The sequence below is a fragment of the Lentzea sp. JNUCC 0626 genome (genome assembly GCF_043632865.1).
Lineage (GTDB): Bacteria > Actinomycetota > Actinomycetes > Mycobacteriales > Pseudonocardiaceae > Lentzea.
Window position 1 is genome coordinate 283,508 of sequence record NZ_CP171635.1, and the last position, 55,424, is coordinate 338,931.

Genomic DNA, 55,424 nt, shown 5'->3' on the forward strand with positions numbered 1-55,424 from the left:
CCGGACGACGGCCCGCTGCCGTTCCGCTCCGCGACCTTCGACCTGGTGATCTCCCGGCACCCCGTGGTGACGCCGTGGGCCGAGATCGCGCGGGTGCTGAAGCCGGGCGGGACCTACTTCTCACAGCAGATCGGGGCCGGGACGAACCGGGAGCTCACCGACTTCGTGATGGGTCCGCAGCCGGTGAGCCAGGCGCGCTCCACGGCGGTGGCCGGTGCGGAGGCGGAGGCGGCGGGGCTGGAGGTGCTGCGGCTGGAACCGGTGTCGCTGCGGGTGGCGTTCTTCGACGTCGGCGCGGTGGTGCACTTCCTGCGCAAGGTGCTGTGGACCGTGCCGGGCTTCACGGTGGAGGCGTACCGGGACCGGCTGCGGGCGATGCACGAGCACATCGAGGAGCACGGCGAGTTCGTGTCGACGTCGGAACGCTTCCTCGTCGAAGCACGAAAAGGCCCCCTCCCGACATAAAGGAGGGGGCCTCGTCGCGTTCGTGACTAGCGGGGCTGGCGCTCGCGGCGGATCGTCACGCGCTTGCCCTTGATCGTGGCGTCGCGCAGCTGGTCGATCACGTCGTTCGCGGCCGGGCCGGGCACCTCGACCAGCGAGAACCGGTCGGCGATCTCGATCGCGCCGATGTCGCGGCCCTTGAGCTGCGTCTCGCCGGTGATGGCGCCGACGATGTCCTGCGGGCGGATGCCCGACGAGCGGCCGGCGCCCAGGAACAGGCGGGTCATGCCCTCGGACGGGCCGCGGCGCTCACGACGCGGGCCGGCGGGGGCACCGTCGCGACGCGGGCGGTCCTCGCGCGGGCGGACCTCCGGGATCTCCTCCTCGTCGGCCGCGGCACCGGACGCCTCGTGGGCGAGCTTGACGGCGGCGAGGGCGATCTCCATGACGTCGAACTCGTCGGCCAGCGTCTCGACGACGACGCGGAAGCGCGACAGGTCGTCCTCGAGCAGCGACTCGTGCAGCGACGAGCGGGTGAGCTCCAGCTGGCGGGCGCGCAGGTCGGCGACCGTCGGGACCTTCTCGACCGGGATCTTGGTCTTGGTGACGCGCTCGATCGTCTTGAGCATCGAGTTCTCGCGCGGCTCGACCAGGGTGATCGCGACGCCCTCACGGCCCGCGCGGCCGACGCGGCCGATGCGGTGGGTGTAGGCCTCGGGCGCGGACGGCACGTTGTAGTTCACGACGTGCGTGAGCTGCTCGATGTCGAGGCCGCGGGCGGCGACGTCGGTGGCGACCAGCAGGTCGGCCGTGCCGGAACGCAGGCGCGACATGACGCGGTCGCGCTGCTCCTGGCTGATGCCGCCGTGCAGCGACTCGGCGCGGTAGCCGCGGCCGTTCAGGGTCTCGGTGAGCTGGTCGACCTCGTCGCGGGTGCGGCAGAAGACGACGGCGGCCGTGGGCGACTCGACGTCCAGCACGCGGCCGAGGGCGGCGGGCTTGTGCTCGCGGCGCACCAGGTACGCGGTCTGCCGCACGCGCGGGGCCTCGCCCGGCTCGGTCTTCTCGCGCTCGATCTGGATGAGCGTGGGGGTGCGCAGGTGGCTCTTGGCCATGCGGTCGATGCGCGGCGGCATCGTGGCCGAGAACAGCACGGTCTGCCGTTCGGCCGGGGTCTCGGACAGGATCGCGTCGATGTCCTCCGCGAAGCCCATGTCGAGCATCTCGTCGGCCTCGTCGAGCACGACGACCTGCAGGTCGCCCAGCTGCAACGTGCCGCGCTGGAGGTGGTCGATCGCGCGGCCCGGGGTCGCGACCACCACGTCGACGCCGCGGGACAGCTCGCGCAGCTGACGGCCGATCGGCTGGCCGCCGTAGATCGGGAGCACGCGGGTGCCCATGTGGCGGCCGTAGCGGTGGACCGCCTCGGACACCTGGACGGCGAGCTCACGGGTCGGGGCGAGCACGAGGGCGAGCGGCTTCTCGCCCTTGCCGATGCGGTCGGCGATGCGTTCGAGCAGCGGCAGCGCGAACGCCGCCGTCTTGCCGGTGCCGGTGGCCGCCTGGCCCAGCAGGTCGTTGCCCGCGAGCAGGGGCGGGATCGCTTCGCTCTGGATCGGCGTCGGCTCCTCGTAGCCCAGCGTGGTGAGTGCGTTGAGGATGTCGGAGCGCAGCCCCAGGTCGGCGAAACCGTTGTCGGCGGTGGTCATGACGAGTATCTTCCCTCACCGCCTCACATCGCACTCACTCAGACCAGCTCAAACGGCATTCCTCGCCTCCACGCGGACGTCGGCGCTGCTCGTCACACCGTTGACCGTGACCGAGATCTTCGCCTGACCAGGCCTGATTCCGGTGAGGACACCGCCACCCGGTTCGAGCCAAGCGACGTGCCACGGCCTGATCCCCGCCTTGCCGCCCACGTGCAATTCACGTGACCCTTCCCACACCGCGCCCATCGGATAACGGACCGGGATCTGTCGCGAACCCTGTTTCACCGTGGCCGCAACCGTTTCCGCACCACCCGATCGCAGCGTGGACGGAGCCGTGACCTGGAGCGCGTCCACGTGCGGCCTGATCTCGGCCTTGATGTTGTGCTGCGCGACGCCGACGAGCGTCCAGCCGGTGAACCCGCCCGCCTCCGCGGGTGCCTTGCCGGAGTTGCCGTTGATCACTTGCGCGATGCCGTCCACTGTGGACGCGAAGAACCCTCCCACGTGGCCCGCGATGAACGCCGTGGGTTTGTCGCGTTCGGACAGCAGCCTTTCGAAGTACTCCGCTTCCATGCGGTCGGCGAGCTGGCTCGTGCGTGCGGGTGTGGGATCCAGTGGTGGGTGGTGCATCATCACGACGGCCTGGCCTTCTGCCGTGCCGAGTGCGGTGTGGAGCATCTCCATCTGTTCGATGCCGCCGCCTCTGAGCGTTCCGGTCGACGAGTCGAGCAGCACGAACCTCGTGCCCTTGTGGTCGAACGTGCGGTGCGTGGCCCCGAACTCGCGGCGGAAGTTGTCGATCGTGCCCGGTCCCATGATCTCGTGGTTGCCCGGCACGTAGTACCAGGGGAAGTCGCCGAGCTCCTCGGTGAGGATCTTTCTGGCGAGCTTCAGATCCTCCGGCGACGCCTCGTCGACGAGGTCGCCGTTGATCACCACGAACTCGGCGCCGGACTTCTTGATCTCCCGCAGCGTGCGACGGGCGGACCGGACGAGGTCGCTGTCCGGGTTGCGCGCCACGAACTGCGCGTCGGACATGACCGCGAACGTCCAGCCCTCGGCCTTGCCGACGTGGTCCTCGCGCAGGTCCTCCGCCGGCGGCAGGGTGATGTCCGGCGGCACCTGCGCGGTGATGTCGTCGAGGGTGATCTCGCCGGTGTAGGACCGGTCCGCCTGCGTTTCGATCACGGTGAACCTCGTGACCTGGACCGGGAACTTGAGTTCGGACGGGACGGCCACCTCGACCCGCTGCCAGCCCTGCTCGGTGAGGTGCGGGCCGTAGAGCGAGCGCGACTGTCCTGTCGAGTCGGTGACCGTGAACGCCGTCCACTCACCCCTGCCCGCGCCGCGGACCCAGGCGGCGAGCGACAGGGGTTGCCCGCTGACGTGCAGTGGGCGCGGCGGGACGGCGTAGGCGGTGCGGGTGCCGGTGGACTGTGTGAAGTCGTAGCTCAGCTTGAGGCCCTCGCCGGTGTGTCCGTCTGGTTCGGGTTCCGCCCTGCCGGTCGCGCGGGCCGCTCCGAACGTCCACTGTGGAGCGTCGGTCAGGTCGGCGATCAGCTGGTCGTGCACACCGACCGTGACTGCGATGTGCGTCTCCTCGCCCTGCGCGCGTGCCTTGATCGTGGTGGCGCCGGTGGCGAGAGCCCTGACCTGGAGGTCCGGGGTGACCTCGACGATCTTGCGGTCGTAGCTGAGGTCGAGGTCGGAGCGTTCGATCGGCGCCTGGTGACCCCGGCGGTCGAAACCGTTGACGCGCAAAGGCTTGCGCTCACCCTCGGTGAGGCTGATCCGGCTGTTCTCCGGGGAGAGCCTGGCCAGTTCGCCGAGGACGGTGAGGTGCTGCTGCTTCGCGGTGAGGCCCCGGAAGGCGGTGAACGTCGCCGGACCGGGGTGGGGTGAGGCGTGGAAGGTGTCGCCGATGGCCCACCCGTTCGTAGCGCGTGAGACGTGATCGCTGGGGGCCGGTCCGAACGTCTCGTCGTAGCCGCGGACGGTCATCCGGCGCGTCAGACCGGGGAAGACGCGGGTGCTCGCGGTCTTGACGTCGAACCCGACGAGCTTGCCGCTGCCGGCCGGGGCGTAGAGCGCGAGACCGTTGGGGACCGGGCGTTCGCCGCCCTCCGACGGGGTGTTGACGAGGGTGAGTGCGGTGGTGCCGGGTTCGCGGGCGAGCATGGTCGACGAGCCGCCGCCGTCGAGGTTGAGGGCGTGGTGCGCGCCGAGTTCGATCATGGCGTCGGCGAGGTCGCGCAGGTCGAGCCCTTGCAGGTAGGCGCTTTGCCGTCCGTCGACGGTCAGCATCTGCATCTTCTTGCCGTCTTTCGAGAACCCGACGGCGGTGCGGGGGTGCAGCGGTTCCGCCGGGGCGACGTTCCTGCCGCTCTCGACGAGCAGCTGGCGCCCGCCGATGGCCGTGCGCGGTTCGCTGCCGTTGCTGGTGCGGTTGCGGTAGCTGACCTCGACCCGGTCACCCGGCTTGAGGGTGGTGAGGACGTCCGCGCCCTTGTCCCGGCCGACCAGTGCGTAGCCCTTGATCGGTGTGTCGCTCGGGCTGCCGACCGTGCGGACCACGTCGTCTTCGACGATGACCTCGGCCGTGTTGGACGCACCTTGCGTAGCGCGCGCTCTGCTGTACGTGCCCCACAACGGGTTGAAGACGCCGATCCCGTCCACGTCTATCTTCGCGCTGTTGAGCTGCGTCAGCGCGTGCGTGCCGTTGAGCGTGCCCTCGAAGAAGGTCTCCATCACGCTGCCGATGCCCGCCGCGTCGATGCCGACGGCTCGGCCGCTGCCAGACTTCCGCAGCCGCCCGTCCTGCACGCCGACACCTTCCGGCGCCTGGGAGTTGTTGATGTCGAAGAAGTCGCCGTTGATCGCCGCGACCGCTTTGGGTGCCTGCTGCGAGAGGGGAGCGGCCTGCGTGACGGCGCCGGGGTCGACGTACCCGACCCGGACTTTCCCGAGGTCGACGCTCAGCGCGTCACCCCGGACCCACCCGTCCGGCTCGTACCAGTCGAACGAGGTGAGCGTGACGCCCGGCGCGACAGGTCTCTCGGCGCGGGCGGTCTCGATGCGTCTGGCGACGTCGGCGTGCGCGGGGGCAACGGGCGCAAGGAGGGCGGCGGTGATGATCACCGCAAGTGCACGTCTCGTCACGCCCCGGAACCTAGACTGGCCCGGTGAAGAACCGCCTAACGGTCTGCGCCTCGCACCTGATCACCCTGCCGAGCGCACCGCACGGCCCGGTTCGTTCGGCCATCGCCACGGCCCGCGACGCCGTGACCGCGTTCGACCCGGACCTGGTCGTCTTCTTCGGCACCGACCACCGCCGTGCGTTCCGCACGGTCGTGCCGACCTTCGCCGTGGTGCTGTCCGCCACCGCCCAAGGCGATGTGGCCGGGCCTGTCGGCTCGTACGACGTGCCTTCTTCTTCGGGCCGCTCGTTGGTAGCTGATCTGGTGGCGCACGAGTTCGACGTCGCCACGGCCTACGAGGCAGCCCTGGACCACGCCTTCGGCCACACGGCCCGCGACCTCCTCGGCACGATCTCGGCCAAGCCGGTGCTGCCGATCTTCGTCAACTGCGCCTCCCCGCCCCACGCGACGTTCCGCCGGGCGGCGGCGCTGGGCCGTCAGGTGGGCGAGTTCTTCGCAGACCAGCGCGTGCTCTACGTCGGTTCCGGCGGCCTGGCCCACGACCTGCCGGGCTTCCGCGAGCCCGAAACCGGCGTGGTGCTCTCGGAGGAGGAGCGCCAAGCCTGGATCAAGGACGTCAACGAACGCGCACGCCGCGAAGGCACCGTGCGCGCGTTGGTGCGCAAGTGGGACGAGGAGTTCCTCGACGGCATCGGCGGCACGTCCTGGGACTGGCTCGACTCGATCGGGGTCGACCTGGTGGAGCGAGGCGGGAACGGTGCCGCCGAATGCCTGACGTGGACGGCCGCGTGGGCGGCTGGCGGCCGTCCGCTCACGACGTTGGCGCACGAGTTCGACACCAGCGGCCGCGCCGTCGTCATGTCTCAGGCGTGACCTCGATCGTCGAAAGTTCGTCCGCTTCCGCGTGGTAGAGCCGGCCGAGGTCGATGAGCAGCGTGCCGAGTTCGCGGTAGTGCGCGGCTCGCTCCGGATCGGGTATAAGGCCACAGGTGCGCAGCATGTTTTGCGCGAGGAGTTCTCCGAACTGTGGATAAGTCTTCACCACCTCACGCGAAAGGCGTTGAAGACTTGTCCTCAGGAGGTCCTCGGTCAGGATTTCCGCGGCCACGGCAGGATCCCCTCGGTCTCGCGCCAGATGCCGTCGCAGTCCCAGCACGTCGGCCATACGTTCTTTTCTTGCCATAGGCTTCGCTGCTCCGGTACATAAGGGGTGCCGCACAGCGTTGTGTCTGGTAGCTCGCTCGGGATGGCGTGCCGTCGCCCTTCTTGAGGCGTCCATCGAAATCTCACGGTCTTATTGTTAATCTTGGAGGTCTTCCAAGCGAACGCCCTTTTGGGTTATGTTGGCTTCAAATGTTATGGGGCGTCCTGGAATGGGTCTACGGTCCTCGTCATGCCAAAGAGATACTCCACTGCGCGGGGTCGTGAGTTCGGTGACGGGCTGCGTGCTGCCATCTCCGCCACGGGAATGACCGCGCGTGCCATCGCTGAGATCGTGGATTGGAACGAGGCCAAGGTCTCGGACGCCGCCAACGGCAAAGGAGGCATCACCGAGCTCGAGCTCGCCCTGTTGCTCGGGGCCTGCCGGACGCCGTCGGCCGAGCGGGTGCACCTGCACAAGCTCTTCAACGCCACGGGGGTCAGGGGGTGGCTGCAGGAGCACGGCGCGGTCGAGCCGATCACGCCGAGGACGCTGGTCGAACACGAGGCCAAGGCCAAGACGCTGGTGAGTTGGTTGCCGTTGCTGGTGCACGGCATGTTGCAGATACCCGACTACGCGCGTGCCGTGATCGCGGCGAACGCGAACGTGCCCGCGGCAGAGGTGGAAGCGCGCGTCGCCGCTCGAGTGGCGCGGAAGGAGGCGCTCCAGTCGCGCATGACGGCGACCTTCTACATCCACGAGTCCGTGCTCAGGACGCCGGTCGGTGGGGAGGAGGTCATGCGCGCGCAGTTGCGGCACCTGGCCAAGGTGTCGGAGCGGGCGCACGTGGTCGTCAGGGTGGTGCCGACGTCGATCGGGGCCCACGCGGGCCACGCCGGTGGCTTCAACCTGCTGAAGTTCGACAAGATCGAGCCGGTCGTCTTCGTGGAGAGCGAGAACGCCACCCTGATCATCGAGGCCGCGTCGGCCATCAAGAGCTACGACAAGGTGGCCGAATCACTCGGTCGGACGGCGTTGGACGCGGAACAATCCAGGAGGCTGATCAAAGACATCGTCGGGTGAGGAGACCTTGATGGCCGAGTGGCGCAAGAGCAGCTACAGCGCTAACGCGAGTGAGTGCGTGGAGATCGCCACCGGCATCGGGATCAGGGACAGCAAGGCGACCGCCGTCCACGTCGAGGTGGGGGCGGCCGCCTGGTCCTCGTTCCTCACCACCGTCAAGCGTTCGGGCTGACGCCCCGGTCGATACGATCCGGGGCATGACGATGCCCGCCGCGATCGAAGCCGTCAGAGAAGCGTTCGCCGGGCTGGCCGCGGAGGAGTTCGACCTGCCGCCGCGGCAGGCGTTCGCGGACAGCCGGTCGCTCGTCATGGCGGTGCACCACCGGCCGACGCGGTCGACGGCGGTCAAGGTGGTCAGCATCGAGATCGAACGCGATCCGGTCATCACCGGCACAGTCGTTTACTCGCATCCGGACGGGCAGTTCGTGACGGACGCGGTGCCGCTCACGACGTTGCGGACCGGCGCTGTGGTCGGCGTGGCGACGGATCTGCTGGCCGACGAGGACGCGTCGCACCTCGCGTTGCTGGGTGCGGGGGCGCAGGCGGCCGATCAGGTGCGGGCCGTGCACGCGGTGCGGCCGTTGAAGAAGCTCGTCGTGTTCAACCGGAACGCCGAGAAGGCCGAGGCGTTGCTGGAGAGCCTCAAGGACGAGCTGCCGGACACCGTGATGGACGTGGCGGCCACCCCGGCCGAAGCGGTGCGGGACGCGGACGTGGTGTGCTGCGCGACGGCGTCGACCGTGCCGTTGTTCGGGTGCGACGACCTGAAGGAACGCGTGCACGTCAACGCGATCGGGTCGTACCGGCCGGTGATGCGGGAGCTGCCCGAGGAGTTGCTCGCGACCGCCGGAGTCGTGGTGGTGGACCAGGTCGAGGCGGCGCTGAGCGAGGCCGGGGAGATCATCCGGGCGGTGCAGTCGGGTGTGCTGCGGCTGGAGTCGCTCGTCGAACTCGGTGCGGCACTGGGGAATCCGCCGTTGCGGGAGGGGCGCACGGTGTTCAAGTCGGTCGGCGTCGCGGTCCAGGACTGGGCTGTGGCGCGACTGTTGGCCTAGACGAAGAGAAGCGCTGGACGTGAACCCATCCGCCGCGGGGGTTCACGTCCAGCGCCCTTGATTTCTTCCTGTCAGGCCATGCGCAACCCGTCAGGAAGAGCTCGTCAGACCTGCCACTTCTGGCTGGCCACGCCGAGGCATTCCCAGATGTGCGTTCTCGTGCCGTCGGCGGAGGACCCACCGATGGCGTCGAGGCACTTGTTGGCCTGCGGGTTCACGATGTCGTTCGCTCCGGAGACCGCCCATTGCTGGGCTGGGCTTCCGTTGCAGTCCCAGAGCTGGACGACCGTGCCGTTGGCGGTCCCGCCGCCGTTGACGTCGAGGCACTTGCCCAGCGCGCGGATCGTGCCGTCACCGGGACGGCTCCACTTCTGGGCGGCGTTGCCGTTGCAGCCGACGATCTGGATGGGCGTGCCGTTGGCCGTGTTGGCCCAGGGCACGTCGAGGCACTTGCCTGCGATGCCGCGGATCTCCGAACCACCACCGCCGGGAGGCGGGGAGTCGGCGGACGAGGCGCGGACCCAGTCGATCACGAGCTGCTGCGGGAACGTCGTGCTGGCGTCCGGGTAGCCCGGCCACTCACCACCGACCGCGAGGTTGATGATGATGAAGAAGGGCTTGTTGAACACCCACGGGTTGCCGTTGACGTCGGTCGGCGTGTTGCGGGCGTAGACGTTGCCGTCCACCGACCACGTGATCTCGCCCGGCTTCCAGTCAACCGCGAAGTTGTGGAAACCATCGGAGAAGTTCGGGCCGTTGTAGGCGTGGGACTTGCCGCCCGCACCGGAGTAACCGGGGCCGTGGATCGTGCCGTACACGGTGTTCGTCTGGTGTCCCAGGAACTCCATGATGTCGATCTCGCCCGAACCGGGCCACGGGTTGCCGGTGTTGATGTCAGCGCCGAGCATCCAGAACGCGGGCCAGATTCCCTTGCCGCGCGGCATCTTCATGCGCGCTTCGAACCGGCCGTAGGTCTGGGTGAACTTGTTCGCGGTGTTGATGCGCGCGGACGTGTACTGACACCTGCCGTACCAGCAGTTGTAGTTGCCGGGGTTCTCCTTCTTGGCGGTGATGACCAGGTTGCCCTGGCCGTCGTGCGCCGCGTTGGAGGTACCCGACTGGTACCACTGGTGTTCCCTGTTGTTGCCGTTGTTGTTGCCCACTTCCATGTTCCACTTGCTGCCGTCGACACCGGAGCCGGCGGGAGCGTTGAACTCGTCGGCCCAGGTCACCGCCGCGTTGGCAGGGGGAGCTTGGCTGGTGGTGGCGACGGTGATCCCTGCGGCCACCATCAAGGCAGCGGCAAGGGCCGTCCCGATGCGTCGATGCATCGAACCGACCTTTCCGGGTGTTAGTTGAGCGCCCAGTGGTTCGGAAGTGTTGTCATGTCGTGACTCTGGGTCAACGTGTAAAGGTTTTCAGATTATTGGCAGATGAGAGCGCTCTCAAGGGATCAAGCTCGCTGCCTGCGGTTTGGGGCCGTTCGGGTCGGCTTGTGTCGGCTGGTTCCGGTTTCTGGCGGGGTGGGCGGCCGCTGCGGTCGGGTCGCCTTTGGCCGGTGGTTGCGTGGGTCGTGACGAGCGTGGTCCCTGCATCGCCGCTTCGCGACGACAGGGATTGGGGCTTGACTTCGGGGCCCTTGCGAGGCGCTGGTCGGACCGGAACGGCCGGGCTGAAAAGGCGCACGTCACCACACAGGCTGGCCGGTACAGCCAAGACAGAAGGCTCGGCTTCGCCTTCGGCTGCCTGGTGCTCTGCCGCCTGGCCCTCTGCGACCCCATCCGGCCGGGCGGCCCGTTCGCACGGACCGCCCGGCCGGGTTCGTGGGTCAGCCGTTCGGCGTCGTGATCACGTTGAAGACCGAGCCGCCGCTCGCCTGGCGCGCGCTGAGGTCCTCGAGGATCGTCGAGAGCGGCGAGTAGTTGTTGAGCTCGCCCAGCTGGCAGGCGCCGCTGCGCGACTGCTGGCTGCCGTTGAGGATGCCGAGTCCTGCCTTGGTGACCTGGCTGAACAGCGGGCTGCCGCTGTCGCCGTTGCGGGCGCAGATGTCGGTGTTGATGCCGACATCGATGGACAGGACGCGGCCGCACCTGGTGCCGACGAGGTAGCCCGCGCCCGCGCCGCTGTCGTAGGAGTCCGGGTAGTTCACCGTGCTGGAGCCGGAGCCGCTGCCGCAGACGATCGCGTTGGGGAGGATCTCCTCCAGCGGCGTGACTGAGGTGATCTCCTGGTTCTGGGAGGTCGCCTGCGGGCCGCACGGGGTGTCGCCGTTGCTGTCCAGGCCGCCGTTGCGGCAGTACTTGAGGACCGTGTTGCGGTTGGTCTGGTTCTCCAGCCACTGGTTCGCGGTCGCCTGGTCGACGTAGCGGACCGCGGCGTAGTCGTAGGGGTAGGCGTTCTTCTCGATGCCGTGCTGGTCGAGGATCACCTGGTGGTTGTGTTCGGTCGGCACGAGGTTCTGCTTGCCGACCACGCAGTGGCCCGCGGTGAGGACCCACGGGACGCCGGGATAGAGGCCGCCCGTCGTGCGCAGGTTGAAGGCGGCGGTGCAGCCGCCGGTGGTTTGGTTGTCACGCCTGATGTCCAGGCGCAGGCCGCCTCGCATGGGGCCGTAGTTGGTGCAGTAGAGCGGGTGGCAGAAGCCCCAGTCGATCGGGTCGACCGACGAGTAAGGGGTGGGCTGCTTGAGCGTGCGGGCCGAGACCACGGTCGGGTCGGCGTTGAGCGCGCTCAGCTCCTGGGCTTGTGCGGGGGCGCCGGGCTGCTTGAGCCAGGCGCGTTCCCAGACGACCACGCGGTTCTCGGTCTGGCTGACGGCCGGGAGGTAGACCGACTCCGCGCCCGCGCCCACCTGCTGGGCAATGCGGTCGTGGGTTGCTTGCAGGGTGGCCAGGGAGTTCTTCACCGTGCGGACGTTGACGTTCGCGCGGTCGGGGAGGGCGGCGATCTGGCGTTGCGCGGCGGCGGGCCTCGTCATGGCGACGACGAGCTTGCCGCCTGCCTCCTGGTCGAGCCACATGCCGCCGTACTCGGCGGGGGCGTCCTTCTTCAGGGTCGCTGCTAGTGCGGTGGCGTCCTTCTGGAGTTGGAGTCTCCGTAACGCCTCGCGCTCACTGACCTTGTACTGCGCTTTCAGGTAGTCGATCGACTCGCGGACCGAGTCCGCGTCGATCGTGATCGTCGGGCCGGCCGTGGCCGGTGCAGCCGTGACGGTCGACGCGAACAGCAGGCTCGCGGTCACCGCCCCCAGGATCTTGGCTACTCGCAATGGAATTCTCCTTGCCGATGCGAATGACTTGGTCCTTCATATCCGCGAACCGGGCCCGTTCGGCGCGTCTTCGCAAGATCTCTACGCACTCTCCACACTTGACGTTGCACGGCTAAGGTCATTAGCTTTTTAGCTATGAACGTTCGTCAGCGTCTCAGCACCGCCAGGGTCGTGGACGTCGCGCTGGAACTGGTCGACGAGCACGGCGTCGAGGCGCTGACGCTGGCGGCTGTCGCGACGAAGACCGGGGTTGCCACGCCCTCGCTGTACAAGCACGTCGCGAGCCTCGGTGAGTTGCGGGGGCTGCTCGGCGTTCGGGTGCTGGAGGAGATGACCGAACGGTTCATGAGCACGGTCATCGGCCGTGCGGGCGACGACGCCGTGGCGGCGCTCATGCACGCGTATCGCGCGTACGTCCGGGAGCACCCGAAGCGTTACGCCGCAATGCCCATGGATCCGCTGCACGACGAACTGCAGCGGGCAGCGGGCGTGAAGTTGATGGAGGTCATGCTCGCTGCGCTGCGGAGCTACGGCTTGGAGGGGCCCCAAGCCATCCACGCCACGCGACGGTTGCGGGTGATCGTGCACGGCTTCGCGTCGATCGAGTCCAGCGGCGGTTTCGGGCTGCCGGAAGGACTCGACGACACGTACGACCAGCTCGTCCGGATGTATCTCGACGATCTCAGGGGGCAATCGTGAAGTGGACGCTGACCGCCGCGGGCGTGCTGTTCCTGCTCTACCCCGCGTCAAGACCGTGGCACGACGAGACGACGGCGGCCGGGGCGGCGGCCTCGATGGGGTCCACCGCCTGGGTTCTGTCGCATTTGTTCGCGATGATCGGGTTCATCCTGGTGCCGATCGCGTTGCTGGAGATCCACCGCACGGCCGCGATCACGTTCTGGGTCGGCGCCGGGCTCACGTTGCCGTACTACGGTGCCGAGGACTTCGGCCTGCACGCCATCGCGCAGCAGCCGAACGTCCTCGAACTCGCCGAGGCGGTGCGCTACAACCCGTTCGCCGTCACGACTTTCGGCGTCGGCCTGGTCACCATGGGAGTCGCGGCGATCATGGTCGCGGCGAAGCTCAGGACCACGGCGGCGATCGTGTTCGCGGCGGGATTCGCGTTGTTCCTGCCGCAGTTCTTCACACCGCCCGCGGTGAGGATCGCGCACGGCGTCCTCATGATCGCGGGCTGCGTGTGGCTGGCGTGGGACTCAGCGCGCCGTGAGGCGGAAGACCCGCAGTTCGCGGCCGCCTGACTTCGCCACGTAGTCCTGGAACGCCGGGTAGGCCGCCACCATCGTCGTCCAGGCGGCCTCCCGGTCGGCGCCTTCGAGCAACGTCGCGTGCACGTCGCGCACCTCGCCGCGGACGTTGACCTGGAAGTCCGGGTTCTTCAGCAGGTTCGCCGTCCACGCCGGGTGGTGCGGCTTGCCCCAGTTGGACCCCACGACGAGCATCGCGTCGCCGTCGGCCACGTACTGGACCTGGTTCTCGCGCTTCTCACCGCTCTTCGCACCGACGGTGATCAGCGTCAGACCGGTCTGCTTGGACATGGTGAGGATCGTGAACTTGCCGCTGGTCAACTTGTAGAGCAGGCGATCGGTCCCGATCACGGCCTTCTCCATCAACGACATTCAGAGCGCTCCCGTCGACCTCGCCGCGTGGACGGCGGCGGTTCTGTTGTGCACCCCCAGCTTGCGCATCGCACCCCGGAGGTAGGCCTTGACGGTTTCGGTGCTCAACCCGAGCTCTGCGGCGATCTCGCGGTTGGACGCACCCACCGCGGCCAGCCGCAGCGTATCGAGTTCGCGCGGCGTCAGTCCGGAGGGAACGCTCACCGGTGGCTCGCCGCCGAGGTTCTGGTGGACCTTGCGAAGTCGTTCGCGCAGCACGGGATCGCCGACGAGCTTGGCCACTTCGGCCAGCTCGCGCAGTGCCGCCTGCGTGTGAATGGAAGGCATGTCCAGGTCCTGTGCGAATCCCTGCGCGATGGCGCCGGCCATCCTGATTGCCCGATCGCCCACGGTGGTCTGCCCGCGGACGGCGCCGTAGAGGACACCGGTGACGGTCCCGCGGACCGTCACCGGGTAGGCGAACACCGACGTGAGGCGTTCGTTCACGACCACCATCTGGTCGAACTCGTGGGTGATCGCGCGGGTCGAGGCGTAGTCGTTGACGCGCACCGCCGTGCCCATCGCGATGGCGGTGCCGCCGAGGCCGCGGCCCGTGCCGACGCGCAGGCCGTGCAACGACGTGCCGTGCGTGCCCTGGAAGCTGCTGAGCAACAGCTCACGGCCAGACGTCAGCGCACCGCCGAACACGACGGGCAGCCCGGTGGCACGGCGGAGCATGTCCAGGCGCTGCGGCAGCAGTGCCTGGAAGCGGTCTGGCAGCACGTTCAGCAGTTTCGCCGACGACAGCACCCTCGAAAAGGGGTGCACCCCCGATCGGGGGTATACCGGGGGCGCGGACGCTCGCACCCTCACGGACATGTCCAGTCACGACACCTACCGCGCGGCCCGCGACCTCATGCTCACGGACCCGGACGCGTTCAGCTGGCCGAGCTTCGAGGGCAGCTTCAACTGGGCGCACGACTGGTTCGACTTCATCGCCGAGGGCAACGACACCACGGCGTTGCACATCGTCGAGGAGGACGGCTCCGAGCGCTCCTACTCGTTCGACGCGCTGCGCCGCCGGTCGAACAGCGTCGCGCGGTGGCTCGCCTGGCACGGCGTGGGCAAGGGCGACAGCGTGATGATCATGCTCGGCAACCAGGCCGAGCTGTGGGAGTCGATGCTCGCGGTGATGAAGCTCGGCGCGGTGATCATGCCGACGACCACCGCCCTGGGCCCCGCCGACCTCGCTGACCGGCTGCACCGGGGCGCCGTCCGGCACGTCATCGCGCGCGTCGAGGACGCGGACAAGTTCGAGGACGGACCCGTCCTGATCTCCGTCGGCGGGCAGACACCGGGCTGGCTCGACTACGCGGAGTCGGCCGAGGCGCCGGACAACCCGTTGCCGCACCCCAAGACCCGCGCCGACGACCGGCTGCTGCTGTACTTCACCTCCGGCACGACCAGCCGCCCGAAGCTCGTCGAGCACACGCAGGTGTCGTACCCGGTCGGGCACCTCACGACCATGCACTGGATCGGCGTCAAGCCCAGCGACGTGCACCTCAACATCAGCTCGCCCGGCTGGGCCAAGCACGCCTGGAGCTGCTTCTTCGCGCCGTGGATCGCTGAGGCGACGATCTTCGTCTACAACTACGCGCGGTTCGACGCGGCCGCGTTGCTGGGCCAGATCCGGGGCAAGGGCGTCACGACGTTCTGCGCGCCGCCGACGGTGTGGCGGATGCTGATCAAGGCCGACCTGAGCGGCGGGCCCGGCTCGTTGCGCGAGGTCGTGGCCGCCGGCGAACCGCTGAACCCCGAGGTGATCGAGCAGGTCCAGCAGCAGTGGGGACTCACGATCCGCGACGGGTTCGGGCAGACCGAGACCACGCTGTCGGTCGGCAACGTGCCGGGTGCGCCGGTGAAGCTCGGCTCGATGGGCACGCCGCTGCGGGGCGTGCCGGTGGTGCTGGTGGACCCGATCACCGGCGAGCAGGCCGAGGAAGGCGAGATCTGCGTCGACCTGGCGCAACGGCCGATGTCGCTCATGGTCGGCTACCACGGCGATCCCGAGCGCAACGCCGAGGCGATGGCCGGTGGTTACTACCACACGGGCGACATCGCGAGCCGGGACGAGGACGGCTACCTCTTCTACGTCGGGCGCACGGACGACGTGTTCAAGGCGTCGGACTACAAGATCTCGCCGTTCGAGCTGGAGAGCGTGCTGATCGAGCACCCGGCCGTGACGGAGGCGGCGGTCGTGCCGGCGCCGGACGCCCTGAGGCTGGCGGTGCCCAAGGCCTATGTGGCGTTGAGCGTGGGGTGGGAGCCGAACCGGGAGACGGCGTTGCAGATCCTGCGGCACGCGCGGGAGAACCTGGCTCCGTTCCAGCGGATTCGCCGGTTGGAGTTCTTCGAACTGCCGAAGACGGTGTCGGGCAAGATCCGGCGGGTCGACCTGCGGGAGCGCGAGGAGAAGGGCATCGAAAGTAGCGGGGAGTGGCGCGACGACCAGTTCCCCGAACTTCGGTCCTAACATCGGTCGGGTGGGGAGAACCGGGGACGAAACCCTTGTGCCGCGCCAGTTGCCCGCCCGGCCGCCGGTGTTCGTGGGGAGGTTGGACGAGCTCAAGGCGCTGGACGCCAACGAGTGCGGGATCGTCGTGGTCGGCGGGCCGGGCGGGTTCGGCAAGACCTCGCTCGCCGTGCGCTGGGCCTGCGACAACGCGTCGAGCTTCGCCGGCGGCCACCTCTACGTGAACCTGCGCGGGTTCGACCCCGCCGCTTCGCCGGTGGCGCCGACCGTGGTGCTGCGAGGGTTCCTGGACGCGCTGGGCGTTGCGCCGGAACGGATTCCGGACGACGCCGAGGCGCGCGGGGCGTTGTTCCGCGGGCTGACTGCGGATCGCCGAATGCTCGTGCTGCTCGACAACGCGCGCGACGAGGACCAGGTGCGGCCGTTGCTGCCCGGCGGCGCGGACAGCCTGGTGATCGTGACCAGCCGCGACCGGATGCCGGGACTGGTGGCGTTCGACCAGGCCCAGCCGATCGGCGTGCCGGTGCTGGCGGAGGACGAAGCCATGGCGCTGCTGGCCCAACGGCTCGGCGCCGAACGGCTCGGCGACACCGGGGCCGTCGAGGAACTGGTGCGGCGGTCGGGCGGGATGCCGTTGACGCTCGCGGTGGTGGCCGCGCGGGCGTTGGCGAACCCGACGTTCCCGTTGCGGGCACTCGCGGACGAGCTGCGGCACGATCACCTCGAATCGGTCTTTTCGGGCTCGTATCAGGCGTTGCCGGAGGACGCGGCGAGGTTGTTCCGGCTGCTGGGTGTCCACTGTGGACCGGACATCGACGTGCACGCCGCCGGGGCGTTGCTGGACGGCGACGCGCGCGGCCCGCTGGCGGAGCTGACGAAGGCGCACCTGGTCGAGGAGCACGTGCCCGGCCGGTTCCGGTTGCACGACCTGATCAGGGCGTTCGCCGCCGGCCTCGCCACCGGCGAAGGCGCTGCGCTGCAACGGATGCTCGACCACTACCTGCACACGGCGTTCGCGGCGGAACGGTGCCTCGCACCGCACTGGCCGTCGATTGACGTCGACACCACGAAGAGCTTCGACGGCTACGAGGACGCCCTGGCGTGGCTGGACGCCGAACTGCCGGTGCTGCTCGCCGCCACCGATCTGGCCGTGCGGGAAGGCTTCGACGTCCACGCCTGGCAGTTGCCGTGGACGATGTCGACGTTCCTGTACCGCAGCGGCCGCTGGGACGACCGCGCCGCCACCCAGCACCTGGCGCTGGCCGCAGCGCGACGGCTCGGCGATCGCACCGCCGAGGCCGTCACGCTGCACCTGCTGGGGCGGGGCAAGGCGATGCTCGGCGACCACGCCGGTGCGCAGGCGGACCTGCACCGGGCGTTGGCGTTGCACGAGGGCGACGCGGTGCACGTCGGCGTCACGCACTTCTCCATCGCCTGGTCGCACGCGATGGTGGAGGACTACGGCACGGCGTTGAAACACGCGCGGAAGGCGTTGGAGCAGTTCATCACCAACCGCACGCCGTCGTGGATCGCGCTCATCCAGGGCGCGCTCGGCTGGCTCAACGCGATGGTCGGCGACCTCGACGCGGCCGTCGACCACTCGACCGAGGCGCTGCACCGGTTGCGCGTGCTCGGCGACCTCGACGGCGAGGCGTACGCGTTGCGCACACTCGGCCACGTGCACCACAAGCAGGGCGAACACGACAGGGCCGCGGTGGTGCTGTCGCTCGCGGCCGACCAGCTCGCGGGCCTGGGGGAGCGGTACGGCGAGGCCCAGTGCGCCAACGACCTCGGCGACGCGCTCGCGGCCGCCGGTGATCACGAGGGTGCGCGGAAAGCGTGGTCACGGGCCGAATCGCTGCTCGGCGAACTCGGCCACCCCGACCTGGAGAGCGTCCAAGCCAAGCTGATCGACACTGGCGTGGCGGGCCGATCACTGGAAACGTGAGGTGCTCACCGGAGCAGGGAGCACACGCATGGTCCGCAAGATCTCAGGTCGTCCGGCGGTGATCACCGGGGCCGCCTCGGGCATCGGCCGCAGTCTCGCCCAGCGGCTCTCCCGGCACGGCTCGCCGGTGGTCATCGCCGACGTGGACGAGATCGGCCTGGAGAAGACCGCCGCGTCGCTGAAAGGCCCGGTGCTGAGCCGGATTCTCGACGTGCGCGACGCCGACGACGTGCACCGGTTCGCCAAGGAGGTGCAGGACTGGCTCGACCTGCCGCTCGCGGCCGTGTTCAACAACGCGGGTGTCGCCACCTCCACGACCGTGCTGAACTCCGTGGCAGAGGACGACTCCTGGCTGTTCGACATCAACTACTGGGGTGTCGTGAACGGCACGCGGGCGTTCCTCCCGCAGCTCGTGAAGCAGAACTACGGCGTTGTGGTGAACACCTCCAGCTGCTTCGGTCTTCTCGGCATGCCGAAGCAGAGCGCGTACTGCGCCGCGAAGTTCGCCGTCCGCGGCTTCACCGACTCGCTGCGCCAGGAACTGCGCGGCACCGGCGTCTCCGCCGTCACGGTGCACCCCGGCGGCATCAAGACCAACATCATCCGCAACGGCCGCATCCACGCCGAACTCGACGAGCACGGGCGGTCGCGGGACCAGATCGAGGCCGACTTCGACCGGATCGCCCTGACCACCCCGGACAAGGCGGCGGAGATCATCCACCGCGGTGTCGAACGGGGCAAGGCGCGTGTCCTGGTCGGGCCGGACGCGTACCTGTTCGACCTGCTGTCCCGCATCGCCCCCACGTCGTACTTCAACGTCATGGCGCGCCTGTACCAACGGTGAGGCATGATCCACCGCATGGTCTCCTCGGCGGTGGTGCGGCGAACCGAGCAGTGGTTCGTCCGGCAGGGCGCGCCGACGATGATCGAGGGCTACGGCTTCCGGTCGCACGTGCTGCCGCGGATGCTGCCCGCGTTGACGTTCGTGGCGGTCGGCAGCTTCGCGTGGCTTGTGCTGCTGCGGTCGGCCGGGCTGCCGCGGTGGGTGCTGCTCGGCGTGATCGTCGCGGTGATGGTGGCGGCGTGGGTCCTGCTGTCGGTGTTCGTGCGGCGGCTGCCGGAGTTCTCCCGGCGGGCGACCGTGCTGGTGCTCGTGGCCTACGCGGCGATGCCGATCATCGTGCCGTTGTTGCAGATCGTCGTCGACGACGAGATCACGGCGCCGGGCGCGGTGGAGATCGAGAACGAGTGGATCGCCCTGGTGTGGTTCGTCGTGTTCTTCGGGCTGGTGTTCCTGGGGACGATGCTCGCCACGACGTACGGGCTGGGGTCGTTGCTGCGCGGGGCGATCCGGCACGTGATCGCGGACCTGCGCAACAGCGTGCACCTGCTCGGGCGGGCGTTGCCGCCGATGCTGTTCGTGACGTTGTTCCTGTTCTTCACCGGTGAGCTGTGGCAGGCGATGGACAAGCTGCCGTGGCCGCGGGTCAGCCTGGTGGTGCTGCTGTTCGCCGCGATCACCGTGCTCGCGGCCGCGGCCCGGCTGCGCGACGAGATCGGCCGCGTCGAGCAGGACCTGCGGCCGGAGGTGCTCGCGGTCGCGTGCAAGGGCACCCCGCTGGCGCACGTCGAGATCACCGAACCGTTGCCGCCCAGGAAGTTGAACGGCAGGCAGAACCGCAACCTGCTGGTGATGCTCGCGATCCGGCAGCTGGTGCAGGCGGCGGTGATCGGGCTCGCGCTGTTCACGTTCTTCGTGGTCCTCGGCCTGATCGTGGTGACGCCCGAGATCGCCGAGCAGTGGATCGGCGAGCCCGCGAAGGAGTCGTGGCTCGGCGTGCCGCAGGCGATGCTGCGCAACGCCACGTTGTTCGCGGCGTTCGGCAGCATGTACTTCTCGGTGACCTCGATGAGCGACGCCGAGCACCGGCGTCAGTTCTTCGCGCCCGTGCTCGAGAAGGTCGAACGGACCCTGGAGGTCCGCGCGGTGTACCTGGACGTCAGGGAACGGGCGCAGGCCTGAGGTCCTTCGACGGCGGCGCACCGAACTGGCGCCGGTACTCGCGGCTGAACTGCGACGGGCTGTCGTAGCCGACCCGGTGGCTCACGCTCGTCACGTCCCGGTTCGTCGCGAGCAGCAACCTGGCCTCCTGCAGCCGGATCTGCTTCTGGAACTGGATCGGGCTCATCGCCGTGACGGCCTGGAAGTTGCGGTAGAACGCCGACTCGCTCATGCCCGCGATCCGCGCGACGTTCTCGACCTTGAACGACTCGGCGTAGTTCTCCCGGATCCACCGCACGGCACGGGAGATGTGGCTGAGGCCGCTGTCCTGCGCGCCGAGTTCACGCACGACCGCGCCCTGCTCGCCGGTCATGACCCGCCACAGGATCTCCTGCTTGATCAGCGGGGCGAGCGCCCTGGCGTCGCGCGGCGAGTCCAGCAGCCGCGCGAGCCTGGTGACGGCGTCGACGAGTTCGGGGGAGGCGGTGCTGACCGCGAGACCCTCCGGCACCCCGGCGGACTTCGGCAGGTCGTTGCTCATCAGCAGCTCGGCGACCCTGTCCGGGTGCAGGACCAGGCCGAGGCCGAGCGCGGGTTCCTCGGGGCTGATGTCGACGTAGTTGCCGGTGATCGGCATGTCGACCGACGCCACCAGGTACTGGCCGGCGCGGTAGTCGTAGGTGCGCTCACCTAACGCGATGCGTTTGCGGCCTTGGGCGACGAACGCCAGGATCGTGCCGGACATGGACGGCGCCGGAGGGCCGCCCGTCGTCGTCCGCGACACCAGGACGTCGTCGATGATCGAGGTCATGTCCGGGCGGGCGTGCTTGGTGATCAGCGCGCGTAGTTCGTCCACGACTTCGATGGTCCCCGCTGATGGGACGATCAGGCAAGTCAGTCGACGAACGTGAGGGCTTCGTGCAGCGGTTTGCGGGTCAGGTCGGGGACCTCGCAGTCGTCGGCCGGGTAGCCGATCGGGAAGAGGATGTACGGGCGTTCGCCGTCGCGGCCGAGCATGTCGGTGAGGAACGCCATCGGGTTCGGCGTGTGGGTCAGCGTCGCGAGGCCCATCGAGTGCAGCGCGGCGATGAAGAACCCGCACGCGATGCCGACGCTTTCGTTGGTGTAGTAGGTCTTCCGGCCGTTCTGCTGCTTCTGCGCGAACGCGACCACGAGCCAGGGCGCGATCTCCAGGAACTCCTTGGTCGCGTCGGTCTCCAGATGGGCCAGGGCCGCGTGCCACTCCGGCAGGTCGCGCTCGTGGTAGAAGCGGTGCTCCTCTTCTTCGGCCGCCGCACGGATCCGTGACTTCAGCTCGGGGTTTTGCGTGGCGACGAACCGCCACGGTTGCTGGTGTGCGCCGCTTGGAGCGGTGTTAGCTGCTTTCACGGCCAGCTCGATCGCCTCGGTCGGCACCGGGTCCGGGGAGAACCAGCGCACGGACCTGCGGGCGTCGAGCAGCTCGTGGAAGCGGTGGCCGCGTTGGAGCCCTTCCTCGATCGGCAGCCGGGGAGGTGTGAACGGGAGGAACGGGTGCTGGTGTGCGCGGGCCATGGTTCGAACGATGGCTTTGAGTGACTCTTTTGGCCAGCTCAAGTTTCTTGTGGCAGTTATAAGCTCAGCTCATGAATCTGCCCAACGTGACCGTGCGGCAGCTCGAGTACCTGATCGCCGTGGCCGAGACCGGGTCGGTGACCTCGGCGGCGTCCCGGTGCCACGTCTCGCAGGGCGCGATCTCGTTGGCGTTGAGCGAACTGGAACGTGCTTTGGACCTTCGGCTGGTCGTGCGTTCACCACGCCGGGGTGCAGCGTTGACGGCGGCGGGGGTGCGGGTGCTGGCCGACGCGCGGCGGGTGGTCGGGGCGATGGGAGATCTCGGGGCGGAGGCTCGCGGGTTGAGCCAGGAGGTCAGCGGGGTGCTGACGGTCGGCTGTTATGCGCCGATCGCGCCGTTCCACCTGCCCGCGGCGATCGCGACGTTCGAGGCGGCGCACCCGGACGTGTCGGTGCGGTTCGTGGAGGGGAGCCTGCCGGAGATCGGCGAGGATCTGGTCTCCGGCCGCTGCGAGGTCGCGTTCCTGTACGACCAGGACCTCGTGCCGGGCATCGCCACGACGCCGCTGTACGACCAGGCGCCTCGGGTGTTGCTGTCCGGTGGGCACCGGTTGCGGCGACGGCGGTCCGTGGCGTTGGCCGAGTTGGCCGGCGATCCGTTCGTGCTGCTCGACGTGGCGCCGAGCGAGCGGTACTTCCGTTCGGTGTTCGCGGCGGCCGGGGTGGAGATGGTGGTGACGCACCGGGCGCGCAGCTTCGAGCTCGCGCGGTCGTTGGTGGCGCGGGGGATCGGCTACTCGATCACCGTGCAGCAGCCCGCCCTGACCACCTCCTACGAGGGGCTGGAGGTGGTCGCGGTGCCGTTGCGCGACGCCGTGCCCACCACGCCTGTGGTGCTCGGGTGGGCGCGCGGCGGAGCGTTGACCCGCCGCGCGCAAGCGTTCGCCGAGCACTGCGTTGCGTTGTTCGGTTCCTAGATGGCCTGCGCGATGGCGATGTTGCCCGCCAGCCTGTCGCCCGCCTCGTAGATCATGTACTCCCGGCCCTGGTAGGTGCCGAACGACGGCGCGGCCGCCCGGCCGTTGTCCGGCGAGCCCGCGAGGGAGTCGTGGAAGACGCCGAGGTGGGTGCGCTTGCTGAAGTCCTTGCCCACCTCGGTGATGAGGATGTTGCCGCCGCTGCCCCTGTCGGTGTTGTAGACGACGTAGACGCTGTTGTTGCGGAACAGCAGGTGCGGGCCGCCGACGTTGACCGCGCCCACGTCCTGGTGCCGGATCAGCGGGGTCTGGGAGAACGTCCAGTCGCGGGCGTTGGGCGACCAGCCCCAGCCGATGTCGCGGTGGTTGGTGGTGTTGTTGAGCATGAAGACCATGACGTAGCGGGCACCCCGCGAGGGCAGGTCGTGCCGGAACACCCTCGCGTAGGAGGTCTCGGTGGTGCCGGCGGGCAGCAGGCGGGTGGACAGGACCTCCTTCTCGTAGGAGAAGTGGATGCCGTCGGCGGAGCTGGCGAGGCGGGTGACCGTGTTCTCGCCGTGGAAGTACAGGTACATGCGCTTGGCGTCGTCGTTCCACATCGCGTGTGGCGACGACACGTGCGACACCGAGTACTCGCCGGGCCAGTTCCGGGTGATGATCGGGTTGCCGGAGTACTCGGTGAACTTCTCGTCGAGCGTGTTCGCGTACGCCAGGCAGATTCCGCCTGGTGCGTCGTGCGGCGCGTAGTAGAGGTAGTAGGCGGCCAGCGCGCCGGAGATCCGATCTTTTGTGCCGCGAATGGTGGGGAAGATCAGTTCGCCGGTCGGGTTGTAGCGCAGTTCGTTCTTGACGAGGGCGAGCCTGCGGTAGCGGTAGTCCGGGAATCCCGCCGGGGCCGCCGCAGCGGGGGTCGCGCCCGCGAGCAGGGCCGCGCTCGCGGTGCCCAGCAGAACTTGTCGGCGGGTCGGTGCCATGGGTGCTCCTTCGCTCCGGGTGGTTTCGGACCGTAGGGCGGCGGGAGCGACGAAACAAGACTGTAATACGTATTATCAGATCTGCGGGTGCTCGGCTGCGGTGGCCGGGGCCATTACTCCTCTTTTTCTTCTTTGCCAATCGGTGAATTCCCAAATTATTCCGGTTCTGCCCGGAAGTGGACGGCGGTAAGGTCCAGACCAGTTGGTCATCCGCTGGTGGGCGCATTCCTCGGGGAGGGTGCCGAATGACGAACAACGGTCTGCTCGAAGAAGTTCGCCGCACCCGCCTCGAATTGGTGCGGGACGGCCGGTGGAACGAGGCGGAGCGGTTCGCAGCCGACGCCGTGCCGGGGTGCGAACCGGCCGCGCTCGCCTATCTGCCGGGCAGTCCCGGTGGAGGGGCCGATCCGGCCGTGTTCCGCGCGGTGCAGGCGGTTCATCGCGGCACGGGACGGGCCGAGGCGGTCGCCGTGGTGCGGTGCGCGTTGGAGAGGCGGCTCGACGCCGGCACGTTCTGGCAGGCCGTCACGGTGCTGCTGCACGCCGGCGAGATCGCCGAGGCGCACCGGCACTGGTTCGCCGCCGGGGACGACCTGCTCGGCGGGCGGATCATGTTGGCGCGCGGCGATCCGCGCGCCGCGGCCCGGCTGCTGGGCGGGGAACGGGCGCGGCGGGACGTCGCGGTCGCGTGGCTGGTGCTGGCGCTCACCGAGACGGGCGAGTTCGAACGCGCGGGCGCGCTGCTGGAGACCGAACAGCCGGACGGGGCCGAGGTGTGCTTCGCGCGCGGCCGGTTGCTGCTGGCGCAGGGGCGGAGTGCGGCGGCGCTGGACGAGTTCCTCGACTGCGGACGGCGGCTCACCGCGTGGGGCGTGGTCAACCCGGCGGTGCTGCCGTGGCGGTCGTCGGCCGCCCTCGCCGCCGCCGACCTCGGGGATCTCGTGCTCGCGCGGATCTGCGCGGAAAAGGACCTCGTGGCCGCCCGGCGGTGGGGTGCGGCGCGCGGGATCGGGCTCGCGCTGCACGCGGCCGCGCTGGCCCGCGGTGGCGACGACGTGGTGCTGGAGGAGGCGTTGACGTTCCTCGGGGACGCCACGGCGGATGCGTTGCGGGCGCGGCACGACCTGGCGCAGTTGCTGCTCGCGCGCGGTGAGGTCGACCGGGCCCGCAGGCACTCCCGGCGGCTGCGCGAGACCGCGTTCAGTCCACAGTGGATCGAGGTGGCGGACGTGCTGGCGGGCCGGTTGCTGCGCAACGCCGGCGAGTCCGCGTTGAGCGGGCAGGAACGCCGCATCGCGTTGCTGGCCAGGGCGGGGCGGTCGAACCGGGAGATCGCCGGGGAGCTGGGGCTGACGTTGCGCACCGTCGAGTGCCACCTCACCGCCGTCTACCGCAAGATGGGGGTGGCGGGGAGACCGGGGCTGCGCCGGGCGTTCGTCCCCACGGCGTGAGCGCGTGCGAGCTCGCGGCCGGGTTGGTGGCGGCGGGCGAGAACTGGCCGGACGCCGTGCAGGCCGCGGAACGAGCGCTGGCGAACCCCGCCTGCCGCCGGACCGGGCGCTGCGCGTCGACGGCGTTGGGGACGTTGGTCTGCGCGGGCGAACTGGTCGCCGCCGACGACTACAGCCTCGCCCTGCTCGGTGAGCACCCGGACGACCCGGCGATGGCCGAGCGCGTGCTCCTGGTCAGAGCCGCCATCGCCCGCCGCACCGGCGATCTCGCCCGGTGCGGCTCGTTGCTCGGTGCGTTGCGGGACAACGGTGCCGTGCCCGAGATTCGGCCGGAGGTGCTGTTCTGGTCGGTGGAACTGCTCGTCGAACGGGGTGACGCCCGCGCGGCCGAAGCCGTGCTGCGCGGCGGTCTGGAAGGACCACTGCTGCTCGCCGCCGAGGCCGTGGTGGCGATGGCGACCGGCCGTCCGGAAGACGCCCTGACCGGCCATCTCGCGTTCGGCCAGGCGGCCGGGGTGGGCAATCCCGCCGTGCTGCCGTGGCGTTCGTGGGCCTCCCGCGCCGCGCTGGCCTGCGGCGACACCGTCCAGGCCCGTCGTCTCGCGGTGGAGGAGCACGCCGCGGCGGCCCGGTGGGGTGAGCCGCGCAGCCTCGGGGCGAGTCTCGCGGCGGTGGCGGCGTGCTCGTCCGGCGGCGAGGCCCTGGTGGCGTACGAGCGCGCGATCCGGTTGCTGGAACTCGCGCACGCCAGGGCGGAACTCGCGCACGTGCTGTGCGACTACGCCGATCACCTGACGGCACAGGGCAAGCGGGCGGGGGAGATCTACGGCCGGGCGCGGGTCATGGCCCTCGACATCGGCCACGAGGTGCTCGTGCGGCGCTGCGGGACCGTGTGCGGCGACCCTCCGCCGTTGACCCCAGTCGAGACGGAGGTGGTCAGGCTGGTGCGCGCGGGCCTCGCCACCCGGGAGGTCGCGGCCAGGCTCGCGATGGCCACGCGGACCGTCGAACTGCACCTGACCAGGGTTTACCGCAAGCTCGGGCTGTCCGGGCGGCGCGAGTTGAGGACCTTGCGGACCCACCGTGAAGCCCCGGACGGTTTCCCCGCGTGATCGTGGAGTCCTGACGACGTCCGGTGCCGCTACGCCGGACTCGCGGGAAGGGAGCTTCTCGGATGCTCACACGCTCACTCGGCCGCTGGGCCTCGGCGTTGTTCGCGCTCGCGTTCGTGGTGGGGGCCGTTGTGGCGCCCCCTGCCGGAGCGGCCGTCAACCACACCGTCAAGCTGGTCAACAACACCGGGCAGACGATCTGGGTCGGCAGCCAGGTCAACGCGGACGGTTCCAAGGCGTTGACGAACCTGCCGACGTTGCAGAACGGCCAGTCGGCCACCATCACGATCCCGGAGACCGCGGCCCCCGGCCACTGGCGTGGCACGTTCTTCGCACGCCAGGGCTGCACCGGCACGTCGGGGTCGAACTTCCGTTGTGCGGTGGGGGACTGCGGCGTCCAGGCCGCCCGGTGCGTCACCGGCGAGCAGCCCGCGAGCCTCGCCGAGTTCAACTTCGACACCCGCGACCGGCTGGCCCCCTGGTACAACGTCAGCTACGTCAACGCGTTCTCCGTGCCGATCTCCATCTCCGCCGTGAACGCGAGCCCACCACCGGGTTCGACGTCGTGCGGTACCGCCGGGTGCACCGAGAACCTGTTGCCCCGCTGCAACCCCGCGTACGTCAAGTACCTCAACGGCAAGCGCGTCAACTGCGTCAACCCGAACCGCGACGCGCCGACCGACTACAGCAACACCATCAAGTCCCGCTGCCCCAAGGCCTACGCGTGGTCCAAACAGGACACCGAGCCCGGCAACCAGACCGTGTTCCAGTGCGCGAACTGCAGCGGTTTCCAGGTCACGTTCCACTCGGTGGCCTGAGCGCGTTTTCCCACCCCTGAAAGGAAAACCATGAAAGCCAGGATGTTCGGCGCGGTCGCGTCGGCGGCAGTGCTGTCGTTCGTCTTCTCCGGCACCGCCTCGGCCGTGAGCGGCACCTCCAGCTGGTACAACGACGCCGGCTACGGCGCCTGCGGCACCAAGATCAACGCGGCGACGGAACTGCTGGTCGCGGCCCCCGCCGCGCTGTGGACGACGCCCAACCCGAACAACGACCCGTTGTGCCGCAAGTCGATCAGGGTCACCCACAACGGCAAGACGATCACCGTGCCCATCAGGGACAAGTGCCCGAGCTGCGGCAGCAACAAGATCGACCTGAGCCGGCCCGCGTTCGCCAGACTGGCCAACCCCGACGTGGGCATCATCAACGTGACCTGGCAGATCGTCTGATGCGCACGTCCCTGCTCGCCGCCACGACCCTCGCCCTGGCGGCCACCCTCACCCCGCAGGCCTCGGCGGCCACCGTGCAGCAAGACGTCATCGCCCTCACGAATGCCGAACGGGCCAAGGCGGGCTGTGCGGCGTTGAAGTCGAACGCCGCCCTGAACACCGCGGCCCAGCGCCACTCGGTGGACATGGCCACGAAGAACTTCATGGGCCACACCGGCTCGGACGGCAGCACGATGGTCGTCCGGATCGAACGCGCGGGCTACACCCGCTGGACCAGGGCGGCCGAGAACGTGGCCGCCGGTCACGCGACCGCCGCCGCCGTGGTCAAGGGGTGGATGAACAGCTCCGGGCACCGCGCGAACATCCTCAACTGCGCGTTGAAGGAGATCGGCGTCGGCCACCAGTACCGGGCCGGCACGAAGTACGGCCACTACTGGACGCAGGACTTCGGCACCCGCTGACGTCAGCCGAGCAGCGCGGCGAACCTCTTGGCGAACAGGTAGGCGTCACCAGGCCACCGCGCCGACACGTAGTCGCCGTCCTGCACCACGAACGCGGGCCCGTCGTCGGTGGCCGTCCCCCGGTTGCTCAGCTCGACGGGCCCGCGTTCGAACACCGCGCCCGACGCCGTGACCTCGTCCTGCACGTAAGCGGGATACGTCCGGTAGTACCGCCCGCGCCGCCACGCCGTCGCGTAGTAGGCCGTGCGCTCCATGTACTTGGGCAGGCACGTGGTCCGGCGCCCGTCGAGCACCCCGGCGCGCGCCAGCACCAGCACGCCGTGGCAGATCGCGCCCACCGGCCGTTCGAGCGCCCAGAACTCCTTGACCACCTGCTGGAGTTCCGCGGAGCCCAGGTACTGGCGCATGCCCGGTGCGTGCCCGCCCGGCAGGACCAGCCCGTCGAACTCCTCCGGCACCACCGACCCCCAGGCGACCGGCGCGCGGTAGCCGGGGTCGTCGAGCAGCCGGCGGTAGAACTGCTTGGGCTCGTCCTCGGCGCCGAGCCGGCCGAACAGGACGCCCGTCAGCAGCAGCGGGTCGGCAGCGGGGGTGGTGCCGCCGCGTTCGGTCGCGAAGACGACCTCGTGGCCCGCGTCGGTGAGCAGTCGCCAGGGGACCGCCACCTCGGTGACGTCGAAGTCCTGGTCGGGGAGGGGGAGGAGCACGCGCACGGATCCGATCCTGCCACCTGCGCGACTGATACGTTGCCTGGTGGTCGGGTCGCTGAAGATCCAGCGCCCAGCGAGAAGGGTTGGCTCGATGAGCTTGCTGCGCAGCTACGTGTCGGGTGGGTGGCACACGCCTACGGTCGAGGGCGCTCCGTTGCACGACGCCGTGACCGGTGAGGAGATCGCGCGGATCTCGTCGGCGGGTGTCGACATGGGTGCGGCGCTGCGGCACGGGCGCGAGGTCGGCGGGCCCGCGTTGCGCGAGCTCACGTTCCACGAGCGGGCGCAGCTGCTCAAGGCTCTGGGGCTCTACCTCAAGGAGCACAAGGCCGAGCTGTACGCGTTGTCGGCGCGTTCGGGCGCTACCAGGTCCGACTCGTGGATCGACATCGACGGCGGGTTCGGCGTGCTGCTCGGGTACGCGTCGAAGGCCAAGCGCGAGCTGCCCAACGACAAGGTCTTCGTCGACGGGCCGGTCGAGCCTCTGGGGCGCGGCGGCACGTTCGTCGGGCAGCACATCTGCACGCCGCTGCGGGGCGTCGCGGTGCAGATCAACGCCTTCAACTTCCCCATGTGGGGGCCGCTCGAGAAGTTCGCGCCCGCGTTCATCGCCGGCGTGCCGTCGCTGATCAAGCCCGCGTCCCAGACGGCGTACGTGACCGAGAAGATGGTCGAGCTGATGCTCGCCTCCGGTCTGCTGCCCGAGGGGTCGTTGCAGCTGGTCTGCGGGTCGGCCGGGGACCTGCTCGACCACCTGACGCCGCAGGACCTCGTCGGGTTCACCGGGTCGGCGTCCACGGCCCAGCACCTGCGCACGCACCAGGCCGTGATCCGGTCGTCGGTGCGGTTCAACGCCGAGGCCGACTCGCTCAACTGCTCCATTCTCGGGCCGGACGCCCAGCCGGGCACGCCCGAGTTCGACCTGTTCGTCGGGCAGCTCGTGGCCGAGATGACGACCAAGGCCGGGCAGAAGTGCACGGCGATCCGGCGCGCGCTGGTGCCCGCGCCGTTGATGGACGCGGTGGCCGAGGCGACGGCTGCGAAGCTGGCCGAGGTCGTGATCGGCAACCCGGCCGACAAGTCCGTGAAGATGGGCGCGCTGGCCGGTCTGGAGCAGCGTGAGGAAGTGCAGCGGTCGCTGAAGGCGTTGCGGGAGAGTGCCTCCGTGGTCTACGGCGACGGTGCTCTGTCGCTTGTGGACGCTGACGCCGAGCGCGGCGCGTTCATGTCGCCGATGCTGCTCCGCGCCGCCGCCGACGCCGTGCAGCCGCACGAGGTCGAGGCGTTCGGGCCGGTGTCGACGCTGATGCCGTACGACTCGGCCGACGACGCCGTGGAACTCGCCGCGCGCGGTGCCGGCTCGCTGGTCGGTTCGATCGTCTCCGCCGACACCGACTTCGTGCGCGACGTCGTGATCGGCACGGCGCCGTGGCATGGCCGGTTGCTGGTGCTCGACCGCGAGGACGCCGGCGAGTCGACGGGCCACGGTTCGCCGCTGCCGATGCTCGTGCACGGCGGTCCTGGCCGTGCCGGTGGCGGTGAGGAGATGGGTGGCATGCGCGGCGTGATGCACCACATGCAGCGCACGGCCGTGCAGGGCAGCCCGCGCGCGTTGGGCGCCATCACGAACCGCTGGGTCACGGGCGCGCCTCGTCGCGACGACGCCGTGCACCCGTTCCGCAAGACGCTGGCCGAACTCCGCATCGGTGACACGGTCACGGCGGGCCCGCGCGAGGTGACGATGGAGGACATCGAGCACTTCGCGTCGTTCACCGGCGACACCTTCTACGCGCACATGGACGAGGAAGCCGCCGCGGCGAACCCGTTCTTCGGCGGCCGGGTCGCGCACGGCTACCTGGTGGTGTCGTTCGCCGCCGGTCTGTTCGTCTCGCCGGAGCCGGGCCCGGTGCTCGCGAACTACGGCCTGGAGAACCTGCGGTTCGTCACGCCGACGTTCCCCGGCGACCAGCTGACCGTGACCCTGACGGCCAAGCAGATCACGCCGCGCGAGGACCAGGAGTACGGCGAGGTCCGCTGGGACGCCGACGTCACGAACCAGAAGGGCGAGTCGGTCGCGAAGTACGACGTGCTGACGCTGGTCGCCAAGAGCTGAGTCGCCGCGCCCGGATAGGCCTCGCCTTCTCCGGGTATGCGACTGGGCATGAACAAGCACCGCGTCGTCGTTGTCGGAGGTGGGTTCGGCGGGCTGGGCGTGGTCCGCGGGCTCAAGCGCGCGGACGTCCAGGTCACCCTGGTCGACCGAACCAACCACCACCTGTTCCAGCCGTTGCTCTACCAGGTCGCGACGGCGTTGCTGCCCGCCGGGGACATCGCGCCGGCGTTCCGCGCGATCCTGCGCAAGCAACGCAACGCGCACGTCCTGCTCGGCGAGGTGACCGGGTTCGACACCGCCGCCAAGCGGGTGCTCGTCGACCTGCCGGACGGCACCTCGGGGCACGTCGAGTACGACACGCTGGTCGTGGCGGCGGGGTCGCGCGACAGCTACTTCGGCAACGACCAGTGGGCCGAGTCCGCGCCGCCGATGAAGACCCTCGAACAGGCCGTGGACCTGCGGTCGAGGCTGCTCAGGGCGTTCGAGACGGCCGTGGTGGCCGACGATCCGAAGCAGTGGCTCTCGTTCGCCGTCGTGGGGGCCGGACCGACCGGGGTGGAGCTGGCCGGGCAGATCGCGGACCTCGCGCGCAGGGCGTTGAAGGGCCAGTTCCGCGAGATCGACCCGCGCGACGTGCGGATCACGTTGCTCGACGCGGTGCCGCACGTGCTGCCGCCGTTCTCCGCCGAACTGCGCGAGCACGCGCGCGTGAAGCTCGAACGGCTCGGCGTCACCGTGATGACCAGTGCGATCGTCGACCGCATCGACGCCGAGGGCCTGACCACCAAGGACGGCGACCGCGTGGAGGCGCGCACGATCATCTGGGCCGCCGGGGTCCAGGCCTCGCCGCTGGCCCGCGAACTCGCCGCGGCGACCGGTGCCGAGACCGACCGCAAGGGCCGGATCGTCGTGAACCCCGCCGACTGCTCGGTCACCGACGACGTGTTCGCGATCGGCGACATGGTCAACCTCGACGACCTGCCGGGCATCGCCGAGCCCGCGCTGCAGGAGGGACACCACGTCGCGCGCGTCATCAAGGCCCGGCTGCGCGGGCGCCGCGCGAAGCCGTTCCGCTACCTCGACCTCGGCACGATGGCCACGATCTCGCCTGGTGACGCCGTCGCGGACATCAAGAAGCTGCGCCTGCGCGGTGTGCTCGGCAAGGCCGCGTGGGCGGTCGTGCACATCGCGTTCCTGGTGGGCTGGCGCAACCGCCTCGCCGTGCTCACCCAGTGGGGCTGGAACCTCGTGACCGGCCGCCGCGCGCAGCCGATCATCCTCGAGCCGACGCGCGCGATAGAGCGGAAATAGCGGCCACATCTAGCGTCCAGACGGAAGCCGAAGGCTGGTTCGGTTCTCTCCGTGGTGGACAAGCGGAAGTGGACGTATGTCGAACCTGGTGAACCAACAACCCGTAGAGGTCGTGCGCTGGCCGGTGGACGCGGCCGCAAGAGAGGCCTGCCATCGCAGCGGGACGCTGTGCCTGCTAGTGCTGGAGAAGAACGTCCCAGCCCCTGTCCTCACCGACATGCGCGAGGACTGGGTCCGCGCGCCGGTCCCGCATCAGGACCTGGCGGTGCGCATAGCCATGCTCAGGGCGAGGGCGGCCCGCTACGCCATCCCGGAACTGGACATGTCCGGCATCCTGCGGTTCCGCACGCGCTCGGTGGTCCTCTCACCGACCGAACGAGCGCTGTTCGCCGAACTCCTGCGCCGCTTCCGCGCCCTCACCACCCGCGAGGACCTGCTGCTGTGCCTGCCTACCAAGGACGGCGACACCAGCAACGCCCTCCACCTGCACATAATGAGGCTGCGCAGACGCATCGCCCCGCTCGGTCTCGTCATCAAAACCCTCTGGAACCAGGGCTACCAACTGGGCCCGGCGGGACCTTGACACGTTTGACGGTGGGTATGCCTCGGTCGTGAACACCGAGCTGCTGGGCATCTACCTCAACGACCACCTGGCCGGCGCCGCGGCGGGCACAGAACTGGCCCGCCGCATCAGCCGCACCCACCCCGAACTGCGCGTGCTGGCCGACGACATCGAGGCCGACCGCAAGGAACTCCTCGACTTCATGCGCGCGGCAGGCGTCGAATCCCGCCCGCACAAGGAAGCCCTCGGCTGGCTGACCGAAAAGGCGGGCCGCCTGAAGCTCAACGGCAGGCTCCTGGGCCGCTCCCCGCTGAGCGACGTCCTGGAACTCGAAACCCTCCGCGTGGGCATCGAAGGCAAGGCCTCCCTCTGGCGCACCCTTTTGAAGTTGAACAGCTTCGACGAAACCCGCCTCTCCCGCCTGGCCTCCCGAGCCGAGAGCCAGGCCGCCCTGGTGGACCACTACCGCCTGGGCCTGGCCCCGAAGGCGTTCAACTCCCCGCACCTGTCCGGTGTGGACGTAGAACGCACCTTCACCGTGGCCACCACCCCGGAGAGCGTGGCGGAATACCTCCGCGACTTCTCCCGCACCGAACAGTGGGACCCGGGCACCGTCACCTGCACCCGCCTGGACACGGGCCCCGTCATCGTCGGCTCGCGCTGGCGCAACGTCTCCCAGTTCCTGGGCCGCAAGACCGAACTGGTCTACGAACTCACCCGCGACGACACCGCCGGTCTGCAGTTCGTGGGGCGCAACGACACCGCGACCTCGACCGACGACATCTCGATCGCACCGGGCCCGGCACCGGGCACGACGCGCATCGGCTACCACGCGCACGTGGAGTTCAACGGCCTCGCGAAGCTGGGCGCGCCGGTGGCGAAGCTCGCTATGGAGAAGCTGGGCACCGACACGGAGAAGAGCCTGATCAGGGTGCTGGGCGCGGTCCACTGACGGCAGTCGCCGACGCATGGCGACTACCGCCCAAGCCAGGCGCGCGGTGCCAACCGGATAGCCGAGGACGTAAGCCGCCCACCTATGGAACCTGGCGTGGCGAAGCCGAAGGCGAGCCCGAGCGGGCTGCTATCAGGTTGGGAACCGGTTGCGCCGTTCTTGGCGATTGGGGCTTGACCTTGAGGGGCGGGATGCCAACCTGGTTCGGTCCGGCCGGGGCGTCCTTCACCCCGGCATTGAGGCCGCGAATGCATCCCGCCAGAGCTCAACCAACAGAACGCAACCAACCCCGCTGGAACAGAAACAGAACGCACGCAAGCCGACCCACCCGGTAAAGGCGAAGGAAAATCCCAGGTCAACGCCGATTCCACCCCACCACCGCTGATCCCTAGACTCCCTCGGGCCGGTGAGAGACAGGCCCTTCCTCCTGCCGCAGCCGGCCAGGACACAGAGGGAGTACTGGGGTGTTCGAGAACAACGTCACCAGGCGCGGCTTCGTCACCGGCACGGCGGCCGTGGCCGGACTCGCGGGCCTGTCCGCCATCGCGCCTGCCCTGGCCGGCGCCTCACCAGACCCGGCCAAATCCGCCGACCAGCACACGCCGGCCGAGATCCAGGCCTCCGAGGTCGGCGCGCTGGCGATGATGACGTTCCAGAAGATCGACGGCACGCCCGTCTACTACTGGCGTTCCAACCGCGGCAACACCACCGCGCGCAACTGGCAGGCCACCGACGCGTTCTACAACGCCCTCGTCGCCTGGATTCGCGACCTGAGGTCGCTGTCGTCGAGCTACGGTTCGATCAGCTACATCGTGTCGGCCGGGTTCTACGTCAACAAGGCCGGGCAGCACGGGGCCGGTACGGCGATGGACCTCGACCACGTGCGGTGGTCCAACGGCAACGTCACCTCGCCGCTCGACCAGCACCACGCCTCGGGCACGGCCGCGCTGCGCAAGCGTTACCTGGCAACGGAAGCGGTGTGCCGCCGCCGGTTCCGGTACGTGCTGGACGGCTGGTACAACGCCGACCACCGCGACCACATCCACGCCGACTTCGGTGGCATGCCGGTGCGCGTGCTCAAGGACTCCGAGGCGGACACCAAGTTCGTGCAGGGCACCTGCAACAACTTCCGCGGGTCGGGCCTTGCGATCGACGGGATCTGGGGGCCGGCCACGACGAGCGCGTTCAACGGCCTCAAGTCCGCGCTCGGCGTGACCGGCGACCCGCACACCAGCACCGCCGTGTGGCAGGGGATGTTGTCGAAGATCGCGACCAAGGGCTTCGCGAACCAGAACATCTGAGTTCCCGCACGGAACAGAACGGCAAGGCCGGAGCCGACACGGGCTCCGGCCTTGCCGTGCAAGGGCTGTCAGTGCGAACGCAGTCAGAGCAGGTCAGGGCAGAGCGGCTACTTCGGGCACTTCTTCCAGGCGAAGTGGTAGACGGTCTCGATCGAACCGTCCGTCGAGTCCATCGCCATGAAGCTGGTCTTCTTCGGGTCCGAGGTGCCCTTGTCCACGCGCAACTCCGTGTTGATGTTGAAGTTCCGCTTCGCGCCGCACGGGTGGTAGATGATCGACGCGACGTCCGTCTTGTGCGTGACCTGCCAGTCGTCGCTCAGCGCGCCGTTCCAGGTCTTGGTGCGCTGGTCGGTGTCCGACATTCCCTGGAAGTAGTAGCTCGCCTTCTGGGTTCCCTTGGCTCCGCGTTCCAGGTGGGCGAAACCTCTGTAGTCGGCCTGGGCGATGCCGAAGGTGAAACCGCCGGGAACGTTGACCTTCAGGTTCAGCTGGCAGTTCTTCCGGAAATCGGTCGGCCGGGAATCCGGGCCCACCTGCGCCATGTAGTCGCTGTAGGTGACCGTGAACGCCTTGTTGTCGGGGGAGACGGCGATGGCGGCCGTGCCGGCGCGGCACCCGGAGCCGTTGACCGTGACGACGTCGATCGTGATCTGGCCCGTCGGGGGCGGATCCGCGACCGGGGGAATGACGATGGTGGACAGAGCCAGGCCGGCTGCGGCCAGCACACTGATCATTGGAATGCCTTTCCGAATGTGCGACGACGTTCGGGCGGGCGGCGTGGTACGAGACCGTATCGGAAAGGATGTTGACGAACCGTCCGCCAACCAGAGCAACATTGCCGGACGTTCGCGCAGGTGAATGCGCAACGGCTATCAGTCACTTTTCGCGGTCAATCGGTCACTGAGACAACGGGGTGTGCGAACCACTCGTCGGTGAATTGCCGTCCGTACCGCCAGAACGGCGTCAAGAAACCTGATGCCAGAGCCGCGCGAGAATGTAACACGCCTCGAACGGCCTAAAGAGCGCAAGGTGCGCGCAAGGTGGACCGGAACTCAATTCGTGAACCGTCCACCGAAAAGACCCCGAAAACACGCGAAGGGCGCGTCCACTGATGGACGCGCCCTTGCGGGTGAAGCGGGAAGAGCTAGCGCTGACCGTTGCCCATCGAGCCACCGAGGCCGAACAGGATGCGCTGGATGAGCTCCGGATCGACGTCCGGCTCGTCGCCCAGCGCCTCGGCCGCCGGGGAACGGCGCTTCTCGCGGCGCGGTAGCGGCACCGCGTTCGCGTTCACGCCGGTCGGCAGCGCCAGTTCGCACCAGATGAGCTTGATGCCGCCGGCCAGCTGCAGCTCGCCGGTGCGCAGGTCAGGGGAGGTCGGCGGCATGATGAACCGCGCGGCCTCCAACTCGACTACCAGGTAGTCGCCACTGAGTCGCAGTCGCAGCGTGATGAGCCGCGACGTCTTGGGATCGGCCGACTCCACGGCGGCCTCGACCAGCGCGCAAGCGACGGCCGAGCACTCCGCGGTCATGTTGCGCAGGCGCCACTCACCAAGGGTGAAGCGCACGAACAGATCCGCGCAGTTCACCGCGGTGGGCAGCGCGATGAGTGTCAGGTCGTCGACCTGGGCGGTCTGGGCGTTCGCCTGCATGCTGCCTCCGTTTCGCGTGCGGCGCGCGAGCCGAGACGGTCACCCGAATGGCCGTCACGGTGAGCGGGAATCTACATGGGTATACGCGGGAAGCAATGCCCTGGTTGACTCACCCGTCAAAAGTCACGTTCGGGTCACGACGAGAGGGCCCGACGCTCACTGTGAGTGTAGCGCCGAGCCCTCTGGGTGATCTTTCTGGGTCAGCAACGCTTCCAGGCGAACTGGTAGCGGGTGTTGACGCTGCCGTCGGTCGAGTCCATGGACACGAAGGCCGGTTGGTTGGACGAGTTCGTGAAGGCTCGGACCTCGGTGTTCACGTTCAGGTGCCGCACCGCGCCGCACGGGGCGTAGACGATCTCCGCGACCTCGGTCGAGTCGGTGAACTGCCAGTTGTTCGAGGTCGGTGCCGCGATGTTGTGCGTGGTGGTCGTCGTGGAGGACGAACCGGCGAAGTAGTAGCTGGCGCGCTGCATCCCGCGCGCCCCTCTGGGTAAGTGCGCGAAGCCGCGGTAGTCGGCCTTCGCGATGCCGAACGTGAAGCCCTGCGGGTAGTGCACGCGGAGGTTCAACTGGCAGTTCTTGCGGAACTGCGTCGGCGTCGATCCGGAACCCGCCTGGGCGGTGTAGTCGCTGTAGGTCACCGTGAATGAGGTGTTGTCGTCCGACACCGCGACCGCGGCCGTTCCGGCGGGGCAGCCGGAACCGTTCACCGTGACGACGTCGACCGTGATTTTGCCGGGAGGAACCACGTCTGCCTGAGGGGCCGACAGGAGTGAGAGCGCCAATCCCGCGGCTGCCATCGCGCTGATCATGTGTCGCCTTTCGAAAAATCGACGGGATGGCGGCGGGTGGATGACGCTATCTTAAATCGTCTTAAGTCGTGGACGACCGACCGGGCGAACTTAAACAAATTTAAAACCGATTAATCGTCTGAACGGTGGATGGGCGACGATCAGCGGTCGGCTAACTTCATGTCAGATCGCAAAAACCCAAGACCCACTGAATACGCCGGTCCCCACACCTGGCGCCGAGAGCCCCGGCTGATCCACCTCGTTACACCGGTGTGGGAAGGCAATGCGCGCACTGCTCATCGGGTTCCTCCCTCCTGCTCGGGACTCGGTGGTGCGGCAGCGGTGCCGCGCGGCCGGCCGGTGCCCGCCGGCGGCGTCGGACCCGTCCCACGGTCCGCGCCGCCGGCGGCGTTCGTCACCGGCCCCTGGCAAGCAGGTCCCTGACAAGGGGCCGCACTCAGACCCTCCGGAGCCTCAATTGCACGCGTGCACCGCCCAACGGACCGCGATCGACGTGGAGCGACCCTCCCGTGCGTTCGGCGGCCCTGCGGGCGATGTCGAGCCCCAGCCCGGTGGACCCGCCACCGCTGGCTCCACGCCGCACGGCCTGCGCGGTGTCCGCGATGCCCGGCCCCGCGTCCTCGACCACCAGCGCCACCAGATCGGCCTGGTGCACCAGCGTCACGGCGAACCGGGTGCCCTCCGGTGTGTAGCGGAAGACGTTGCCCAGCAACGCGTCCAGCGCCGCCGCGAGGTCGTTGCGGGCGAGCGGCACCGGTGCCGGCCGGTCGGCGCCGCGCACGGTCCACGGCCGTTCCTGGTCGTCGGCGAGCGCGGACCAGAACACCAGCCGGTCGCGCACCACCCCGGCCGCGTCGGTGCCGCCCTCGTCGGGCTGCAGACCGGAACGCGCGGCCTTGATGATCTCGTCGACCTCCCTCTCCAGGCCCTGGACGGCCTCTCGGACGCGGTCCGCACCCGGACCACCCCCGAGCGTGTCCGCGTCCAGGAGAAGGGCCGTGAGAGGCGTGCGCAGGCGATGCGAGAGGTCGGCGACCACCTCGCGTTCGGCGGCCAGCAGGTGCCGGACGCGTTCGGCCATGGCGTTGAAGGCCTTGCCGGCCTCCTTCACCTCCGGCGGTCCCTTCACCGGGACGCGGACGGTGAGGTCGCCCTGGCCCATCCGGCGCGCCGCGTCGGCGAGACCGCGGGTGGCCCGCACGGCCCGCGCGCCGAGGCGGTCGGCGACGAGCACCGACCCGGCGACCAGGCCGACGGCGACGCCCGCGAGCACACCCCACGTGCCGATCACGCCGTGGGTGAGCTGCTCGTTCGGCACGAACGCCTCGACGATCACGATGCCGCTCTCGCTCGTGGCGAGCGGTTGCAGATATGCCACGCCATCAGGCCGTTCGACCGTGGACGCCCTGGCGAGCTTCTGCGCGTTCTCGAGGTCCAGGGCCGTGATGTGCGAGGTGCCCAGGGTGCCGGTCGAAGCACTCAGGTGCACGGCCAGCCTGCCCTGGCCGCCGTAGCGGGTGAACCTGATCGCCTGCCGGATCTCCTGCGGCTTGCGGGTGATCAGCAACGCCGGCGTCATCTGGTTGGCCTGCTTCTCGGCCTCGCTCAACGCGCGGCTGTACGCGAGGTCCTTGACGACGATCGCGAGCGGGATGAGGAACGCCAGGGCCACCATGCTGGTCGCCGCGAGAGCGACCAGCACCAGTGACCGCCTCATCTCGGGTCGACCAGACGCACGCCGACTCCTCGCACCGTGTGCAGATAACGGGGCTGCGCGGCCCGTTCACCGAGCTTGCGGCGCAGCCAGGACAGGTGCACGTCGAGCGTCTGGTCGTCGCGGTTGGACGGCCACAGGCTCGCCAGGATCTCCGCCCGCGGCACCACCTCCCCCTGCCGTGCCGCGAGGTAGGAGAGCAGTTCGAACTCCTTGTGCGTCAAGGAGAGCTCCTGACCGTCCACAGTGGCCTTGCGCAGCGCGACGTCGATCTCCAGGCCGCCGATCACGAGCTGCTTGCTGTCCCGGGCGCGTCTGAGCACCGCCTGCAGCCGGGCTTCCAGGATCTCGCCGGAGAACGGTTTGACGAGGTAGTCGTCCGCGCCCGCGTTGAGCAGCCGGACGATCTCGGTGTCGTCGTCGCGGGCGGTCGCGATGACGACGGGGGTGTTCGTGACGCCTCGGATCATCCGCAGCGCGTCACCGCCGTCGAGGTCGGGGAGCCCGAGATCGAGCACCACGACGTCGTAGCTGTTGGCGGTGACTTCTCGCAAAGCCTCGATCGCGAGGGCGACACCGTGCACGATGTGGCCCTGGCCGGTGAGAGCGCGCGTGACCGCCGCTCGCACCACCGGGTCGTCTTCGACCAGCAGTACTGATGCCATGACCCGCTACAGGAGGATTGCCGCAGTGAGACGGTCGGTCGGATACCTGGTCGCCTGGGCACTGGTGACCACGGTCGCCATCGGCCTGTCCTGGTTCGGCATCCGGTGGGCGATGGAACCCGCCCCGCCCGCGGACTTCGGCACCCTCGGCTCGGTGAGTTCCGCCGTGCTGCCGATGCCGACCGTCACGTCGATCAGCGTGCCGGTACCCGAACCCGGCGCCTCCGTCGACGCCCCGCCGCCTGTCACGCCTTCTTCCACCAGGCCTCCTGTGGTCACAACAACTGTTCCGGCTCCTCCTCGTAGTACGGATGCGCGCCCCACCTCGGCTCAATCTCCGCAGGGGGAATGGCAGTCGGACGGGTCATACGTGCACGCGTTCCACCTGCGCGGCGGGGACGTGGTCGTCCGTTACCGGCCGCAGGGCGTGCAGGCGCTGTCGGCCACGCCCGCGGACGGCTACTCGGTGAAGGTGGAACAGCCCGGCGGGCCGCTGGTGGTGAACTTCACCAACGCCGCCGGCCGGTTGTCCAGGCTGGAAGCGACCTGGACCGACGGGCCGACGGCGAAGGTGATCGAGCAGTAGAACCGGTCAGAGGCCGATGGCCCGGGCGATCTGGGTGGGCTTGAGCACCCGCAGGATCGCCTCGTACAGGTAGTAGTCGCCGTAGGGCAGCGAGATCTCCACGCCGTCCTCGGACGGGCGGTTGCGCGTGCCGCGGGCCAGGATCGCCTCGGCACGCGTGGACTTGGTCGTGAGGCACGTCGCGACCAGGCCGTCGAGGATCTTCAACGCCCGGTCGTGGTAGCGCGTCGTGCCGGTGGCCTTGGCCAGGTCGAGCAGGCCGCACGCCATGATCGCGCCCGCCGACGAGTCCTTGATGTCGTTGACGCCCAACGGGGAGCGGTAGTCCCACACCGGCACGCTGTCCGGCGTCAGCACCGACAGGGCGTAGTCCGACAGCTTGCGGGCGGTGTCGCGGAACTCGCGCAGGCCCGTGCGGCGGTACATGGTCGTGAAGCCGTAGATGCCCCACGCCTGGCCGCGCGCCCAGCACGACGTCGGGCTGTAGCCCTGCACGGTGTTCGGGCCGAGGGGCGCGCCGGTGTCCGGGTTGAAGTCGAACACGTGCGGCGTCGAGCCGTCCTGGCGGACGAAGTGCGTCTGGGTGGTCCTGGCGTGCGCGATCGCGATGTCGAGGAACTTGCGGTCGCCGGTCTGCTCGGTCGCGAACGCGAGCAGGTCCAGGTTCATCATCGTGTCGATGATGACGCGGCCCGCGTTGCCCGGAGTGCCGAGCGCGCCCCACGCGCGGATGAACTTGCCGGTGGCGTTCCAGCGCTGGATCAGGGTGTTCGCGGCGTCGATCGCGCCGTCCCGCCACTTGGTGTTGCCGGTCAGCCGGTACGCGGTGACCCACGACGGGTAGAAGAGGAATCCCAGGTCGTGGTCGCGCGGCTGGAGACGGCGCGGAGCCAGTCTGTCGTTGGCGGCCTCGGCGAGCGAGCGGAACTGCGCGTCGCCGCTGTCGAGGTGCGCGAGCCACAGCGTGCCCGGCCAGAAACCGCCGATCCAGCCGCCGTCGGCGACGTAGGTCCACTTCTCGGCCCTGGTGATCTCCGGGAACGAGGTGATGCCGGGCGCGACGGCCTTGAGCTTGGCGTTGCCGTAGTCGAGGGCCGCGCGGAGGGTCGCGGGCGAAGCGGCGGCTTCTCCCGCACCGATCGTCAGGCCTGCTCCGGTGAGCAGGGGAGTGGCTGCTGCGGACGCCAGAAGGGTGCGTCGAGACAGATTCACGAGACCGTCCAGTCCCTTTCATTTGTGCCGTGCGCCCGGCGTCACAGTGGCAGATCGGATCAACGCCTGTAAAGGTCAGTTAAAAATTGATTCCTCTGTCTTGCATCGAGGCGCTGACCTGGCCTAAAGGACTGAATCACGTACGTGAAACCGCAGGAATCCGACGTTGTAAATCGCATTGTTCATCCTTGTGAACAATGCGCTGTTCAGGTGCGGATCAGACTTGCGTCCAAATGGCGGGGGCTCAGGCCGTGGCGACGCTTGAACGCCTCGTTGCCGCGGCCGCCCTCGAGCGTGGTCTTGCCGAGCCGGACGGCGTGCCGGATCGACTCGGCGAACAGCACGCCGTAGGGGCTGTAGTTGCCGTCCACCGCGTAGTCCACGCCGCACGTCCAGGTGTGGAAGCGGGTCTCGTCGGTCAGGCAGACGCCGGCCGCGACGAGCCTGCCGCGCTGGCGCACCTCGATCACGTGCGCCAGGTCGCCCAGCCCCGTCACGAACTTCGTGAACGCCTCGCCGGGGTAGTAGCCGTTGTTCTCGAAGCGGCTCGCGGTCTTGACGCACAGCAGGGTGATCTCGTCCATCGCGGCGTGGTCGACCGGGAGCGCCTCGACCGTGACGCCCGCTTCCGCCGCCCTGCGGTGGTTGCGCCGCACGTTCGCCCTGGCGCGCATGCCGAGGCCCGCCAGGTAGTCCTCGTACGTGGTGAGGTTCGCCGCCCAGCGGTCCGTCAGGTGTCGCGCGGGGAGTCCGGCGGCGGTGAGCGCCTGCGACAGGCCGGTGCCGCGCTGGACGTTCATGAACCCGCACCAGCGCGCGCCGAGGATCGACGCGGTGCGGATCATGGCGTCCAGCAGCCGGGGCAGGACCTCGGTGGTGGCGGGCACCTGCGCGTCGTAGCAGTGCCAGGTGTGGCTCAGCAGGGCGCGCTGGCCGACGGCCTCCGGATAGGCATCGTGCAGGCGGCGCAACGGGTTCGCGGCCGACTGGAGGTAGGCGGGCGTGACGGCGACCGGGCGGTCGCCGTCCTTCACGACGAAGTACGCGAACCCCTCGACCTCCGTCAGCGGCGACTGCTCGTACGCGCTGACGTACGCGTGCCGGTAGAACACCGGTGCGCCCGCACGGCGCACCACCGCGTTCCAATCGGCAGCATCGATTTCCCTTATGCTGCTGGAGAATTCGACGTGCACACCGTCACTGTACGGCTTGCCAGACCGCGAAGGGGACGTCGATCTCGTCGCGGCTCAGGCCACCGTGCTCGAACTTCACCGACGGGTCGGGCAGCGGGAAGCGCGGGGACGCCGCCACCGCCACGACCGGGCCCGCCTCCGGCTGCGGCAGTCCGAGGTCGGTGGCGTGGTGCACGGTCGCCGCGTCGCCCAGAGTCGTTGCCACGCGGTCGAAAACGGCTTCCAGCCGGTCGGCTTTCGGGTAGAGCCAGCGCATCCGGCCCGCTCCGCCGGAGGGGATCACGCACTCCTCGCGCACGATCGCGTCCCAGGCCTCGACGAGCTCGGGATCGGGGTCGACCGCGATCATGCCGTGGTCCGAGTACGCGATCACGGTCCATCCGGCCGCCGCCCAGCGGTTGGCGTGCGCGTCCAGCCGCAGCATCGCCTCGTGCACCGACTCGTCGTAGCCGTGGCGGTGCACGTGGTCGGAGATGTTGACGTAGGTCCAGAGGAACCGGGCGTCCTTGAGCGCCTTGTCGAGGTCCACCACGACGTTCGCGACGAGCAGCGGCGGGTCTTCGGCCTGTGCGGCGAGTTTGTGCGGCGCGGCAGCGGGTACCCGGTTCGTTCCGCGCAGCAGGGCTTGGGCCCACGTGCCTTCGAGGTGGTCGAGTTCGCGGGCCAGCGCGGTCGCGCCGTGCCGTTCCAGCACGGTGGGCAGATCGGGGATCGGCGGCGTGCCGTTGACGGCGTGCACGAGCCCGGATCCGTTGCGGTACACAGTTCCCGGCACGCGGTGGACGTCGGCGGGGACACCGGTCAACGCGGTCAGCAACGCCGTCGCCGTCGTCGACGGCACCGTCGAGGACAGCGTGGAGACGGAGGCGGACAGCCAGGACTGTTTGGCCACGTCCGAGGAGAGACCGTCCACCGCGAGGACGATCACGCCGGATTCAGCCTTGCCGAGGGCGCGTTCGAGCCGGGAAGGTATCTCCGCCAGTGACATTCGGTGACTGTAACGCATCTCATCGAGCGAACATTGCTCGATCGGAGGCTCAGTTTCGCACAATGGGTGTCGATGAGGTAAAGAACACTTGGGAGAAGGGAAGGTGGCGGATGTCGGTCGGAGTTCTGGACGTGGGGTGCTTCAGTGCGCACCTGGTGGTCGTGGAACGAGACCTGTTGCGTCCGCTGGTGTCCCACAAGGTCAGGCTGAGGCTGGATCGGGAGATCGACGCGCGCGGGGCCATCAGCGGCGCCGGCGTCGACTCCCTGAGCGCCGCCGTCCTCGCCGCCCGCAAGAAGGCGGGCGACGTCCCGTTCCTGCCGTTCGCGACCTCGTCCGTGCGTGATTCGTCGAACGTCGACGAGGTCATCCGCAAGGTCGCGCGCCGCACCGGCGTCGAGCTGAAGGTGTTGTCCGGCAAGGAAGAAGCCCGCCTCTCGTACCAGGCGGCCCGGCAGTGGTTCGGCTTCGCCGCCGGACCCGTCGTCGTGCTGGACGTCGGCGGCGGCACCGTCGAACTCGCCGCGGGCTCGGGCGCCGAACCCGACAGAGCCGTGTCGTTGCCTTTGGGGGCAAGGACGTTGACCCGCGCCGGACTCACGGTGGCGGACATGCGCGTGGAGGTGGCGGAGAGACTCGCGGCCGCGTTCCCGGCGAGTGAGAGCGCTCGCGCGATCGGGTGCTCGAAGGTGTTCGAACAGCTCGCGCGCCTCGCCGGTGCCCGCAGCGACACGTACGCGCCGCGCCAGTTGCGGTTGAAGGACCTGGAGAAGTGGATCCCGCGGCTCGCGAAGCTCTCGGTGCGCGAACGTGCGGCCCTGCCGGGGATCTCGCGCCACCGGGCCCAGCAGTCGCTGGCGGGCGCGGTGGTCGCGGAAGGTCTGATGAAGGTGTCCGGCCACGACGTCGTGGACATCTCGCCGTGGTCCACCAAGGAAGGCCTGCTGCTCTCGCTGGTGGAGCGCTCTCGCGCGCGCAGTTCGTCAGCGGCCTGAGACCGGGTTCTTCGGGGCGGCTGGAGTTCAGGCGCTCAGCGCGGTGACGGCGTCGTCGACGTCGTCGAACAGCATCAGCAACTGGTCCACGGCGGTCATCTGCAACGGGCGCAGGACGATCCTGCTGTCGCTGACGACGCCGAACTTGATGCCGAGTTCGTCCGCCTGTTGCTGGGTCTCGACCAGCGCGCGGATCCCCTCGGAACCGAAGAAGCGCACTTCCCGCAGGTCCACGACGAGCGCGGGCGGCTTGTGGTCGAGCAGCTCGGCGAGTCTGCTGGTGACCGGGGCCGAGGACATCATGTCGATCTCGCCGGTGAGCGCGACGATCGGAATGGACTGGACGTAGGTAGTTCTCTGGCGAAGTTGGTTCATAAGGACTCCCGTCCGCACCGACCGTACGCGCCACCGGCGGACGACCACAACCTGAGACCACCGCATTGCGACATGGCTGCGCACAAAGACTTGCTGCCGCGCCACGGTGTGCGTGGATGGCCCTTCTCAGGCCTCCAGCTGCGCCCAGACGACCTTTCCGTCGTTCCGCGGCGTAGTGCCCCAGCGAACGCTCAGGGCCTTCACGAGCTGCATACCGCGCCCGCGCGCGCTCGTCGGGTCCACGGGTCTGAGCTGAGGCAGCTGCGGCGACCTGTCGTGCACCTCGACGAGCATGCCGCCCTGCGTCTTGCTGACCGTCAGCGTGATCGGACCCTCGCCGTGGTCGATGCCGTTGGAGACGAGTTCGGTGACGACGAGTTGGGCGTCATCGGTCAGGTCGTCCGTGAGATCCCAGGAAGAAGCGGCCTCGCGCACCACCTGACGGGCACGTGCGCATGAGCCGCCCTCGGCGCCCAGGGTCACGCGCACCTCTGCCAGTGGGTCGTTCAGCACAAGGCGCATAGTCGCACATCCGGCGGGTCGTCCGGATCTTTCAGCCCCCCGGTGGTCGCATGCCCGGACGCCGTGCTGCACGATTTGGGTCGCACGAAGTCGCACGAGTCGGGCGTGGCGAGAGGAACGGCGACGATGGAGCTCAACGTCGGCAGCGAGGTCCAGCGGGGATGGCGCGTGGTCGCCGTCGCCGGGGAACTGGACATCGACACCGTGCCCGTGTTGTCCGCCCGGTTGGACGCGGACGTCACCGGGGCGCACGCCGTGCTGGATCTTGCTCAGCTCGCGTTCATGGATTCCACCGGGCTGGCGTTGGTGCTGGACTGGCATCGGCGGTTGGCCGAGGAGGGTGGGCAGTTGCGGATCGCGGCCGCTCAGGGGCCGGTTCGGCGGTTGTTCGAGTTGGCCGATGTGGCTGAGGTGCTGAGTTTGCACGCTTCGGTGGATGCCGCTGTGCAGGAAGCTGCGGATTCCGCCCATTGATTTGGGTGGGTGCGGGGTCTGTCAGCAATGCGATGGCTGGGTTTTGTGCAAAGACTTGAGACGAGACGGGTCGTTTCATCGCCGCTGGCGCGTCGATAGGGATTGGGGCTTGACTTCGGGGCCCTTGCGAGGCGCTGGTCGGGCCGGAAAGGCCGGGCTGAAAAGCGCCCGGCCGAGCCACGAGTGGTAGCACCTCGCACCCAAAGTCAAGCCCCAATCCCACGCGTACGTGGCTGGGTTTGGGTGGGCACGTCACCGCTACCGGCTTGCCGGTGCAGCCAAGAGTGTCGGCTCGCCTTCGGCATTGCGTGTGGCGGGCGGAGTGTTTTGAGCCAAGAGCTAAGGACGCCTCGCCTTCGGCATTGCCGTTGTGCCTTGGGTGGGCTCGGCTGCGCCATCGCGATGCTTAAGCTCACACGGCCTCGCCTGCGGCTTCGTTCCCCTCAAGCCATTGGTCGCTTAGCTCTTGGCTACCGAGCGCTCAGCAGCCTTGCGTGGGGCCGCCTGGTGCTCTTGGCTGCTACTCGCCCGATACTCCCAGGTAGTAGGCGATCAAGCGGATGAGGTGCTCGGTGTCCACCGGCTTTGTCACGTAATCGGTGGCGCCTGATGCCAGCGACTTCTCGCGGTCGCCCTTCATCGCCTTTGCCGTTACCGCGATGACCGGCAGATCGGCGTAACGCTCCATTGCGCGAATAGCGGAAATGGTCGCGTTGCCGTCCAGTTCCGGCATCATGATGTCCATCAGGACGATGGCCACGTCGTCGTATTGTTCGAGCGCCCGGACGCCCGTTATGCCGTTGTCGGCGAAAATCGCTTCCAGGCCGTGCAGTTCGAGGACGCTGGTCAGGGCGAAGACGTTGCGCAGGTCGTCGTCCACCACCAGGACCTTTTCGCCGTGGAAGCGCATTGAGCTCGAGTTCGCCACCACTGGAGCCGGGGTGACGATGGGGGTCGGCTCGGGGAGGACCACGGCTTCGGAGATCACCTTGCCCAGGGGGAGGCAGAGGGTGAAGGTGGAGCCGATGCCCGGTTCCGAGCGGACTCGGAGGGCACCGTTGAGGAGTTGGGCCAGTTCCCGGCTGATGGAGAGGCCCAGGCCCGTGCCGCCGTACTTGCGGCTGGTGGTGCCGTCCGCCTGTTGGAAGGCCTCGAAGATGACGGCCAGTTTTTCGGCCGGGATGCCGATTCCCGTGTCGTGCACGTCGAAGGCGACGGTGGAGGGGTCGTCCATGCGGACGTGCAGGCGGATGCCGCCGTCGTGGGTGAACTTCACGGCGTTGGAGAGCAGGTTCCTGAGGATCTGCTGAAGCCTGTGTTCGTCCGTGTGGAGGGTTTCCGGGACGTTCGGGTCTACGCGCACTGAGAATTCGAGGTTCTTCTCCGCCGTCAGGGGCAGGCAGAGGGTTTCCACGTAGCGGACCAGTTCGTCCAGGCGGACCGGGTCCTCGTGCAGCGTCATGTGGCCCGCCTCGACCTTGGTGAGGTCGAGGATGTCGTTGATGAGCTGGAGCAGGTCGGAGCCCGAGGAGTGGATGGTGCGGGCGAACTCGACCTGTTTGGCGTTGAGGTTGCCGTCGAGGTTGTCGGCGAGGAGCTTCGCGAGGATCAGCAGGGAGTTCAGGGGAGTGCGGAGTTCGTGGGACATGTTGGCCATGAACTCGGACTTGTACTTCGAGGCGGTCTGGAGCTGGCGGGCCCGGTCCTCCAGCTCTTCCGAACCGGCCCTCAGTTCGGTGGTGAGGCGCTGTGACTCGACCAGGAGGGCGTCGGTCCTGGAGTTGGCCAGGAGGGTGTTCACGTTGACGCCGATGGCTTCCTTGAGCTGGTCCAGGAGGTCCAGGTGGACGTCGGAGAACTCGTTCAGGGACGCCAGTTCGATCACGCCCAGGGTTTCGCCCTGGAAGAGGACCGGGAGGATCACCAGGTTGACCGGGGCCGCTTCGCCCAGGGCCGAGGAGACGGTCAGGTAGCCGCCGGGGACCTGGTCGACCAGAATGGTCTTCTTCTCGAGGGCTGACTGGCCCACCAGGGATTCGCCCATGGCCACGTGGGTGGTGCGGGCGGCGTCGAGGCGGAAGCCGTAAGTGGCGGTCAGTTCGAGGCTCTGCTTGGAGTCGTCCTCCTCGATCTGGAAGAACGCACCGTGGTGGGCGCTGACGAGCGGGGTCAGCTCGCTCATGATCAGCGACGCCAGAGCGCGCAGGTCGCGGTGGCCCTGCATGAGGCCGGACAACCGCGCCAGGTTGGTCTTGAGCCAGTACTGCTCGCGGTTGGCGCGGGTGGTTTCCTTCAGGTTCGCGATCATCTGGTTGACGTTGTCCTTGAGCTCCGCGAGCTCGCCGGACGCGTCGACGGTGATCTGGCGGGTCAGGTCGCCCGCGGTCACGGCGGTGGCGACGGCCGCGATGGCGCGCACCTGGGTGGTGAGGTTCGAGGCCAGCTGGTTGACGTTGTCGGTCAGCTTCGACCACGTTCCCGCCACACCGTCCACTTCGGCCTGACCGCCGAGCTTGCCCTCGGTGCCGACCTCGCGGGCGACACGCGTGACCTCGTCGGCGAACGACGAGAGCTGGTCGACCATCGTGTTGATGGTGGTCTTCAACTCCAGGATCTCGCCGCGGGCCGAGACGTCGATCTTCTTCGTCAGGTCGCCCTGCGCGACGGCGGTGGTGACCTGGGCGATGTTGCGGACCTGGTTGGTCAGGTTGTCCGCCATGAAGTTCACCGAGTCGGTGAGGTCCTTCCACGTGCCCGCCACGCCGGAGACGCGCGCCTGGCCGCCCAGGATGCCCTCGGTGCCGACCTCGCGGGCGACGCGGGTGACCTCGTCGCCGAACGCGCGCAGCGTGTCGACCATGCCGTTCAGGGTCTCGGCGAGAGTCGCGACCTCGCCCTTCGCCTCGACGGTGATCTTCTTCGAGAGGTCGCCGTTCGCGACGGCGGTGGCGACGGTGGCGATGTTGCGGACCTGGTCGGTCAGGTTGTCCGCCATCAGGTTGACGTTGTCGGTCAGGTCCTTCCACGTGCCGGCGACGCCCTGCACGCGGGCCTGACCGCCCAGGCGGCCGTCGGTGCCGACCTCGCGGGCCACGCGGGTGACCTCCTCGGCGAACGAGGACAGCTGGTCGACCATCGTGTTCAAAGTGGACTTGAGCTCGAGGATCTCGCCGCGCGCGTCGACGGTGATCTTCTGCGACAGGTCGCCGTTCGCGACGGCCGTGGCGACGTGCGCGATGTTGCGGACCTGGTTGGTCAGGTTGTTCGCCATGAAGTTGACGTTGTCGGTCAGGTCGCGCCACGTGCCCGCGACGCCCGGCACCGTCGCCTGACCGCCCAGACGGCCCTCGGTGCCGACCTCACGCGCCACGCGCGTGGCCTCGTCGGCGAACGAGGAGAGCTGGTCGACCATCGTGTTGATGGTGGTCTTGAGCTCGAGGATCTCGCCGCGCGCGTCGATGGTGATCTTCTGGGTCAGGTCGCCGCGTGCGATCGCGGTGGTCACCGAGGCGATGTTGCGGACCTGGGTCGTCAGGTTGTTCGCCATGACGTTCACCGACTCGGTGAGGTCGCGCCACGTGCCCGCGACGCCCGGCACCTGCGCCTGACCGCCCAGGCGGCCGTCCGAGCCGACCTCGCGCGCCACACGCGTGACCTCGTCACCGAACGAGGAGAGCTGGTCGACCATCGTGTTGATGGTGGTCTTCAACTCCAGGATCTCGCCGCGCGCGTCGACGGTGATCTTCTGCGTCAGGTCGCCCAGCGCCACCGCGGTCGTGACCTGCGCGATGTTGCGGACCTGGGTCGTCAGGTTGTCCGCCATGAAGTTGACGTTGTCGGTCAGGTCGCGCCACGTGCCGGCGACGCCGGGGACCTTCGCCTGACCGCCCAGCTTGCCGTCCGTGCCGACCTCACGCGCGACACGGGTGACCTCGTCCGCGAACGAGGACAGCTGGTCGACCATCGTGTTCAGCGTGTTCTTCAACTCCAGCATCTCGCCGGAGACGTCCACCGTGATCTTCTGCGTCAGGTCGCCGTTCGCCACCGCCGTCGCGACCGAGGCGATGTTGCGGACCTGGTTGGTCAGGTTGTTCGCCATCGAGTTCACGTTGTCGGTCAGGTCACGCCAGGTGCCGGCCACGCCGGGCACCTTCGCCTGACCGCCCAGCTGGCCCTCGGTACCGACCTCGCGGGCGACGCGGGTGACCTCGTCCGCGAACGACGACAGCTGGTCCACCAGGCCGTTCACCGTCGAGCCGAGCGTCGCGAACTCACCGCGCAGCGTCTGGTCCGACATGCGCTTGGTCAGGTCGCCCTCGGCCACGGCGGCGAGCACGCGGCTCAGCTCCGTGGTCGGCCGCATCAGGTCCTCGACCAGGCCGTTCACCGAGTCGGCGATCAGCGACCAGCCCCCGGCGGTGCCCGCGGGCGCCACCCGTTCGGTCAGCCTGCCCTCCTGGCCCACCGCCTGGCGGACCCGGCCCAGCTCACCGGCGAGCCACTGGTTGCGCTCCGCGATCTCGTTGAACACGTCGGCGAGCGCGGACACGGGCCCGTTCCCCGGCACTACGAGCCTGCGCCGGAAGTTGCCGTCACGCAGGTCTCTCATGGCGGAGAGAACCCGTTCGAGGGTCGCGTCCGTCTCTTCGTTGGCCGTGGTCACTCCAAGCCTCCGTGCCTCGGTGGTCGCAGCCAAGCCTGCCACGTTAGGTTGGGAGCGAGGTAACTTGATGCCGCGATGCACGCCAACTACCCGCAGGAGGCCGTGATGATTCGGCCGCTTGCGCTGGACGAGAGCGGATGAGCAGCGTCGTGGGCATCGACCTGGACGGCTGGCAGCGCCTGGTGGACGGGCTGCGCGAAGCCGTCTTCGTCGTGGACCCGGCCGGAGTGGTGCGCGTGCGCAACGCCGCGGCCGCCGACCGGTTCCCCCGCCTGGGCGTCGGCGGGCAGTTCGACGTGCACGTCGCCGGCCGTCAGCACGACCTCGGGGAGGGCTGGAGTGCCTGGTACTTCACGGATGTCACGCTCGATCACGCGCACCTGAGGCTCGCCGGGGGCACGTCCCGCGAACACACCCTGAAGACGATCGTGCAGCTCGCGGCCGAGTTGCTGGGGGAGCACTGCGTCGCCGTGGTGCCCGCCACGCGCGACCGCCTGGAGTGGTGGCGGTGCGGTGGAGGCGAGCCGACGGTCGCCCGCACGCCGCGCAGGGCCTCCGAACTGACGGAGGTGCTGACCGGCACGTCCACCCTGACCAGGATCACCTCATTGGGTGAGGGCAGCTGGGGCGTGCCGGACGACTTCGGACGCGCGTTGGCCGTGCCGCTGGGCGTCGGCGGGGCATTGGTGGTGCTGCGAAAGGGTGATTTTTCTCCCAACGACGTGGAACGCGTCCGGCTGTTCGGCAAGCACGCGGCCGTGGCGCTGGAGTCGTCGTCGAAGCTGACCGAGCAGCAACGCACGATCGAGGTGCTGCGCTCGGCCCTGCTGCCGCTGCCGTTGCCCGAGGTGCGCGGTGTGACGCTCGCCTCGGTGTTCATCCCGGCCCACCAACGGGCGTTGGTCGGCGGCGACTTCTACGACGTGCACCCGCGCACGGACGGCTCGGCGACGTTCGTGCTGGGCGACGTCTGCGGCCACGGCCTGGAAGCCGCGGTCCACAGTGGACGTGTGCGGCAGTCCCTGCAAGCGCTCTCACTGGTCGAGACGAATCCGGTCCGGCTGCTGCACCTGCTCAACACCTCGTTGCGCGCCACCGGCTCGAAGCTCTTCACCACGCTGGTCGTCGGCGAACTGGTGCCGCTCGCGAACGGCGGCGTGCGGCTGTCGCTCGCGTCCGGCGGCCACCCGGCGCCGCTGGTCCTGCGGGCGGACGGCAGCGTGCACGAGGTGAGCGCGACGGGCGCGATCGTCGGCATCCTGGCCGACGTCCGGTTCTCCGGCGAGCAGGTGACGCTGAACCCCGGCGACACGCTGGTGCTCTACTCCGACGGCTTCACCGAGGCCCGCGCGCACACCGACCGCACGGAGTTGTTTGGCGAGCAGCGTTTGAGGGAAGTGTTGAAGGAATGCAAGGGCCTCTCGGCGGAGGAAATAGCGCGGCACTGTGAACGGGCAGTGCTCAAGTGGCTTGATCGCGACGATCACGACGACTTGGCACTGCTCGCCGTGCAGGCCCAGTAGCTGCAACTCGTTGGCAACAAAGGTTGTGAGTGAAAGAACCGGGACAAGGGTTCACTGTCCGTTCGTTTGCCACGACACGTTCACGAGTTGAGATCTGCGCATGTCCCACTCTCACGATCACTCGCACGGTGATCACACGCACCACCACCACGAGGTCGAGCCCGTCGAAGGCAGCTGGCTCGACCCCGAGGACGACCGCCCGTCGTCGGTCGAACGCCGCAAGTTCCTGGCAGGCCTCGGCATCGCGGCCGGCGCCGTCGGTGCGGTCGGCGTCGCGAGCGCTGCCGGCACGGGCACGGCGCACGCGCACGAGCCCGTCAACCCGTGGGGCGGTGGCGACCGCTGGTACGCGGGCGACCACCACATCCACACCCAGTACTCCGACGACGGCCAGTACACGATCGCGCAGCAGGTCAAGAAGGCGCACGAGTTCGGCCTCGACTGGGTCGTGATCACCGACCACGGTGGCCCGGCGCACCAGAAGTTCTCGATCGACCAGGTCACGCCGGACATCGAGAAGGTCCGCCGCGCGCAGCGCGACGTGCTGGTCTACCAGGGCCTCGAGTGGAACATCCCCGGCGCGGAGCACGCCACCGTGTTCCTGCCGCCCGGCAAGAACACCGTCGACATCCTCAAGGCGTTCGAGCTGTCCTACGACGGCCGCGTCGCGAACAACACCGAGCCGCTCGCGCTGGCCGCCCTGCGGTACCTGGAGGCGCAGGTCCTCTCCGGACGGACCGAGATCGCGCTGATGTTCGCGAACCACCCGTCCCGGCGCGGCGTCGACAGCCCGCACGAGCTGCGCGGCTGGCGCGACGCGGCCCCCGGTGTCGCGGTCGGCATGGAGGGCGCTCCCGGCCACCAGGCCGCCGGCATCCCGAAGTCCGCGGGCGGCCCCGGCCGTGCGCGTGGCTACTACGACACGGCCGCCCCCAGCGCCGAGGCGTTCCCCGGCTACCCGCCCGAGTCCTACCGCACGCACGGCGGCTTCGACTGGATGACCGCCAAGGTCGGCGGCATGTGGGACGCGCTGCTCGCCGAGGGCAGGCCGTGGTGGATCACCGCGAACTCCGACGTGCACCAGGTCTTCAACGACACCTTCACCCAGGGCAAGCAGGACTACAACACCACGGGCTCGAAGGGCGCGCCGATCGACTCCGGCGTCAAGCAGACCAACTACGGCGACTTCTTCCCCGGCCAGTACGGCGCGAACATCGTCGGCGCCCGGTCGAAGTCCTATGTGGACATCATGCGCGCCATGCAGGCGGGCAAGCTGCTGACCGTGCACGGCCGCCTGATCGACGGCCTGGAGCTGCGCGTCCGTTCCCGCGACGACCTGCGCGGCGTGACGCTGGGCGGGCGGACGTTCGTGCGCCGCGGCGGCGACGTCGAGGTCACCATCGAGATCGACCGCGCGTCCGGCCCGAACTTCGCGGGCCTCAAGCCGGTGCTCGCCAAGGTCGACCTGATCTCGGGCCCGGTCACCGGTCCGTCGACCGACCGCGACGCGTTCCTCGCGCCGGAGACGGTGGTCACGAAGACGTTCGAGGTGCCGCGGTCGGGCAAGATCCGCTTCAGCCACACGTTCAAGAACGTCGACCGCTCGTTCTACCTGCGGCTGCGGGGCAGCGACGGCAAGCGGCTCACCTCGTCCGGTGACCCGATGATCGACGAGCTGGCGAACTCCGACCCGTGGCAGGACCTCTGGTTCTACGCCAACCCGGTGTTCGTCGACGTGATCTAGTTCCCCCAGGTCCACTCAGGACTAGGTTGGGCTCGTGTCCATGAAGCGCGAGCCCGACCGCCTGGTCCTCTTCACCGACGCCGTGGTCGCCATCGCGATCACGCTGCTGGTGCTGCCGCTGGTGGAGATCACCGCCGAGCCGGGCGAGGGGCCTCCGATCGAGCTGGTCTCCCACCACTGGCCGCAGATCTTCAGCTTCCTGCTGAGCTTCGCGGTGATCGCGCAGCTGTGGTTCACCCACCACCGGCTGTTCGAGAACGTCCGCGAGTACACGACGCCGCTCATGGTGCTGAACATGGCCTGGGTGCTGACGATCGTCGTGCTGCCGTTCCCGACGGAGCTGGTCGGCACCTACCCCGACGACCTGTTCGTGAAGCTGTTCTACGTCGGCACGGTCCTCGCGAGCAGCGTGCTGCTGACCGCGATGACGTTGCTGGTGCACGGCGATCTGCGGGTCGGGCGGGACGTCGCGGGGTTGTCGCGGCCGATGGTGCTGAGGGCGGTCCTGCCGGCGGTGCTGTTGCTGCTGGCGTTCGCGCTGGTGCCGTTCATCAGCTACTACAGCATGCTGTTGTTGCTGCTCAGCCCGTTGGCGCAGCGGATCCGATGACCGACAGGAGCTGGAGCTTCTCGTAGCTCTCGGTGCCGGGCGTGGCCGTGTAGACCAGCAGGAAGTGGTGCTGGTCGGGGTCGAGCAACGTCTGGCACTGGAGTTCCAGCGCGCCGATGCCCGGGTGGACGTAGCGCTTGACCTCGCGCGGGCGCAGGCCGATCTCCTGCCGGTCCCACACGATCCGGAACTCCTCGCTGCGGGCGAGCAACAGGTCGGCGTAGTGCTGCGCACGGGAACCGGAGCCGTGCCGGGTGAGGGCTTCGCGCAGGCCTGAGGCGAACATGCGGCCCAGGAAGTCGTGGTCCTCCGGGACGTAGAGCGAGCGGGACGACGGGTCGGCGAACCAGCGGTAGCCGAGGCTGCGCTCCGGGCCGGTGTGGCGCGACGCGTCTCCGGTCAGCGCGACGCCCAGCGGGGTCTGCCGCAGCGTCTCACCCAGTTCGGTGACGATCTCGGCCGGGGTGTCGTGCAGGCGGTCGAAGATCCGGGCGAGGCCTGGGCCGACGTGTTCGCTCAGCACGCCGCGCGGCGGTGGCTGATGGTCCGCCAGCCGGAACAGGTGGTCGCGTTCGTCCAGGGAGAGGTGCAGGCCCTGGGCGATGGCGGCGATCATCTGCGGCGACGGGTGCGGGCCGCGTTCCTGCTCCAGACGCGCGTAGTAGTCGGCGGACATGTTGCAGCGCGCGGCGACCTCCTCGCGGCGCAACCCGCTGGTCCGGCGTCGCGGTCCGCGCGGCAGGCCGATGTCCTCCGGCTGCAACGCCTCCCTGCGGCTGCGCAGGAACGCGGCCAGTCCCGCTCGGTCGATCACGGCGGCACTCCTCTCGTCAGCACAGTTCTAACTCGCGCGCTCGGCCGTAGCCACGGATCGTCAGGTCCTGGATCCGCTGCGGCGGGTCCGGCCACCGTGGAGGACACCACGACGGACAGGGGAGAGCACGATGAACGGGTTGAACGGCAAGCGGGTCGTCATCACCGGCGGCAGCGACGGCGTCGGACTGGGCCTCGCGCGACGGTTCGCGCAGGCCGG

Annotated in this window: 54 protein-coding genes (2 of these 54 running past the window's edge); 29 read left to right on the forward strand and 25 right to left on the reverse strand. The window is 69.0% G+C overall.

Annotated features, from left to right (window positions below; genetic code table 11):
* A protein-coding gene (locus JNUCC0626_RS01370; RefSeq protein WP_394617774.1) for a methyltransferase domain-containing protein crosses the window boundary here: on the forward strand, window positions 1–465 show its 3' portion. 285 nt of this gene lie to the left of the window's left edge; 465 of the gene's 750 nt are visible here — the last part of the coding sequence; its start codon lies beyond the left edge, outside the window; it ends in the stop codon at window positions 463–465.
* A gap of 26 nt (window positions 466–491) precedes the next feature.
* Here JNUCC0626_RS01370 and JNUCC0626_RS01375 read toward each other — a convergent pair whose 3' ends face one another.
* A complete protein-coding gene (locus JNUCC0626_RS01375; protein WP_394617775.1) occupies window positions 492–2,153 on the reverse strand; it encodes a DEAD/DEAH box helicase in 1,662 nt (553 codons plus the stop codon).
* A gap of 48 nt (window positions 2,154–2,201) precedes the next feature.
* On the reverse strand, window positions 2,202–5,312 hold the full coding sequence (locus JNUCC0626_RS01380; RefSeq protein ID WP_394617776.1) for a phosphodiester glycosidase family protein: 3,111 nt from the start codon (window positions 5,310–5,312) through the stop codon (window positions 2,202–2,204).
* Between the two features lie 23 nt (window positions 5,313–5,335).
* Here JNUCC0626_RS01380 and JNUCC0626_RS01385 point away from each other — a divergent pair, with 23 nt between their 5' ends.
* Window positions 5,336–6,184: a hypothetical protein gene (locus JNUCC0626_RS01385; protein WP_394617777.1), complete on the forward strand. Its 849-nt coding sequence runs from the start codon at window positions 5,336–5,338 to the stop codon at window positions 6,182–6,184.
* Here JNUCC0626_RS01385 and JNUCC0626_RS01390 read toward each other — a convergent pair.
* The gene (locus JNUCC0626_RS01390; protein WP_394622288.1) at window positions 6,168–6,476 is read right to left on the reverse strand and encodes a hypothetical protein; all 309 of its coding nucleotides are present in this window, start codon (window positions 6,474–6,476) and stop codon (window positions 6,168–6,170) included. The genes JNUCC0626_RS01385 and JNUCC0626_RS01390 overlap by 17 nt on opposite strands.
* On the reverse strand, window positions 6,401–6,601 hold the full coding sequence (locus tag JNUCC0626_RS01395; RefSeq protein WP_394617778.1) for a zinc finger protein: 201 nt from the start codon (window positions 6,599–6,601) through the stop codon (window positions 6,401–6,403). Before JNUCC0626_RS01395 ends, JNUCC0626_RS01390 begins: the two co-directional genes overlap by 76 nt.
* 103 nt (window positions 6,602–6,704) lie before the next feature.
* Here JNUCC0626_RS01395 and JNUCC0626_RS01400 point away from each other — a divergent pair, with 103 nt between their 5' ends.
* From JNUCC0626_RS01400 to JNUCC0626_RS01410, 3 genes are read left to right on the forward strand one after another with little or no spacing between them, the layout of a single operon-like run.
* Window positions 6,705–7,535 carry a DUF5753 domain-containing protein gene (locus JNUCC0626_RS01400; protein WP_394617779.1) on the forward strand — a complete coding sequence of 277 codons (831 nt, stop codon included), beginning with the start codon at window positions 6,705–6,707 and terminating at the stop codon, window positions 7,533–7,535.
* A 10-nt stretch (window positions 7,536–7,545) separates the two neighbouring features.
* Window positions 7,546–7,707, forward strand: coding sequence for a DUF397 domain-containing protein (locus JNUCC0626_RS01405; RefSeq protein WP_394617780.1), 162 nt, complete (start codon window positions 7,546–7,548; stop codon window positions 7,705–7,707).
* A gap of 25 nt (window positions 7,708–7,732) precedes the next feature.
* A complete protein-coding gene (locus JNUCC0626_RS01410; protein ID WP_394617781.1) occupies window positions 7,733–8,590 on the forward strand; it encodes an ornithine cyclodeaminase family protein in 858 nt (285 codons plus the stop codon).
* Window positions 8,591–8,694: 104 nt separating this feature from the next.
* Here JNUCC0626_RS01410 and JNUCC0626_RS01415 read toward each other — a convergent pair whose 3' ends face one another.
* On the reverse strand, window positions 8,695–9,921 hold the full coding sequence (locus tag JNUCC0626_RS01415; RefSeq protein WP_394617782.1) for a family 16 glycosylhydrolase: 1,227 nt from the start codon (window positions 9,919–9,921) through the stop codon (window positions 8,695–8,697).
* Window positions 9,922–10,418: 497 nt separating this feature from the next.
* Entirely contained in the window at window positions 10,419–11,858 is a 1,440-nt protein-coding gene (locus JNUCC0626_RS01420) for a trypsin-like serine protease (protein ID WP_394617783.1), read from the reverse strand.
* A gap of 135 nt (window positions 11,859–11,993) precedes the next feature.
* Between JNUCC0626_RS01420 and JNUCC0626_RS01425 the strand changes: the two genes are divergently transcribed.
* Both JNUCC0626_RS01425 and JNUCC0626_RS01430 read left to right on the forward strand, forming a co-directional pair.
* Window positions 11,994–12,557, forward strand: a complete 564-nt coding sequence (locus tag JNUCC0626_RS01425) for a TetR/AcrR family transcriptional regulator (protein WP_394617784.1) — start codon at window positions 11,994–11,996, stop codon at window positions 12,555–12,557.
* A complete protein-coding gene (locus JNUCC0626_RS01430; protein WP_394617785.1) occupies window positions 12,554–13,117 on the forward strand; it encodes a hypothetical protein in 564 nt (187 codons plus the stop codon). The genes JNUCC0626_RS01425 and JNUCC0626_RS01430 overlap by 4 nt, the downstream gene beginning before the upstream one ends.
* Here the strand turns inward: JNUCC0626_RS01430 and JNUCC0626_RS01435 are convergent.
* Together JNUCC0626_RS01435 and JNUCC0626_RS01440 are read right to left on the reverse strand one after the other, a co-directional pair.
* Window positions 13,073–13,495 carry a nitroreductase family deazaflavin-dependent oxidoreductase gene (locus tag JNUCC0626_RS01435; RefSeq protein WP_394617786.1) on the reverse strand — a complete coding sequence of 141 codons (423 nt, stop codon included), beginning with the start codon at window positions 13,493–13,495 and terminating at the stop codon, window positions 13,073–13,075. The two genes, JNUCC0626_RS01430 and JNUCC0626_RS01435, sit on opposite strands and share 45 nt — an antisense overlap.
* Window positions 13,496–14,257, reverse strand: a complete 762-nt coding sequence (locus JNUCC0626_RS01440) for a LuxR C-terminal-related transcriptional regulator (RefSeq protein WP_394617787.1) — start codon at window positions 14,255–14,257, stop codon at window positions 13,496–13,498. It abuts the gene before it with no gap.
* Between the two features lie 94 nt (window positions 14,258–14,351).
* Between JNUCC0626_RS01440 and JNUCC0626_RS01445 the strand changes: the two genes are divergently transcribed.
* Genes JNUCC0626_RS01445 through JNUCC0626_RS01460 form a run of 4 tightly spaced genes read left to right on the forward strand, consistent with a single transcriptional unit; the run spans window position 14,352 to window position 19,978 of the window.
* A complete protein-coding gene (locus JNUCC0626_RS01445; RefSeq protein WP_394617788.1) occupies window positions 14,352–16,007 on the forward strand; it encodes an AMP-binding protein in 1,656 nt (551 codons plus the stop codon).
* Window positions 16,008–16,017: 10 nt separating this feature from the next.
* On the forward strand, window positions 16,018–17,955 hold the full coding sequence (locus JNUCC0626_RS01450; protein WP_394617789.1) for an NB-ARC domain-containing protein: 1,938 nt from the start codon (window positions 16,018–16,020) through the stop codon (window positions 17,953–17,955).
* Between the two features lie 28 nt (window positions 17,956–17,983).
* Complete coding sequence (locus JNUCC0626_RS01455; RefSeq protein ID WP_394617790.1) at window positions 17,984–18,799, forward strand: SDR family NAD(P)-dependent oxidoreductase; 816 nt, start codon at window positions 17,984–17,986, stop codon at window positions 18,797–18,799.
* 3 nt (window positions 18,800–18,802) lie between these two features.
* Complete coding sequence (locus tag JNUCC0626_RS01460; protein ID WP_394617791.1) at window positions 18,803–19,978, forward strand: hypothetical protein; 1,176 nt, start codon at window positions 18,803–18,805, stop codon at window positions 19,976–19,978.
* Here the strand turns inward: JNUCC0626_RS01460 and JNUCC0626_RS01465 are convergent.
* Together JNUCC0626_RS01465 and JNUCC0626_RS01470 are read right to left on the reverse strand one after the other, a co-directional pair.
* Window positions 19,956–20,813 (reverse strand): AraC family transcriptional regulator, encoded by an 858-nt coding sequence (locus JNUCC0626_RS01465; RefSeq protein ID WP_394617792.1) that lies wholly within the window; start codon window positions 20,811–20,813, stop codon window positions 19,956–19,958. The two genes, JNUCC0626_RS01460 and JNUCC0626_RS01465, sit on opposite strands and share 23 nt — an antisense overlap.
* Window positions 20,814–20,851: 38 nt before the next feature.
* On the reverse strand, window positions 20,852–21,511 hold the full coding sequence (locus JNUCC0626_RS01470) for a nitroreductase family protein (RefSeq protein ID WP_394617793.1): 660 nt from the start codon (window positions 21,509–21,511) through the stop codon (window positions 20,852–20,854).
* Between the two features lie 71 nt (window positions 21,512–21,582).
* On the opposite strand from JNUCC0626_RS01470, the gene JNUCC0626_RS01475 reads away from it, so the two are divergent.
* Window positions 21,583–22,488: a LysR family transcriptional regulator gene (locus JNUCC0626_RS01475; RefSeq protein ID WP_394617794.1), complete on the forward strand. Its 906-nt coding sequence runs from the start codon at window positions 21,583–21,585 to the stop codon at window positions 22,486–22,488.
* Here JNUCC0626_RS01475 and JNUCC0626_RS01480 read toward each other — a convergent pair.
* A complete protein-coding gene (locus JNUCC0626_RS01480; RefSeq protein WP_394617795.1) occupies window positions 22,485–23,462 on the reverse strand; it encodes a hypothetical protein in 978 nt (325 codons plus the stop codon). The two genes, JNUCC0626_RS01475 and JNUCC0626_RS01480, sit on opposite strands and share 4 nt — an antisense overlap.
* A gap of 245 nt (window positions 23,463–23,707) precedes the next feature.
* Here JNUCC0626_RS01480 and JNUCC0626_RS01485 point away from each other — a divergent pair, with 245 nt between their 5' ends.
* From JNUCC0626_RS01485 to JNUCC0626_RS01505, 5 genes are all read left to right on the forward strand, one after another.
* Window positions 23,708–24,913: a LuxR C-terminal-related transcriptional regulator gene (locus tag JNUCC0626_RS01485; RefSeq protein WP_394617796.1), complete on the forward strand. Its 1,206-nt coding sequence runs from the start codon at window positions 23,708–23,710 to the stop codon at window positions 24,911–24,913.
* On the forward strand, window positions 24,910–26,025 hold the full coding sequence (locus JNUCC0626_RS01490) for a helix-turn-helix transcriptional regulator (protein ID WP_394617797.1): 1,116 nt from the start codon (window positions 24,910–24,912) through the stop codon (window positions 26,023–26,025). Before JNUCC0626_RS01485 ends, JNUCC0626_RS01490 begins: the two co-directional genes overlap by 4 nt.
* A gap of 62 nt (window positions 26,026–26,087) precedes the next feature.
* Window positions 26,088–26,843, forward strand: coding sequence for a thaumatin family protein (locus tag JNUCC0626_RS01495; RefSeq protein ID WP_394617798.1), 756 nt, complete (start codon window positions 26,088–26,090; stop codon window positions 26,841–26,843).
* A 30-nt stretch (window positions 26,844–26,873) separates the two neighbouring features.
* The gene (locus JNUCC0626_RS01500) at window positions 26,874–27,251 is read left to right on the forward strand and encodes a cysteine/serine endopeptidase inhibitor (RefSeq protein WP_394617799.1); all 378 of its coding nucleotides are present in this window, start codon (window positions 26,874–26,876) and stop codon (window positions 27,249–27,251) included.
* Window positions 27,251–27,712: a CAP domain-containing protein gene (locus JNUCC0626_RS01505; protein ID WP_394617800.1), complete on the forward strand. Its 462-nt coding sequence runs from the start codon at window positions 27,251–27,253 to the stop codon at window positions 27,710–27,712. The genes JNUCC0626_RS01500 and JNUCC0626_RS01505 overlap by 1 nt, the downstream gene beginning before the upstream one ends.
* Before the next feature lie 2 nt (window positions 27,713–27,714).
* Here JNUCC0626_RS01505 and JNUCC0626_RS01510 read toward each other — a convergent pair whose 3' ends face one another.
* Window positions 27,715–28,425: a type 1 glutamine amidotransferase domain-containing protein gene (locus tag JNUCC0626_RS01510; protein WP_394617801.1), complete on the reverse strand. Its 711-nt coding sequence runs from the start codon at window positions 28,423–28,425 to the stop codon at window positions 27,715–27,717.
* 88 nt (window positions 28,426–28,513) lie between these two features.
* Between JNUCC0626_RS01510 and paaZ the strand changes: the two genes are divergently transcribed.
* The 5 genes from paaZ (at window position 28,514) to JNUCC0626_RS01535 (ending at window position 34,661) form a co-directional block, all read left to right on the forward strand.
* Window positions 28,514–30,535, forward strand: coding sequence for a phenylacetic acid degradation bifunctional protein PaaZ (paaZ, locus tag JNUCC0626_RS01515; protein ID WP_394617802.1), 2,022 nt, complete (start codon window positions 28,514–28,516; stop codon window positions 30,533–30,535).
* 48 nt (window positions 30,536–30,583) lie between these two features.
* Complete coding sequence (locus JNUCC0626_RS01520; protein WP_394617803.1) at window positions 30,584–31,846, forward strand: NAD(P)/FAD-dependent oxidoreductase; 1,263 nt, start codon at window positions 30,584–30,586, stop codon at window positions 31,844–31,846.
* A 76-nt stretch (window positions 31,847–31,922) separates the two neighbouring features.
* Window positions 31,923–32,429 carry a helix-turn-helix domain-containing protein gene (locus JNUCC0626_RS01525; RefSeq protein ID WP_394617804.1) on the forward strand — a complete coding sequence of 169 codons (507 nt, stop codon included), beginning with the start codon at window positions 31,923–31,925 and terminating at the stop codon, window positions 32,427–32,429.
* 28 nt (window positions 32,430–32,457) lie between these two features.
* A complete protein-coding gene (locus JNUCC0626_RS01530) occupies window positions 32,458–33,360 on the forward strand; it encodes an SRPBCC family protein (RefSeq protein ID WP_394617805.1) in 903 nt (300 codons plus the stop codon).
* A gap of 464 nt (window positions 33,361–33,824) precedes the next feature.
* The gene (locus JNUCC0626_RS01535) at window positions 33,825–34,661 is read left to right on the forward strand and encodes an extensin family protein (protein WP_394617806.1); all 837 of its coding nucleotides are present in this window, start codon (window positions 33,825–33,827) and stop codon (window positions 34,659–34,661) included.
* A 107-nt stretch (window positions 34,662–34,768) separates the two neighbouring features.
* Here JNUCC0626_RS01535 and JNUCC0626_RS01540 read toward each other — a convergent pair whose 3' ends face one another.
* The 6 genes from JNUCC0626_RS01540 to JNUCC0626_RS01565 form a co-directional block, all read right to left on the reverse strand.
* A complete protein-coding gene (locus JNUCC0626_RS01540; protein WP_394617807.1) occupies window positions 34,769–35,395 on the reverse strand; it encodes a DUF4360 domain-containing protein in 627 nt (208 codons plus the stop codon).
* A 410-nt stretch (window positions 35,396–35,805) separates the two neighbouring features.
* Window positions 35,806–36,315, reverse strand: a complete 510-nt coding sequence (locus tag JNUCC0626_RS01545; protein ID WP_285631014.1) for an ATP-binding protein — start codon at window positions 36,313–36,315, stop codon at window positions 35,806–35,808.
* 200 nt (window positions 36,316–36,515) lie between these two features.
* Complete coding sequence (locus JNUCC0626_RS01550; RefSeq protein ID WP_394617808.1) at window positions 36,516–37,127, reverse strand: DUF4360 domain-containing protein; 612 nt, start codon at window positions 37,125–37,127, stop codon at window positions 36,516–36,518.
* 436 nt (window positions 37,128–37,563) lie between these two features.
* Entirely contained in the window at window positions 37,564–38,844 is a 1,281-nt protein-coding gene (locus JNUCC0626_RS01555; RefSeq protein WP_394617809.1) for a HAMP domain-containing sensor histidine kinase, read from the reverse strand.
* Window positions 38,841–39,506 (reverse strand): response regulator transcription factor, encoded by a 666-nt coding sequence (locus tag JNUCC0626_RS01560; protein ID WP_394617810.1) that lies wholly within the window; start codon window positions 39,504–39,506, stop codon window positions 38,841–38,843. Before JNUCC0626_RS01560 ends, JNUCC0626_RS01555 begins: the two co-directional genes overlap by 4 nt.
* A 6-nt stretch (window positions 39,507–39,512) precedes the next feature.
* The gene (locus JNUCC0626_RS01565; RefSeq protein ID WP_394617811.1) at window positions 39,513–39,767 is read right to left on the reverse strand and encodes a hypothetical protein; all 255 of its coding nucleotides are present in this window, start codon (window positions 39,765–39,767) and stop codon (window positions 39,513–39,515) included.
* A gap of 109 nt (window positions 39,768–39,876) precedes the next feature.
* Between JNUCC0626_RS01565 and JNUCC0626_RS01570 the strand changes: the two genes are divergently transcribed.
* Window positions 39,877–40,092 carry a hypothetical protein gene (locus tag JNUCC0626_RS01570; protein WP_394617812.1) on the forward strand — a complete coding sequence of 72 codons (216 nt, stop codon included), beginning with the start codon at window positions 39,877–39,879 and terminating at the stop codon, window positions 40,090–40,092.
* A 6-nt stretch (window positions 40,093–40,098) separates the two neighbouring features.
* On the opposite strand, the gene JNUCC0626_RS01575 is transcribed toward JNUCC0626_RS01570, so the two are convergent.
* The 3 genes from JNUCC0626_RS01575 to JNUCC0626_RS01585 all read right to left on the reverse strand — a co-directional run bounded on the left by JNUCC0626_RS01575 (window position 40,099) and on the right by JNUCC0626_RS01585 (window position 43,485).
* Window positions 40,099–41,304: a glycoside hydrolase family 88 protein gene (locus JNUCC0626_RS01575; RefSeq protein ID WP_394617813.1), complete on the reverse strand. Its 1,206-nt coding sequence runs from the start codon at window positions 41,302–41,304 to the stop codon at window positions 40,099–40,101.
* A gap of 206 nt (window positions 41,305–41,510) precedes the next feature.
* Window positions 41,511–42,497, reverse strand: a complete 987-nt coding sequence (locus JNUCC0626_RS01580) for a GNAT family N-acetyltransferase (RefSeq protein WP_394617814.1) — start codon at window positions 42,495–42,497, stop codon at window positions 41,511–41,513.
* A 4-nt stretch (window positions 42,498–42,501) separates the two neighbouring features.
* Entirely contained in the window at window positions 42,502–43,485 is a 984-nt protein-coding gene (locus JNUCC0626_RS01585; protein WP_394617815.1) for an alkaline phosphatase family protein, read from the reverse strand.
* Between the two features lie 110 nt (window positions 43,486–43,595).
* Between JNUCC0626_RS01585 and JNUCC0626_RS01590 the strand changes: the two genes are divergently transcribed.
* Entirely contained in the window at window positions 43,596–44,480 is an 885-nt protein-coding gene (locus tag JNUCC0626_RS01590; RefSeq protein ID WP_394617816.1) for a Ppx/GppA phosphatase family protein, read from the forward strand.
* 27 nt (window positions 44,481–44,507) lie between these two features.
* On the opposite strand, the gene JNUCC0626_RS01595 is transcribed toward JNUCC0626_RS01590, so the two are convergent.
* Both JNUCC0626_RS01595 and JNUCC0626_RS01600 read right to left on the reverse strand, forming a co-directional pair.
* Window positions 44,508–44,855, reverse strand: coding sequence for an STAS domain-containing protein (locus JNUCC0626_RS01595; protein ID WP_394617817.1), 348 nt, complete (start codon window positions 44,853–44,855; stop codon window positions 44,508–44,510).
* A gap of 126 nt (window positions 44,856–44,981) precedes the next feature.
* The gene (locus tag JNUCC0626_RS01600) at window positions 44,982–45,377 is read right to left on the reverse strand and encodes an ATP-binding protein (protein WP_394617818.1); all 396 of its coding nucleotides are present in this window, start codon (window positions 45,375–45,377) and stop codon (window positions 44,982–44,984) included.
* A gap of 105 nt (window positions 45,378–45,482) precedes the next feature.
* Here JNUCC0626_RS01600 and JNUCC0626_RS01605 point away from each other — a divergent pair, with 105 nt between their 5' ends.
* On the forward strand, window positions 45,483–45,851 hold the full coding sequence (locus tag JNUCC0626_RS01605; protein ID WP_394617819.1) for an STAS domain-containing protein: 369 nt from the start codon (window positions 45,483–45,485) through the stop codon (window positions 45,849–45,851).
* 520 nt (window positions 45,852–46,371) lie between these two features.
* On the opposite strand, the gene JNUCC0626_RS01610 is transcribed toward JNUCC0626_RS01605, so the two are convergent.
* The gene (locus tag JNUCC0626_RS01610) at window positions 46,372–50,514 is read right to left on the reverse strand and encodes a hybrid sensor histidine kinase/response regulator (protein WP_394617820.1); all 4,143 of its coding nucleotides are present in this window, start codon (window positions 50,512–50,514) and stop codon (window positions 46,372–46,374) included.
* A gap of 137 nt (window positions 50,515–50,651) precedes the next feature.
* On the opposite strand from JNUCC0626_RS01610, the gene JNUCC0626_RS01615 reads away from it, so the two are divergent.
* The 3 genes from JNUCC0626_RS01615 (at window position 50,652) to JNUCC0626_RS01625 (ending at window position 54,391) form a co-directional block, all read left to right on the forward strand.
* Window positions 50,652–52,037, forward strand: a complete 1,386-nt coding sequence (locus JNUCC0626_RS01615; protein WP_394617821.1) for a PP2C family protein-serine/threonine phosphatase — start codon at window positions 50,652–50,654, stop codon at window positions 52,035–52,037.
* A 100-nt stretch (window positions 52,038–52,137) separates the two neighbouring features.
* Window positions 52,138–53,781 (forward strand): PHP domain-containing protein, encoded by a 1,644-nt coding sequence (locus tag JNUCC0626_RS01620; protein WP_394617822.1) that lies wholly within the window; start codon window positions 52,138–52,140, stop codon window positions 53,779–53,781.
* A 40-nt stretch (window positions 53,782–53,821) separates the two neighbouring features.
* The gene (locus JNUCC0626_RS01625) at window positions 53,822–54,391 is read left to right on the forward strand and encodes a TMEM175 family protein (protein ID WP_394621948.1); all 570 of its coding nucleotides are present in this window, start codon (window positions 53,822–53,824) and stop codon (window positions 54,389–54,391) included.
* On the opposite strand, the gene JNUCC0626_RS01630 is transcribed toward JNUCC0626_RS01625, so the two are convergent.
* Window positions 54,363–55,205, reverse strand: coding sequence for a helix-turn-helix transcriptional regulator (locus tag JNUCC0626_RS01630; RefSeq protein ID WP_394617823.1), 843 nt, complete (start codon window positions 55,203–55,205; stop codon window positions 54,363–54,365). The genes JNUCC0626_RS01625 and JNUCC0626_RS01630 overlap by 29 nt on opposite strands.
* Before the next feature lie 76 nt (window positions 55,206–55,281).
* Between JNUCC0626_RS01630 and JNUCC0626_RS01635 the strand changes: the two genes are divergently transcribed.
* Window positions 55,282–55,424: the 5' end (the start) of an SDR family oxidoreductase gene (locus tag JNUCC0626_RS01635; RefSeq protein WP_394621949.1), read on the forward strand. Its footprint extends 811 nt past the window's final position; 143 of the gene's 954 nt are visible here — the first part of the coding sequence; its start codon is at window positions 55,282–55,284; its stop codon lies off the right edge, out of view.

Bases quoted from the DNA above. Each gene is read 5' to 3' on its own strand.
- JNUCC0626_RS01375 (WP_394617775.1), bottom strand. From the start codon at position 2,153: ATGACCACCGCCGACAACGGTTTCGCCGACCTGGGGCTGCGCTCCGAC.
- JNUCC0626_RS01390 (WP_394622288.1), bottom strand. From the start codon at position 6,476: ATGGCCGACGTGCTGGGACTGCGACGGCATCTGGCGCGAGACCGAGGG.
- JNUCC0626_RS01400 (WP_394617779.1), top strand. From the start codon at position 6,705: ATGCCAAAGAGATACTCCACTGCGCGGGGTCGTGAGTTCGGTGACGGG.
- JNUCC0626_RS01405 (WP_394617780.1), top strand. From the start codon at position 7,546: ATGGCCGAGTGGCGCAAGAGCAGCTACAGCGCTAACGCGAGTGAGTGC.
- JNUCC0626_RS01410 (WP_394617781.1), top strand. From the start codon at position 7,733: ATGACGATGCCCGCCGCGATCGAAGCCGTCAGAGAAGCGTTCGCCGGG.
- JNUCC0626_RS01415 (WP_394617782.1), bottom strand. From the start codon at position 9,921: ATGCATCGACGCATCGGGACGGCCCTTGCCGCTGCCTTGATGGTGGCC.
- JNUCC0626_RS01425 (WP_394617784.1), top strand. From the start codon at position 11,994: ATGAACGTTCGTCAGCGTCTCAGCACCGCCAGGGTCGTGGACGTCGCG.
- JNUCC0626_RS01435 (WP_394617786.1), bottom strand. From the start codon at position 13,495: ATGTCGTTGATGGAGAAGGCCGTGATCGGGACCGATCGCCTGCTCTAC.
- JNUCC0626_RS01445 (WP_394617788.1), top strand. From the start codon at position 14,352: ATGTCCAGTCACGACACCTACCGCGCGGCCCGCGACCTCATGCTCACG.
- JNUCC0626_RS01455 (WP_394617790.1), top strand. From the start codon at position 17,984: ATGGTCCGCAAGATCTCAGGTCGTCCGGCGGTGATCACCGGGGCCGCC.
- JNUCC0626_RS01460 (WP_394617791.1), top strand. From the start codon at position 18,803: ATGATCCACCGCATGGTCTCCTCGGCGGTGGTGCGGCGAACCGAGCAG.
- JNUCC0626_RS01470 (WP_394617793.1), bottom strand. From the start codon at position 21,511: ATGGCCCGCGCACACCAGCACCCGTTCCTCCCGTTCACACCTCCCCGG.
- JNUCC0626_RS01475 (WP_394617794.1), top strand. From the start codon at position 21,583: ATGAATCTGCCCAACGTGACCGTGCGGCAGCTCGAGTACCTGATCGCC.
- JNUCC0626_RS01480 (WP_394617795.1), bottom strand. From the start codon at position 23,462: ATGGCACCGACCCGCCGACAAGTTCTGCTGGGCACCGCGAGCGCGGCC.
- JNUCC0626_RS01485 (WP_394617796.1), top strand. From the start codon at position 23,708: ATGACGAACAACGGTCTGCTCGAAGAAGTTCGCCGCACCCGCCTCGAA.
- JNUCC0626_RS01495 (WP_394617798.1), top strand. From the start codon at position 26,088: ATGCTCACACGCTCACTCGGCCGCTGGGCCTCGGCGTTGTTCGCGCTC.
- JNUCC0626_RS01500 (WP_394617799.1), top strand. From the start codon at position 26,874: ATGAAAGCCAGGATGTTCGGCGCGGTCGCGTCGGCGGCAGTGCTGTCG.
- JNUCC0626_RS01505 (WP_394617800.1), top strand. From the start codon at position 27,251: ATGCGCACGTCCCTGCTCGCCGCCACGACCCTCGCCCTGGCGGCCACC.
- paaZ (WP_394617802.1), top strand. From the start codon at position 28,514: ATGAGCTTGCTGCGCAGCTACGTGTCGGGTGGGTGGCACACGCCTACG.
- JNUCC0626_RS01520 (WP_394617803.1), top strand. From the start codon at position 30,584: ATGAACAAGCACCGCGTCGTCGTTGTCGGAGGTGGGTTCGGCGGGCTG.
- JNUCC0626_RS01525 (WP_394617804.1), top strand. From the start codon at position 31,923: ATGTCGAACCTGGTGAACCAACAACCCGTAGAGGTCGTGCGCTGGCCG.
- JNUCC0626_RS01540 (WP_394617807.1), bottom strand. From the start codon at position 35,395: ATGATCAGTGTGCTGGCCGCAGCCGGCCTGGCTCTGTCCACCATCGTC.
- JNUCC0626_RS01545 (WP_285631014.1), bottom strand. From the start codon at position 36,315: ATGCAGGCGAACGCCCAGACCGCCCAGGTCGACGACCTGACACTCATC.
- JNUCC0626_RS01550 (WP_394617808.1), bottom strand. From the start codon at position 37,127: ATGATCAGCGCGATGGCAGCCGCGGGATTGGCGCTCTCACTCCTGTCG.
- JNUCC0626_RS01555 (WP_394617809.1), bottom strand. From the start codon at position 38,844: ATGAGGCGGTCACTGGTGCTGGTCGCTCTCGCGGCGACCAGCATGGTG.
- JNUCC0626_RS01560 (WP_394617810.1), bottom strand. From the start codon at position 39,506: ATGGCATCAGTACTGCTGGTCGAAGACGACCCGGTGGTGCGAGCGGCG.
- JNUCC0626_RS01585 (WP_394617815.1), bottom strand. From the start codon at position 43,485: ATGTCACTGGCGGAGATACCTTCCCGGCTCGAACGCGCCCTCGGCAAG.
- JNUCC0626_RS01590 (WP_394617816.1), top strand. From the start codon at position 43,596: ATGTCGGTCGGAGTTCTGGACGTGGGGTGCTTCAGTGCGCACCTGGTG.
- JNUCC0626_RS01595 (WP_394617817.1), bottom strand. From the start codon at position 44,855: ATGAACCAACTTCGCCAGAGAACTACCTACGTCCAGTCCATTCCGATC.
- JNUCC0626_RS01600 (WP_394617818.1), bottom strand. From the start codon at position 45,377: ATGCGCCTTGTGCTGAACGACCCACTGGCAGAGGTGCGCGTGACCCTG.
- JNUCC0626_RS01615 (WP_394617821.1), top strand. From the start codon at position 50,652: ATGAGCAGCGTCGTGGGCATCGACCTGGACGGCTGGCAGCGCCTGGTG.
- JNUCC0626_RS01620 (WP_394617822.1), top strand. From the start codon at position 52,138: ATGTCCCACTCTCACGATCACTCGCACGGTGATCACACGCACCACCAC.
- JNUCC0626_RS01625 (WP_394621948.1), top strand. From the start codon at position 53,822: ATGAAGCGCGAGCCCGACCGCCTGGTCCTCTTCACCGACGCCGTGGTC.